At 63.4% G+C, this 56071-nt stretch carries 54 protein-coding genes and 3 pseudogenes (1 of these 57 cut by a window edge); 41 read left to right on the forward strand and 16 right to left on the reverse strand.

Features of this window, described 5'->3' with window-relative positions:
* From AC0L2F_RS17945 to AC0L2F_RS17965, 5 genes and pseudogenes are all read left to right on the forward strand, one after another.
* A partial coding sequence (locus AC0L2F_RS17945) for a hypothetical protein (protein WP_473249423.1) occupies nt 1-90 on the forward strand: 90 nt, incomplete at its 5' end.
* Nucleotides 91-230: 140 nt separating this feature from the next.
* Nucleotides 231-1301, forward strand: coding sequence for a GDP-mannose 4,6-dehydratase (gene gmd, locus AC0L2F_RS17950; RefSeq protein WP_473249282.1), 1071 nt, complete (start codon nt 231-233; stop codon nt 1299-1301).
* On the forward strand, nt 1273-2223 hold the full coding sequence (gene fcl / locus AC0L2F_RS17955) for a GDP-L-fucose synthase (protein ID WP_156526803.1): 951 nt from the start codon (nt 1273-1275) through the stop codon (nt 2221-2223). The genes gmd and fcl overlap by 29 nt, the downstream gene beginning before the upstream one ends.
* A 244-nt stretch (nt 2224-2467) precedes the next feature.
* Nucleotides 2468-2524 (forward strand): annotated as a pseudogene (locus AC0L2F_RS17960) (hypothetical protein); the annotation flags it as partial.
* A 121-nt stretch (nt 2525-2645) separates the two neighbouring features.
* Entirely contained in the window at nt 2646-2870 is a 225-nt protein-coding gene (locus tag AC0L2F_RS17965; RefSeq protein WP_256375649.1) for a hypothetical protein, read from the forward strand.
* Nucleotides 2871-3625: 755 nt separating this feature from the next.
* On the opposite strand, the gene AC0L2F_RS17970 is transcribed toward AC0L2F_RS17965, so the two are convergent.
* Nucleotides 3626-3784: a hypothetical protein gene (locus AC0L2F_RS17970; protein WP_156526802.1), complete on the reverse strand. Its 159-nt coding sequence runs from the start codon at nt 3782-3784 to the stop codon at nt 3626-3628.
* Between the two features lie 651 nt (nt 3785-4435).
* Between AC0L2F_RS17970 and AC0L2F_RS17975 the strand changes: the two genes are divergently transcribed.
* Nucleotides 4436-4630 carry a hypothetical protein gene (locus AC0L2F_RS17975; RefSeq protein ID WP_063996647.1) on the forward strand — a complete coding sequence of 65 codons (195 nt, stop codon included), beginning with the start codon at nt 4436-4438 and terminating at the stop codon, nt 4628-4630.
* A gap of 495 nt (nt 4631-5125) precedes the next feature.
* On the opposite strand, the pseudogene AC0L2F_RS17980 reads toward AC0L2F_RS17975, so the two are convergent.
* A pseudogene (locus AC0L2F_RS17980) lies at nt 5126-5332 on the reverse strand (IS66 family transposase); the annotation flags it as partial.
* A 569-nt stretch (nt 5333-5901) separates the two neighbouring features.
* Between AC0L2F_RS17980 and AC0L2F_RS17985 the strand changes: the two are divergent.
* Together AC0L2F_RS17985 and AC0L2F_RS17990 are read left to right on the forward strand one after the other, a co-directional pair.
* Entirely contained in the window at nt 5902-6204 is a 303-nt protein-coding gene (locus AC0L2F_RS17985) for a hypothetical protein (RefSeq protein WP_084777351.1), read from the forward strand.
* A gap of 354 nt (nt 6205-6558) precedes the next feature.
* Nucleotides 6559-7167: a LabA-like NYN domain-containing protein gene (locus AC0L2F_RS17990; protein ID WP_063993555.1), complete on the forward strand. Its 609-nt coding sequence runs from the start codon at nt 6559-6561 to the stop codon at nt 7165-7167.
* Between the two features lie 456 nt (nt 7168-7623).
* Here the strand turns inward: AC0L2F_RS17990 and AC0L2F_RS17995 are convergent.
* Nucleotides 7624-8292: pseudogene (locus tag AC0L2F_RS17995) on the reverse strand (transposase); the annotation flags it as partial.
* A 156-nt stretch (nt 8293-8448) separates the two neighbouring features.
* On the opposite strand from AC0L2F_RS17995, the gene AC0L2F_RS18000 reads away from it, so the two are divergent.
* From AC0L2F_RS18000 to AC0L2F_RS18015, 4 genes are all read left to right on the forward strand, one after another.
* Nucleotides 8449-8694: a hypothetical protein gene (locus AC0L2F_RS18000; RefSeq protein WP_063993553.1), complete on the forward strand. Its 246-nt coding sequence runs from the start codon at nt 8449-8451 to the stop codon at nt 8692-8694.
* A 5-nt stretch (nt 8695-8699) separates the two neighbouring features.
* Entirely contained in the window at nt 8700-8945 is a 246-nt protein-coding gene (locus AC0L2F_RS18005) for a PilZ domain-containing protein (protein WP_027516316.1), read from the forward strand.
* A 316-nt stretch (nt 8946-9261) separates the two neighbouring features.
* A complete protein-coding gene (locus AC0L2F_RS18010; protein ID WP_473249283.1) occupies nt 9262-10032 on the forward strand; it encodes a hypothetical protein in 771 nt (256 codons plus the stop codon).
* On the forward strand, nt 9965-10855 hold the full coding sequence (locus tag AC0L2F_RS18015; RefSeq protein ID WP_063996646.1) for an aldose 1-epimerase family protein: 891 nt from the start codon (nt 9965-9967) through the stop codon (nt 10853-10855). The genes AC0L2F_RS18010 and AC0L2F_RS18015 overlap by 68 nt, the downstream gene beginning before the upstream one ends.
* A 30-nt stretch (nt 10856-10885) precedes the next feature.
* Here AC0L2F_RS18015 and AC0L2F_RS18020 read toward each other — a convergent pair whose 3' ends face one another.
* Complete coding sequence (locus AC0L2F_RS18020) at nt 10886-11734, reverse strand: MBL fold metallo-hydrolase (RefSeq protein ID WP_473249285.1); 849 nt, start codon at nt 11732-11734, stop codon at nt 10886-10888.
* Between the two features lie 243 nt (nt 11735-11977).
* Between AC0L2F_RS18020 and AC0L2F_RS18025 the strand changes: the two genes are divergently transcribed.
* Nucleotides 11978-12790, forward strand: a complete 813-nt coding sequence (locus AC0L2F_RS18025; RefSeq protein ID WP_063993550.1) for a response regulator — start codon at nt 11978-11980, stop codon at nt 12788-12790.
* Nucleotides 12791-13016: 226 nt separating this feature from the next.
* On the opposite strand, the gene AC0L2F_RS18030 is transcribed toward AC0L2F_RS18025, so the two are convergent.
* Both AC0L2F_RS18030 and AC0L2F_RS18035 read right to left on the reverse strand, forming a co-directional pair.
* A complete protein-coding gene (locus AC0L2F_RS18030) occupies nt 13017-13835 on the reverse strand; it encodes a transglycosylase SLT domain-containing protein (RefSeq protein ID WP_473249286.1) in 819 nt (272 codons plus the stop codon).
* Between the two features lie 98 nt (nt 13836-13933).
* A complete protein-coding gene (locus AC0L2F_RS18035) occupies nt 13934-15076 on the reverse strand; it encodes an alpha/beta hydrolase family protein (RefSeq protein WP_473249287.1) in 1143 nt (380 codons plus the stop codon).
* Nucleotides 15077-15217: 141 nt separating this feature from the next.
* Between AC0L2F_RS18035 and pgm the strand changes: the two genes are divergently transcribed.
* From pgm to AC0L2F_RS18055, 4 genes are all read left to right on the forward strand, one after another.
* A complete protein-coding gene (gene pgm, locus AC0L2F_RS18040) occupies nt 15218-16864 on the forward strand; it encodes a phosphoglucomutase (alpha-D-glucose-1,6-bisphosphate-dependent) (RefSeq protein ID WP_473249288.1) in 1647 nt (548 codons plus the stop codon).
* A 291-nt stretch (nt 16865-17155) separates the two neighbouring features.
* Nucleotides 17156-18205 (forward strand): aromatic ring-hydroxylating dioxygenase subunit alpha, encoded by a 1050-nt coding sequence (locus AC0L2F_RS18045; RefSeq protein WP_473249289.1) that lies wholly within the window; start codon nt 17156-17158, stop codon nt 18203-18205.
* A gap of 6 nt (nt 18206-18211) precedes the next feature.
* Nucleotides 18212-18964 (forward strand): GntR family transcriptional regulator, encoded by a 753-nt coding sequence (locus AC0L2F_RS18050; protein WP_473249290.1) that lies wholly within the window; start codon nt 18212-18214, stop codon nt 18962-18964.
* Nucleotides 18965-18975: 11 nt separating this feature from the next.
* Nucleotides 18976-19956: a PDR/VanB family oxidoreductase gene (locus tag AC0L2F_RS18055; protein ID WP_473249291.1), complete on the forward strand. Its 981-nt coding sequence runs from the start codon at nt 18976-18978 to the stop codon at nt 19954-19956.
* Between the two features lie 144 nt (nt 19957-20100).
* Here AC0L2F_RS18055 and AC0L2F_RS18060 read toward each other — a convergent pair whose 3' ends face one another.
* Complete coding sequence (locus tag AC0L2F_RS18060) at nt 20101-22062, reverse strand: putative bifunctional diguanylate cyclase/phosphodiesterase (protein WP_473249292.1); 1962 nt, start codon at nt 22060-22062, stop codon at nt 20101-20103.
* A gap of 237 nt (nt 22063-22299) precedes the next feature.
* Nucleotides 22300-22671, reverse strand: coding sequence for a hypothetical protein (locus tag AC0L2F_RS18065; protein WP_473249293.1), 372 nt, complete (start codon nt 22669-22671; stop codon nt 22300-22302).
* Between the two features lie 395 nt (nt 22672-23066).
* Here AC0L2F_RS18065 and AC0L2F_RS18070 point away from each other — a divergent pair, with 395 nt between their 5' ends.
* Together AC0L2F_RS18070 and AC0L2F_RS18075 are read left to right on the forward strand one after the other, a co-directional pair.
* The gene (locus AC0L2F_RS18070; protein ID WP_473249294.1) at nt 23067-24497 is read left to right on the forward strand and encodes a DUF1254 domain-containing protein; all 1431 of its coding nucleotides are present in this window, start codon (nt 23067-23069) and stop codon (nt 24495-24497) included.
* Between the two features lie 51 nt (nt 24498-24548).
* Nucleotides 24549-25622 carry a SphA family protein gene (locus AC0L2F_RS18075; protein WP_473249295.1) on the forward strand — a complete coding sequence of 358 codons (1074 nt, stop codon included), beginning with the start codon at nt 24549-24551 and terminating at the stop codon, nt 25620-25622.
* Between the two features lie 53 nt (nt 25623-25675).
* On the opposite strand, the gene AC0L2F_RS18080 is transcribed toward AC0L2F_RS18075, so the two are convergent.
* Nucleotides 25676-26041, reverse strand: coding sequence for a nuclear transport factor 2 family protein (locus AC0L2F_RS18080; RefSeq protein WP_473249296.1), 366 nt, complete (start codon nt 26039-26041; stop codon nt 25676-25678).
* A gap of 100 nt (nt 26042-26141) precedes the next feature.
* On the opposite strand from AC0L2F_RS18080, the gene AC0L2F_RS18085 reads away from it, so the two are divergent.
* Genes AC0L2F_RS18085 through hemC form a run of 3 tightly spaced genes read left to right on the forward strand, consistent with a single transcriptional unit; the run spans nt 26142 to nt 29418 of the window.
* Complete coding sequence (locus AC0L2F_RS18085) at nt 26142-26732, forward strand: TetR/AcrR family transcriptional regulator (RefSeq protein ID WP_063993541.1); 591 nt, start codon at nt 26142-26144, stop codon at nt 26730-26732.
* A 53-nt stretch (nt 26733-26785) separates the two neighbouring features.
* Complete coding sequence (locus tag AC0L2F_RS18090) at nt 26786-28411, forward strand: GMC family oxidoreductase (protein ID WP_473249297.1); 1626 nt, start codon at nt 26786-26788, stop codon at nt 28409-28411.
* 26 nt (nt 28412-28437) lie between these two features.
* A complete protein-coding gene (hemC, locus tag AC0L2F_RS18095) occupies nt 28438-29418 on the forward strand; it encodes a hydroxymethylbilane synthase (RefSeq protein WP_473249298.1) in 981 nt (326 codons plus the stop codon).
* A gap of 204 nt (nt 29419-29622) precedes the next feature.
* Here hemC and hemE read toward each other — a convergent pair whose 3' ends face one another.
* The gene (hemE, locus tag AC0L2F_RS18100) at nt 29623-30657 is read right to left on the reverse strand and encodes a uroporphyrinogen decarboxylase (RefSeq protein WP_473249299.1); all 1035 of its coding nucleotides are present in this window, start codon (nt 30655-30657) and stop codon (nt 29623-29625) included.
* 109 nt (nt 30658-30766) lie between these two features.
* On the opposite strand from hemE, the gene AC0L2F_RS18105 reads away from it, so the two are divergent.
* Complete coding sequence (locus AC0L2F_RS18105) at nt 30767-30982, forward strand: hypothetical protein (protein ID WP_063993538.1); 216 nt, start codon at nt 30767-30769, stop codon at nt 30980-30982.
* Between the two features lie 171 nt (nt 30983-31153).
* Nucleotides 31154-33058, forward strand: coding sequence for a sensor domain-containing diguanylate cyclase (locus tag AC0L2F_RS18110; protein ID WP_473249300.1), 1905 nt, complete (start codon nt 31154-31156; stop codon nt 33056-33058).
* A 6-nt stretch (nt 33059-33064) separates the two neighbouring features.
* On the opposite strand, the gene AC0L2F_RS18115 is transcribed toward AC0L2F_RS18110, so the two are convergent.
* Both AC0L2F_RS18115 and trhO read right to left on the reverse strand, forming a co-directional pair.
* Nucleotides 33065-33283: a SlyX family protein gene (locus tag AC0L2F_RS18115; RefSeq protein ID WP_007606917.1), complete on the reverse strand. Its 219-nt coding sequence runs from the start codon at nt 33281-33283 to the stop codon at nt 33065-33067.
* Nucleotides 33273-34055, reverse strand: coding sequence for an oxygen-dependent tRNA uridine(34) hydroxylase TrhO (gene trhO / locus AC0L2F_RS18120; protein ID WP_473249301.1), 783 nt, complete (start codon nt 34053-34055; stop codon nt 33273-33275). Before trhO ends, AC0L2F_RS18115 begins: the two co-directional genes overlap by 11 nt.
* A gap of 185 nt (nt 34056-34240) precedes the next feature.
* Between trhO and ggt the strand changes: the two genes are divergently transcribed.
* From ggt to AC0L2F_RS18145, 5 genes are all read left to right on the forward strand, one after another.
* The gene (gene ggt / locus AC0L2F_RS18125) at nt 34241-35827 is read left to right on the forward strand and encodes a gamma-glutamyltransferase (RefSeq protein ID WP_473249302.1); all 1587 of its coding nucleotides are present in this window, start codon (nt 34241-34243) and stop codon (nt 35825-35827) included.
* Between the two features lie 167 nt (nt 35828-35994).
* A complete protein-coding gene (locus tag AC0L2F_RS18130; RefSeq protein WP_473249303.1) occupies nt 35995-36609 on the forward strand; it encodes a (2Fe-2S)-binding protein in 615 nt (204 codons plus the stop codon).
* A 4-nt stretch (nt 36610-36613) separates the two neighbouring features.
* Nucleotides 36614-37630, forward strand: coding sequence for an FAD binding domain-containing protein (locus tag AC0L2F_RS18135; protein WP_473249304.1), 1017 nt, complete (start codon nt 36614-36616; stop codon nt 37628-37630).
* A 2-nt stretch (nt 37631-37632) separates the two neighbouring features.
* Nucleotides 37633-39924: a xanthine dehydrogenase family protein molybdopterin-binding subunit gene (locus AC0L2F_RS18140; RefSeq protein WP_473249305.1), complete on the forward strand. Its 2292-nt coding sequence runs from the start codon at nt 37633-37635 to the stop codon at nt 39922-39924.
* 60 nt (nt 39925-39984) lie between these two features.
* Entirely contained in the window at nt 39985-40449 is a 465-nt protein-coding gene (locus AC0L2F_RS18145) for an FKBP-type peptidyl-prolyl cis-trans isomerase (protein ID WP_007606926.1), read from the forward strand.
* 68 nt (nt 40450-40517) lie between these two features.
* On the opposite strand, the gene AC0L2F_RS18150 is transcribed toward AC0L2F_RS18145, so the two are convergent.
* The gene (locus AC0L2F_RS18150) at nt 40518-40736 is read right to left on the reverse strand and encodes a CsbD family protein (RefSeq protein ID WP_007606928.1); all 219 of its coding nucleotides are present in this window, start codon (nt 40734-40736) and stop codon (nt 40518-40520) included.
* A gap of 127 nt (nt 40737-40863) precedes the next feature.
* Between AC0L2F_RS18150 and AC0L2F_RS18155 the strand changes: the two genes are divergently transcribed.
* The 3 genes from AC0L2F_RS18155 (at nt 40864) to AC0L2F_RS18165 (ending at nt 42467) form a co-directional block, all read left to right on the forward strand.
* Nucleotides 40864-41376, forward strand: a complete 513-nt coding sequence (locus tag AC0L2F_RS18155; RefSeq protein ID WP_473249306.1) for a cupin domain-containing protein — start codon at nt 40864-40866, stop codon at nt 41374-41376.
* A gap of 131 nt (nt 41377-41507) precedes the next feature.
* Entirely contained in the window at nt 41508-41936 is a 429-nt protein-coding gene (locus AC0L2F_RS18160) for a VOC family protein (protein ID WP_473249307.1), read from the forward strand.
* 42 nt (nt 41937-41978) lie between these two features.
* Nucleotides 41979-42467: a VOC family protein gene (locus AC0L2F_RS18165; RefSeq protein ID WP_204513806.1), complete on the forward strand. Its 489-nt coding sequence runs from the start codon at nt 41979-41981 to the stop codon at nt 42465-42467.
* A 156-nt stretch (nt 42468-42623) separates the two neighbouring features.
* On the opposite strand, the gene AC0L2F_RS18170 is transcribed toward AC0L2F_RS18165, so the two are convergent.
* Together AC0L2F_RS18170 and AC0L2F_RS18175 are read right to left on the reverse strand one after the other, a co-directional pair.
* Nucleotides 42624-43778: a hypothetical protein gene (locus AC0L2F_RS18170; RefSeq protein ID WP_063996643.1), complete on the reverse strand. Its 1155-nt coding sequence runs from the start codon at nt 43776-43778 to the stop codon at nt 42624-42626.
* Between the two features lie 2 nt (nt 43779-43780).
* Nucleotides 43781-44482: a FecR family protein gene (locus AC0L2F_RS18175; RefSeq protein WP_473249309.1), complete on the reverse strand. Its 702-nt coding sequence runs from the start codon at nt 44480-44482 to the stop codon at nt 43781-43783.
* 51 nt (nt 44483-44533) lie between these two features.
* On the opposite strand from AC0L2F_RS18175, the gene AC0L2F_RS18180 reads away from it, so the two are divergent.
* Nucleotides 44534-45964, forward strand: a complete 1431-nt coding sequence (locus AC0L2F_RS18180) for a phospholipid carrier-dependent glycosyltransferase (RefSeq protein ID WP_473249311.1) — start codon at nt 44534-44536, stop codon at nt 45962-45964.
* Nucleotides 45965-46020: 56 nt separating this feature from the next.
* Here the strand turns inward: AC0L2F_RS18180 and AC0L2F_RS18185 are convergent, their stop codons facing one another.
* Entirely contained in the window at nt 46021-46662 is a 642-nt protein-coding gene (locus tag AC0L2F_RS18185) for an OmpA family protein (protein WP_473249312.1), read from the reverse strand.
* A gap of 511 nt (nt 46663-47173) precedes the next feature.
* On the opposite strand from AC0L2F_RS18185, the gene AC0L2F_RS18190 reads away from it, so the two are divergent.
* The 8 genes from AC0L2F_RS18190 to AC0L2F_RS18225 all read left to right on the forward strand — a co-directional run.
* A complete protein-coding gene (locus AC0L2F_RS18190; RefSeq protein WP_007606950.1) occupies nt 47174-47419 on the forward strand; it encodes a hypothetical protein in 246 nt (81 codons plus the stop codon).
* Nucleotides 47420-47537: 118 nt separating this feature from the next.
* The gene (locus AC0L2F_RS18195) at nt 47538-47792 is read left to right on the forward strand and encodes a hypothetical protein (RefSeq protein ID WP_007606954.1); all 255 of its coding nucleotides are present in this window, start codon (nt 47538-47540) and stop codon (nt 47790-47792) included.
* Between the two features lie 115 nt (nt 47793-47907).
* Complete coding sequence (locus tag AC0L2F_RS18200) at nt 47908-49071, forward strand: winged helix-turn-helix domain-containing protein (protein WP_473249313.1); 1164 nt, start codon at nt 47908-47910, stop codon at nt 49069-49071.
* Between the two features lie 146 nt (nt 49072-49217).
* The gene (locus AC0L2F_RS18205) at nt 49218-50549 is read left to right on the forward strand and encodes an MFS transporter (protein WP_473249314.1); all 1332 of its coding nucleotides are present in this window, start codon (nt 49218-49220) and stop codon (nt 50547-50549) included.
* A 208-nt stretch (nt 50550-50757) separates the two neighbouring features.
* Nucleotides 50758-51627 carry a caspase family protein gene (locus tag AC0L2F_RS18210; protein WP_473249315.1) on the forward strand — a complete coding sequence of 290 codons (870 nt, stop codon included), beginning with the start codon at nt 50758-50760 and terminating at the stop codon, nt 51625-51627.
* Nucleotides 51561-53228, forward strand: a complete 1668-nt coding sequence (locus tag AC0L2F_RS18215) for a hypothetical protein (protein WP_473249316.1) — start codon at nt 51561-51563, stop codon at nt 53226-53228. Before AC0L2F_RS18210 ends, AC0L2F_RS18215 begins: the two co-directional genes overlap by 67 nt.
* 170 nt (nt 53229-53398) lie before the next feature.
* Nucleotides 53399-54505, forward strand: a complete 1107-nt coding sequence (locus AC0L2F_RS18220) for an efflux RND transporter periplasmic adaptor subunit (protein WP_473249317.1) — start codon at nt 53399-53401, stop codon at nt 54503-54505.
* Between the two features lie 180 nt (nt 54506-54685).
* A protein-coding gene (locus AC0L2F_RS18225) for an efflux RND transporter permease subunit (protein WP_473249318.1) crosses the window boundary here: on the forward strand, nt 54686-56071 show its start. The gene runs 1752 nt beyond the window's last position; only the first 1386 of its 3138 coding nucleotides appear in the window; the start codon lies at nt 54686-54688; its stop codon lies off the right edge, out of view.

Raw genomic sequence — 56071 nt, forward strand, 5'->3', positions numbered from 1 at the left:
ATCATGCTGGAGCTGATCGAGGTCCAGACTGGAAGCTATCTCGGGGAAGACGACATCATCCGGATTGAAGACGACTATCAGCGTTCCTGAACTCGAGCGTGCCTGCCCGGGTTGACCAGGAGGGCCGATTTGTCCAAGAAGGACCGGCTGTGCGTCGGCTGCGCAGGAGTGGCTGCGCCGCCGGTGACATGTGCGACGGAACATCTTGACCGGACTTGAGGCTTCAGGCCATGCGCGAGCGGATCGCTCTCATCACCGGTGTGACCGGTCAGGACGGCGCCTATCTGGCCGAGTACCTGCTGTCGCTCGGCTATGTCGTGCACGGCATCAAGCGGCGTTCGTCCTCGTTCAACACCGCCCGGGTCGATCATCTCTACCAGGACCCGCATGTCGGCAACGTGCCGTTCCTGATGCATTATGGCGACATGACGGACTCGACCAACCTGATCCGTCTGGTGCAGCAGATCCGGCCGACCGAGATCTACAATCTTGCCGCCCAGAGCCACGTCGCCGTCAGCTTCGAGAGCCCGGAATACACCGCCAATGCCGATGGCGTCGGCGTGCTGCGCCTGCTGGAAGCGATCCGCATCCTCGGCATGGAAAAGGAGGCGCGGTTCTACCAGGCCTCGACCTCCGAGCTCTACGGTCTGGTGCAGGAGATTCCGCAGAAGGAGACCACGCCGTTCTATCCGCGATCGCCTTACGGCGTGGCAAAGCTCTACGGCTACTGGATCACGGTAAACTACCGCGAAGCCTATGGCATGTTCGCGAGCAACGGCATCCTGTTCAATCACGAGAGCCCGCTGCGCGGCGAGACTTTCGTCACCCGGAAGATCACGCGCGCTGTCGCCCGCATCGAGGTCGGACTGGAGCAGACGCTCTATCTCGGCAATCTTTCGGCCAAGCGCGACTGGGGCCATGCGCGCGACTATGTCGAGGGCATGCACAAAATCCTGCAGGCCGACAAACCCGACGATTTCGTGCTCGCCACCGGCGAGATGCACTCGGTGCGTGAGATGGTCGAGCTGTCGTTCTTGCAGGTCGGCCGCCGCATAGAATGGCGCGGCGAGGGCGTCGACGAGACCGGCGTCGACACCAAGACCGGCAAGACGGTCGTGAAGATCGATCCGAGCTATTTCCGCCCTACCGAGGTCGATCTCCTCGTCGGCGATGCCAGCAAGGCACGCGAGGTGCTCGGCTGGAAGCCGAAGCGGAGCTTTACAGAACTCGTCGCGGAGATGATGGCGAGCGATCTGGCGGACGCAAAGCGGGATGCGGCGAGTGGCAAACGTACCGTTTGAGCTGACAGGCAAGAGCGTCTACGTCGCCGGCCATCGCGGCATGGTCGGCAGCGCGCTTGCGCGCCGGCTCGAGCGGGAGAACGTCAAACTCATCACCGTGGACCGGCGCGAGGTCGATTTGCGCAACCAGGCCGCGGTGTTCGACTGGTTCGCGAAGACGCGGCCGCAAGTGATCTTCCTCGCCGCGGCAAAGGTAGGCGGCATCGCCGCCAACAACACGCTGCGCGCCGAATTCATTTACGACAACATCGCGATCGCGGCCAACGTGATCCAGGCCGCGCATCAGAACGGCGCCGACAAGCTGATGTTTTTGGGCTCGTCCTGCATCTACCCGAAATTGGCGGCGCAGCCTCTGCGCGAGGACTCAGTGCTGACCGGTCCGCTGGAGCCGACCAACGAGCCTTATGCAATTGCAAAAATCGCCGGGATCAAGATGGCTGAGGCCTATCGCAGCCAGTACGGGTGCGACTTCATCAGCGTGATGCCGACCAATCTTTACGGCCCCGGCGACAATTATCACCCCGAAATGAGCCACGTCGTCGCCGCCCTGATCCGCCGCTTCCACGAGGCCAAGATTTCGGGCGCGAAGAACGTCATAGTGTGGGGCACCGGCACGCCGCGGCGCGAGTTCCTTTATGTCGACGACATGGCGGATGCCTGCGTGCACCTGATGAAGATCCATTCGAGCGCCGAGCTGGTCAACATCGGCACAGGCGAGGACATCACCATCGCCGAGTTTGCGCGGGTCGTCGCCGAAATTGTCGGTTACAGCGGCGAGATCAGTTTCGACAGCTCGCGGCCAGACGGCACGCCGCGCAAGCTGCTGGACGTCAGCCGCCTCGCAAAACTGGGCTGGCGTGCCACGACATCGCTTCACGATGGCATGAAGCGCGCATACGCGGCGTACCTGTCGCATTCGTAGAATGTAACAAATGCATGTTGAGTGATTCGTGGTGTTGTCCGCTGGTGTTGTCCGCGACGCCTGTCACGCCGGGCGTCCAAGGTTTATTCGGTTCGCGAAGCAACCTGGCCCAATCTTGGGCGTGCGGACGGATGGAGGGAAAGTCTAGGGAGTTCAGTGAAACATCCGTCTTCAGCGGTAGAGTTTTTCGTAGATTGCTATAACCGGCACGGGCTATGTGGGACTGGTGTCGGAGGCCTGTTTTGTGGATTTCGGTCGCGACGTCATCTGCGTCGACAAGGACGAGAATAAAATCGCGGCTCTTCATCCGGGCAAGATTGCTATCTACGAGCCTGGGGTCGACGAGCTCGTGGCGACCACGCCAAGGCCAAGCGCTGAAGTTCATCACCGATCTTTCCAAGCCGGTCGGCGATGCCGATGCCGTGTTGATCGTAGTCGGCACGCACTCGCGCCGATGGCCACGCCGATTTGTGCTATGTCTATGCGGCCGCGGAAGACATCGCGCAGTCGCTGTCCGGCTCAACGTCGTGGTGACTAATTCGACCGTACCGGTCGGCATCGGCGACGACGTCGAACGCATCATCCGCGAGACCAACAAGGCCGATATCGTCGTCGCATCCAACCCTCAATGCCAGCACTTGAGTTAAGCGGAGAGGTTCGGGTGGAACTGCGTTCCCTCTCTCACGTTTGATGGCAAAGAAGCAGGTCGGAATAGAAGTCATTGAAGAGGGGAGAGAGCGTTTTCTCGTGAAGACGTTCGACCATGGTTCCAAGGAGCGTCAGCCGATCATGGCGAGGCCGCGCAAGAAGCGACCGCGACGCATCGACTTGAGTCGGAAGCTGAAGTCGGGCCTGAAGAAAGGATTCTAGAAAGAGATAGCACCGAGCTCGTGCTTCAAGAGAGCGTACTCAAGCAGAACCTACATGATACTGCTGTGGCCGCATTTTATTCCAGGCACTCCAGTTTGCAATTGCCTCACCGATCGAAGCGATAATGGACATTTACCAATCACCCTCGTGACAGCAGATGTGGGCTTGCCGACCTGTTGCACGAGGCGCCGTCAAGCGGCGGATGAGCGCCGCGTTTTAGGCCACTTAGATGGCGACTCCGACAACGATGCGACAATGGAGCAACAGTCCACATCGCCCCTTGCGCGAACACGCTAGTGTTTATCTGCACGAGGGGGCCCGATCAGGCCAGCTGTCCGAAACAAACTAGAAGCTGCCGCGGGTAACAATGAAGGTCACACGTGGAATCGGCGCTGCAGCCATTTCCTAATCATAATTAGCTCGGAAGCGCCGCGGGCCATCACAGACCGGGCGAGCGAATTTCCTGCTCGGAAGTCAGGTACTACATTGCTCAGCCCGAGTTGGCGGATCGGGATCGGCTGGCATTCACCGACTAATGGCGGTGCGGCGGCTGGTCCGGTGCTCGGCTCGGCACTTTGACCGCGGCGCGGCCGGAGAGGTCGACGCGGATTGTCGCCGGCACTTGCGATAGCTGGCTGTAGACCGACACCGGCGCGACGATCTGCAGCGAGCCGAGAACGCCCGTTGTCACCAGCTCTGCGGCCCAACCGGATTGCGTCGTGATTGCCTGCCCGCTTGCCGCCTTGAAAATTGAGCCCGGGCGCGCCAGGCCTTTTGTAACGTCGGCGTCGTACGGAAAATGCTCGCAGCAATAGCGCAGCGGATGTGCCGTCGCCTTGGCTGAGGACCATGGCGGTCGCCACCCGCGCGAACGTAGCACCCCGCGCCGGCGCGCCGCGCTCTCGGCGCAGGTGATTGCTGTTGATCAGACGGCGGCAGTCGGCGCGAGTCTGGGCCGCGACGCAGCGGTACGCAAGTTAGATTGTGCTATGTTGCCACCATGCCGCTCACGCAGCACCAGCGCCGCGATCCGGTCCGGGTCGATCAGAGCTATGATGTCGTAGCAATTGCTACTACGATCGGGACCGTAATCCGCGAGAACTCGGACCCACGCTGCTCGAGGTCACGTTGCGCGTGACGCGGTCGCCTTAACCTTGAGAAGTGAGGTTAATCCGAACGTCGGCTTGCGACCGGACGCGCTTGCCGCTAACGCTTATTGCGCCGGACAGGGCTGATCTTACCCCAAGCCGATCCCAAAGACCACGATTTCAATTGCCCGGCGCGGGCCGCCAGCGACGCCCCACCGCTGGCGGCCCACCCTTTTGCGAGGATGTTGGCGCAGATGACGTTCGCGAATCTTTCAGACGAATACATCATGCACATGTACGAAAGCATCCGCGATCAAGTGCGCGCCGATGCGAGGTCTGGCATTCGTTTGATGGGTGAGCCGGCGAAAGTACGTGCAGAGGAACTGCGCCGCGAGATTGACCGCCGCGGATTGCAGTGCCCCCCGATTGAATGGCCCGAAGGCACCTGAACGATGTAGCAGTGATTACCTGCCGGGTGACGCTCCGCCGACCGTCGCGGATCGCCTTGCATCGCGGCGCGGTGTGCGCCTCAATTTCGCCGCCCGACTCAGGCTGAGGTTGTATTGGTTGCCGGCGTCTCGTTTACGACGGTTCTCGATCCCGAACCGGCGCACAACGAAGCGGAGCCGAAGGCCCGGCGAGAACCCCATCGAACCGGGCCTTTGCGCTCATTCATTTGCGCGAAGCGCACGCGATAACGTCATCGCATAATCGTGCCGATTCGCTTTGCGCAGCCAACGTTGCTTTGCGGGGTCCAGGTGAAAGAGCCGACTTCGCTGGCTGCTTCGATCGAGTCGGCTTTGGTCCGATTTTGTTGCAAAAGTCGGCTGCAACGGATTTGGCCGCTGGGCCTTTCGTTGAGCCGCGCTTTGAAGCGCTGGCCCTGACGCATTTTACGCAACTTTGACGCTACGCTACGCGATGCGCAGAACCTGAGCTGGCGGCGGTCGTGCGACCAGCGATGCAACCGCCTCCTGGCGGCTAGAACTGCGGCCGCGGATCTGGGCTTCGATGAAGTAGAGCCCGGCGATACGTTCGAGCGCCTCGCTGGCGATCGGTGCGGGACCGGCCGCGGCGAGTTCGTGGAAGCGCCGGCGCACATGTGACCAGCAGAACGCCAGTTCTACGTCACCGCGCTCGGCCAGGACCCGAGTTCACCTTCGCAGCCACCGCTCAGAACCTCCGCAAAATGGCCAAGCTGATCCCAATGCCAACCCCAAGGCTCGCATAAGAACTGGTGAGCCCTTCGTCCGCATCGCAACTCGTACCATTACAGCGGACTACTTCGGGCCTTTTTCAACAGAATCGGTCACAAGCGGAATTGGCAATGCCGTGCGAGGAACCACCAAACTAGCGGCCCTCAGGGGCCCTTCCCTTTGCAAGACCAAATTGCCGAGTTGAGCACGTAGCCTGATGGATCATTTGGTACTTCGCTTGCCGAACGGCTTGCGGCGTATGTCAATCAAACTGACATATATTTGGGATTGCCAGATTATCCCGGCAGTCGCCAGATTCTTGTTGGCAGAAGCGAGTCATCTTTGGCATGCTCCTGTCACCGGAGCTGCACGTTCATCTCGCATCTATTTACACCCGGGGCCTTAAGCTACGGCAACGCTGCGGCAGGCGTTTCAGTACGTGTTGTTTACATCAACTAATGAACTTCTGAGGCCGCCTTTAGGTGGCCTCTTCGTTGAGAATTCAATTCTGCGGGGACATTGCAATGGCAAAACCAGCCGTTTCCCGTGATGCTTTTCGTGGACTATTCGCTTTCTACGCGACGAAGGCTCATCACGATCACAAAGCCGAAGCCGAGGAATGCCTTTTGAGGTTGTTCGGATCTGCAGAATACATTCCTGATCGCCTCCTGCAGCAATGGTCCGAAAAAGCTGATCTACTCGGTCCAGAAACCGTCGGTAGTGTAGTGGAGCCGCGGGCCCGTGAAATCGCGAGCGGCGGCGCGCGGTACGACCATGCGAGTGATTTTCTCCACTCGCTCCTGAGAGACCTCGGGCGAAAAGTGTAGTGATCAGATGCGCCGTTTCCGCTGCTCTTGCCGAACCGGTCAATGACAGACCATCGCCAGGCACGACCGCGCTTATGTATCGACAGATCAAAAAGAGCAAAATCGCCAGCGTTCATCGCGGGAAACTTTCAAATACGCACTTGGAAATGGACAGGATACATTACAAATCTGACGGGAAAACTTTGGGGCAACGGTAGGGTTCCACGCCCGCATAATGCTGATATTAGTTGAAGCTTAAAACGTTTGACGCTATCCGACGATCTCCGGTAACTATCCATATAGAATGCGACCGAAATTTGCGTCGTGAATTTCCGAGATGCTTTTAACCCGGACTGCTTTACCGAAAGCCTCCAGATGTCCTACTCATCTACCGATAAGGTCGCGCTCTTCATCGATGGAGCTAACTTCTATGCGACGGCGAAAACTCTGGGCTTCGACATCGATTACAAGCGCCTGCTGAAGGAGTTTCAGAGTCGCGGGACGCTGCTGAGGGCGTTCTACTACACCGCCATCATCGAGGATCAGGAATACTCCTCGATCCGCCCGCTAATCGACTGGTTGGACTACAACGGCTACACAGTCGTCACCAAAGCGACGAAGGAATTGATCGACGCCTCCGGCCGCCGCAAGGTCAAGGGCAACATGGACATCGAGCTCGCCGTGGACGCAATGGAGCTCGCTGAGCACATCGATCAGATGGTGCTGTTCTCGGGTGACGGCGATTTCCGCTCCCTGGTCGAGGCCGTGCAACGCCGCGGTGTGCGGGTCACAGTGGTCTCCACAATCGCCAGCCAGCCGCCGATGATCGCCGACGAGCTGCGCCGCCAGGCCGATGTCTTCACCGATCTCATCGAGCTTCAATCCAAGGTCGGCCGCGACCCATCCGAACGCCCCGCCCCGCGCGACCGCGGACACATGCCTAGATTCTTGCAAGAGCCCAAGGGAAACGACTCCCTCGCCTAAACGACCGGCGAATGCGACTGGACAGGTCGGTAAGGAGCGCTTTTGAGCTACCCGTGGCACCTACCTGTTCCTTCCGGGCGTGCCACACATCGGCAGTAACCTCAGACAAGATCGCGACGCGTTCCTGTGACAGTGTCGCCACCCGGCCAAGATGGCTCTTTCGAAGAGCTTGGGGAGATCGTGGTCCGTGGGGGCGCGGCCGATCCAGCAACCGTTGCTGAGTGCGAGCTCGCTAAGCCACCGATCAGATGTCAAAGCTAAAGAATAAGGGCCTTTTCGCCGTCACCTGGTGCGATGTCTTCTTTGGGTCTTGGGTGTGTGCAAACGAATAGGTCGGCACGCGGCCGTGGTCGCCAATCGTTGCGGGCGGCCGATGCCTCGCATCGGAGCGTCCAATGACCGATCAAAGTGGTTGTCGCCACGCGATATTGCGCTTTTGGAGGCACTTTCCGGCGTTCAAGCGGCGCGAATGGCTGCAATCAGGCGCGGTTTGCCGACGATGTTCATCACCCGTGTGAGGTTGTAGGCGAGAACATGCAGCGCCATCTCAGCGGCAACATTCCGTACGCGCTTCATCAGGAAGTGGGTCGCACCCATACCCGCTTTGATCGTGCCGAAGGATGCTCGACCGTCTCGCGCCGCGTCCGCATGGCGTCGGGATTGGAATCGAGCCGTCTCTGGAATGTTGGTGTAGTGATAGGGCAGCAGCTGGCCGGACGGGCAGCGGTAGACGTCCTCATCAGGCAGGTAGGCGAAGTCCTGTTTGCCGAACCGACCTTGCGCCTTGGCGTTCGACGTGATGGGCTTGGGCAGCGTGACTGCAAAGCCAGCCTCTTCGCAGGCCAATATCTCCTCTCCGTCGAAGTAGCCACGGTCGGCGACCGCCTCGAGTTTGTCCACTTCGAGCACTTCTTTGGCTTTCTTCGACATCCGAGCAAGCTGCCCACGGTCGTTGCCAACGTTTATAACCTCATGCGTAACAATCAGATGGTGTTCGGTGTCCACCGCGACCTGGACATTGTAGCCGACGACACCCGATCCGCGTCCGCTGGTGGCCATCGAACGGGCATCCGGATCGATCAGCGATATCTGTTGATCCGGCGTGTTGCGCATCTGCGCATCAAGCGCCGAAGCTGCGTTCGCAAAGTCAGCTTGCGTGGCCAGAGCCGAACTAGGTAACGCACCTAGGGCGATCCATGGCGTACGCTTAACCATCTGTAAGGTATCATGCATTTAAGATGGAGGCTTCCTAGCCTAACCATTTGTATATATGAGATTGCCGTGGCCTCAGATAATGATGACGAGCTGGCTGTTTTGACGCGAGAGATCGCAGACATGGCGATCTATGTTCAGGATCAAACAGTTCTGATCGCGGTTCTTGAAGAGGATGGACATGACGTGTCCGAGTGCCAAAGAGAGCTAGCCAGGGAGCGATCGCATTTGGCGACACGGATCGCGAGGCAATTCAGGCTGCTCGAAATAACGTCGGCTCATGAAGAAAACGAGCCGGTCTCGCCGACCCAATGATAACCATGTCGGATCGCCGGAAGATCGACCGTGCGGAGGTCGACTTAGCCGCCTACATTTTTGGAGATGGCGGCAGCCAACGTTGCCGCGTGTTCAACATCTCGGAGGACGGGGCGGGGATCGAGTTGCAGACGAAGTTGCATATGCGTGCCACATTCAAGATGATGTTGGAAAGAGACCGTATCATCAGAGATTGTCGTCTTGTTTGGTGCAGCGAAACTCGCATCGGCGTTGTGTTCAAAACGGATTAAGTCGGCTAGGCCCATCCGCCGAGGGGCGCGTGTCCGAAGGGCCCAATCACAACCTCTGTCCGCGCTCCACTAGCGTTGCGGTATACCAACCAGCGCCATCTGCGGCGCAACTGCAAGCCGCAATCGTTTCGACCCTAGGCTCCGTCTCCACTGCAAGTGCTGGACCATATGACTGGATGAGCAATAAACCATGTTGCTTGCGCACAGCAGGCTTACAGCCACGGCCAGGTAGTTACCCAGTTCTACGGTCATACGGCCGGTGTGATCGCCTACAACCGCGATCGTCGCGCTTGCAACAGGCAGAATGGCTACCCGGATGCCTAACATTGTTCACGCGGTGATCCGCGACTTCAAGTTCCCCGACCGCATCGTCCTCGGCACCGCCGACGAGTGCGGCCGCAAGGTGATGAGCGACAACTATGGGCCGCTCTCGCTGAACCAGGCGTCGCTGATGTTTACGGAACGCCGCACCGCCGAGATGATCAAATACGCCGCCAACGCATTCGTCGCGACTATCACCTTCATCAACGAACTCCGCAGACGTCTCCGAAAAGTCCGCGCCAACGTGCAGGAGGTCGCGCGCGGCATCGGCTTGGACAACCGCGTCGGCGCCAAATTCGCATGCAGGTCCCGGCTTCGGCGGTCGTGCTCTCCGAAGGACACGAAGGCGCTGATCAAGATCGCGAAAAATCACGACGTGTCCTTGCATTGTCCTCGCGGTCAACGAGAACCGCAAGCGCGCGATGGCGCGAAAAGTGAGCCAGGCCCTCCGCGGCTCACTGGCGCGGCAAGACTATCGCCGTGCTCGGCTCACCTTCAAGCCGGATACCGACGACATGCGACGGCTTCGTCTATGAGAGCGTCTGACGGTCGTCCCAAGCTAAACTTAAGCTCGGCCGGACAATGCGGAGTTGAGCGTCGCTTCCCCAATGAGGAGCGGACGGAATGGTCTTCAGTGTGGTATGCTGCTCGCCGGCAAGCATTTCGTTCATCAGCCTTGGCTTCCGATGAGGACGGTCATGACCGAAGACACGCACACGATCCGCAGCGGTGGGCTCACCGCGACCATCAAGGCGCAAGGCGCTGAGATGTGTTCGCTGGCGAGCGATGCCGGCATCGAGTTCGTCTGGCAGGCGGAGCCGGCCTGGCCGCGCCATGCGCCGCTGCTGTTTCCGATCGTCGGGCGTCTCGCCAAAGACGAATTGCGGCACCGGGGCAGGAGCTACCGGATGACCCAGCACGGCTTCGCGCGTGACAGCCGCTTCGCGTGGGCGGAACGTGGCGAAAGTCGCTGTGTCCTGGTGCTCGAAGACAGCGATACGACGCGCGCGCTCTACCCCTTCGCGTTTCGCCTGACGGCAACCTATGCGCTCGACGAATCCGGTCTCGATCTTTCACTCGTGGTCGCGAACACCGGCAAGGAGATGTTGCCGGCCTCGCTCGGCGGCCATCCCGCTTTCAATTGGCCGCTCCAACCGGGACTGGCGAAGGAGAGTTACGCGCTGAGCTTCGCGAACGCAGAGCCATCTCCCGTCCACCGTCTCGACGGCGGCTTGCTGCGTCAGGCAACGGAGCCGAGCCCGATCAACGGCTCCGTGTTGCCCTTGTCCGAATCCCTGTTCGTCGACGACGCAATCATCTTCGATCGGATCGCGAGCAATTCGGTCCGCTATGCCGCGGAGCAGGGCGCGTCCACCGGGCCGTGGTTGGAAATGTCATGGCGCGGCTTTCGCGAGCTTGGCGTCTGGTCGAAACCGTCGGGCGCTCCGTTCCTCTGCATCGAGCCCTGGCGCGGCTATGCCAGTCCCGCCGGCTTCGACGGCGAATTCACTGACAAGCCGGGCCTGATGCACATCGCGCCCGGAACGGAAGAGCAGTTGTCATTCCGGGTTGAGGTTGGATCGTCCTGAGGCCGGACGGCCTTCGCGCATCTCGAGTTCTCAGACCTCGATCCGCGTGAGGTCCTCGCCGAGCACGACGGGACCCGCGTAGTCCCGCCTGACGTCCGCAAGCAGCGCATTCAGCATGGAATCGTCGGTGCGAGGCCGGTGATGTGTCAGCGCGAGCTTCTTGACGCCGGCCTTGGCCGCGACCTTGCCGACTGTATCGCCGCAGGCGATCGTGAACTTCGCAAGCCGGCGCAGGTGCTCGTTGTCGATCTCCGGCGTGGCGAGGAAGCAGCACTGGACCAGCAGGTCGGCCCCCTCAGCCAGTCGCTCGAGACCGGGGCAGGGCACGGTGTCGCCGGAAATTGCGATGACCTTGCCCTCGGCCTCGAAGCGATAGCCGAGACACATCCAGCGTGCGAGGAAGGCCGGCGACATGTCGAGGCCGTCGCCATGCGAGACGAGTTCGGCGCTGATCTTCCAGCGCCCGGTGTCGAGAACGGGGCCGGGTATAATGTCCGTCGCGACGACCGGTTTCCAGCCGCCGAAGCTCGGCTCGCCCTGATCGCGCCAGGCGATGTCCTTGTCGTAGATCTGCGTGACCAGCGTATTGACGAGCCGTTCGGTATCCGGTGGTCCATAGATGCGCAGATCGCCCTTGCGCCCGTGCAACCATGAATTGAACATCACATCGTAAAGGTCGCCGATGTGGTCGAAATGGTGATGGGTGAGAAAGACCGTGTTGATGGAGCCGAGCGGCACGCCGGCCTTGCTGAGCTGCACCATGACGCCGCGGCCTGCGTCGATCAGGATATTTTCCTCGCCGAGCCTGATCAGCGTGGTCGTCGCCATGCGGCGCGGGTCCGGGCGCGGGCCGCCGGTGCCGAGCAGGATGACTTCCATGGCGCCACCTCCTGGGGCAGACTTTTCGGGACGCCACAGTAGATTTGAAGCGTTTGGCGAGGCAAGCGGCGGCGGAAGGGGCTTCAGCCCTGCACGACTGCCGCTTGTGCGGGGCTCCCGAACATGATGCGCGGGACAAGAAGTGTGGGCCATACTTAATACGGCTAGATCGTGACCAATGTTGTTTGGGCGCGATAACGCGCCTAGTATTGCAGCAGGCAATTCGAGGGGGCTCGAACAGTCGTGAATGTACGTTCACAGGACGGCGCGCTCGGCGACCTGAGCTTCCAGGTCGGCCCGCAAGCGCACAGGACATCCAACATCGTGGCTGATTCCGCAGTTCAGGAATTGCGTGTCGCCGGCCGCGAGCGGCTGATCGTCGTCGAGGACGATCCGGTGACGCGGACGATGCTGGTCGGTTATTTCAGCGAGAACAATTTCGACGTGGTCGGCGCCGGCTCCTGCGCGGAATGCCGCCAGGCGCTGCGGACGCGGACCGATCTCGTCTTCCTCGACGTGCAGCTGCCCGACGGCGACGGCTTCGATCTTGCCAAGGAAATCCAGGCGACCAGCAATGCGGGCATCATCTTCGTGACGCGCCGCGACACCGATGTGGATCGCATCCTCGGCCTCGAGGTCGCGGGCGACCACTACGTCACCAAGCCGATCGACTTGCGCGACCTGCTCGCGCGCGCGCGAAGCGTGCTGCGGCGGCGCTCGATCGACCGCAAGGCGGCGCGCAACCACAATTCGATCGCCTTCGGCGACTGGATCATCGACCTGACGCGGCGCGAGCTGCTCGGCAGCGACGGCAAGCCGGTGGCGCTGACGCGCGCCGAATTCGACCTGCTCGCGGCGCTCGTCGGTGCCGACGGCAGGCCGCTTAGCCGCGACTATCTGATCGAGGTCGTCAGCAATCGCCAGGCCGAGGTCGACATCCGCACTGTCGATGCCCTGGTGGCGAGGCTGCGCCGCAAGCTCGTCGGCAGCGGCACGCCCGTCGTCACCACGGTCACCGGCGTCGGCTACAAGCTCGCGCTGAGCGAGCGGCTCTAGACGGAGGCGCAGCACGACATGGTGCTAGCTGCGCCATCGGGTTCAGCCACTGAAACCGACCAGGAACCGAATCGCGAGAAAGGCCGACAAGGCCACGGCGCCGGTCGCGCCGATTGCAAACAAAACTCTCAAGCTATTATGCATGATCTCTATTCAGGTTCGGTTTCAAAGTTCAGTTTCAAAAATGTCGTTCGTCCAACCGCTGCTCGACTCCAGGCAGGCAATTCTATTGGCGTGATGCGACCCGTTTCCACTTGGCTTCGACGCGAGCCTTGATGATGCGGACCCGGGCTTCCTGTGCTGCCCAATATGCCCTGCTCGCGACCGCCGTGCCTTGACGGTAACGCGCGTAAACGTCCTTCGGCTGTGCCGGTCTCTTTTGATTGTGCGCTGACTTCTGATTGTGTGCTGACTTCGAGACGGCGGGCGCCGGAGTTGGCGCCGGTGCTACGTCTTGGACGGCGGCGGCCTGGTTTCCCACATTCGTCGAGTTCATGGAGACAAGACGATTGCGGGCGCGATGACAATAGACCTGGGAGCGCGGAGTCATGGACTCCTCGTCATGACCGGCTCGATATTTCATCAGGGCTCGGCAAAGGTCCCCGCCTGCCAGGCGCCATGCGCGGCTCAGATAGAGAACGCCGTAGTGGATGTTGATGTCGGGCTCTGCGAGCTCTGCGTTATGTCCCCGGAATCCGAGCATCGCTGCCGTTTCGGGCCGAACCTGCATGAGGCCGATCTCGCCGACGGCGCCGATGGTGGCCGGATTGTATCCGCTTTCAACGAAGACGACGGCCTCCGCGATGTCCGCGGGCAGATCGGTCTTGGCCGTTTCTCTTTCGATGATTTTTCGAATCGCCGCCCGCGAGGCCGGCGTCTCTCCAGCGCCGAGATCTGCATCGTGACCGCCCGCCGCCAACGCCGGTTCCACGTCGTTCTGAGCGCTGCCCTGAGCGTGTACGGAGTTGGATGCCAACCAAAGCACGGCAATCGCAACGTGTGTCCACGTCGCGCGGGCATTGATGTGTGTTCGATCCCGCAGCATGGACCACGTATTATATCTTTCGAGTTAACAACCGATTTTCTAGCGGTCCGTCGTGCGGCCCGGTTCGGACGGCGCGAGCGGCCAGCGGCGCAGCGAGGCTATCGCGACCGCGAGCTCTGGTCGGTTGATGTGCCTTGCGCAGCCCCGGCCAATTTGTCGTCGATCGCATAGAGCGTGCAGGTGGGCGACCATTTTGTGCAGGCGCCAAGTGAATCGCGCTGGGCGTCGTCGACCGTTGCCCGCCCCGAACGCCAGCCGTAACCGCCGTTCGGCGACACCGCGAAAGCCTTGTGCGGCATCGTGCTGGCGAGATAGCGCGCAAACTCGGCGCGCGCCGCCTCGCTGAGCTGGCCCGGCGGCGGCAGCGGATCAGGCGGGCTCAGAGCATCGTGGCCGAGACCTCGCTCGCGCAGGAAAGCGTCGAGATACGGCGTCCATTGCGGACGGCTCACCACCGAATAGAGATAGTGGCCATCGTCGCCGTAAGGCGGCGCTGCGATGAATTTCGCGTTGCCGCCACTGGCGCGAAATCCATCATGGAGGCGGCGCGCGAGGTCGGGACCGAAGTAGGAATCATTGCTGGCATAGACCCACAGCATCGGCGCGCGCGAGGTTTTGCCGAACGTGGCGAAGGCCTGCACCAGCCCGTTGGGATTGCAGACGTCGTCGTCGTCGCGCGAGCCGCGCCCGCCGGCAAAGTTGATCGCGGCGGCGAGACCCGCTGGCGCCTGCGCGGTCAAGGCGACGGTGGCGAACCCACCGGCGGAATGGCCGACCGCGATCATGCCTGATGTGGTGACGTCGGCCCTGCGCGCCATCCCCTCGATCGCGGCGCGCAAATCCGCCACGGCGACCGCCGCGGCCGGCAGATAAGCGGCATTGGCGCAGCCGCCGACGCTATCGACGCGCCCACCGGGCGAGGTGCCGTAGCCGCGCCGCATCACGATCAGCGCGGCAAAGCCGCGCCGGGCATATTCGAGAGCGATGCCGTAATATTTGTGCGCGGACATTGTAGCGCGATCGTCGAAGCTGCGCGGCGAGCCGTGGCTGAGCAGCGCCAGCGGATAGCGCCTGGTCCCGGCCGGCCGGACCAGGAACGCCTCCAACCCCTGCGGTCCGGCCTCGGCCATCGGGATACGCAAATCCTCGGTGTAGAACTCCGCGGCCGTCGCATCGGGCACGATGCCAGCCGTCGCAAGCCAGGCCATCAGAACAACCAGAAGCCTCTGAAACAGCGTCATGCCCCGACTCGAAAAGCCCCGATCGGAAGACCATAGCATGATCTCAGGAACGGCCGCCCCATCGCGGGTGTTGTGCTCTTGGCGCGGGCTTGGCCGATGCTATGGTATCGCGCAATTCTACGACAGGACGAGGTATATCCAGTGGCTGATGTTCATCCCGCGGCGGGCAAGCAGGCCTCGCCGGACGCGCTGACCAACGTTCCGCGGCTGGTGACGGCCTATTTCGCCGGCAAGCCCGATGTCGCGGATCCCGCGCAGCGGGTGGCGTTCGGCACCTCCGGCCATCGCGGCACCTCGTTCAAGACCAGCTTCAACGAGGGCCATATCCTGGCGACGACACAGGCAATCTGTGATTATCGACGTGAAAAGGGGCTGACCGGCCCGCTCTTTATCGGCATCGACACCCATGCGCTGGCCGAGCCTGCGCTGGTCAGCGCCATCGAGGTGTTCGCGGCCAACGGCGTCGACATCATGATCGACAAGGACGGCGGCTACACGCCGACGCCGGTGATCTCCCACGCGATCCTGACCTACAACAAAGGCCGCACCTCGGCCCTTGCCGACGGCGTCGTCGTCACGCCCTCGCACAATCCGCCCGAGGACGGCGGCTACAAATACAATCCGCCGCATGGCGGACCGGCCGACACCGACGCGACCTCCGTGATCGAGAAGCGGGCCAATGCCTATCTCGCCGATGGCCTCAAGGGCGTGAACCGCATCGACTACGCCAGGGCGCGCAAATCCGCGAACGTCCACGCCTATGACTTCATCACACCCTACGTCGCCGATCTCGGCAACGTGGTCGATCTCGACCTGGTCAAATCCGCCGGCGTCAATATCGGCATCGATCCGCTCGGCGGCGCCGCCGTGCATTACTGGCATCCGATCATCGAGCGCTACGGCCTGAAGGCGACCGTGGTGAACGAGGCGATCGACCCGACCTTCCGCTTCATGACGGTGGACTGGGACGGCAAGATCCGCATGGACTGCTCCTCTCCTTATGCGATGGCGAGCCTGATCGCGATGCGCGACCGCTTCGACGTCGCCTTCGCCAATGACACCGACGCGGACCGCCACGGCATCGTGACGCGCACCGGCGGCCTGATGAATCCGAACCATTATCTCGCGACCGCGATCTCCTACCTGTTCGCGCACCGCCCGAACTGGGGCAAGGACGCCGCGATCGGCAAGACCGTGGTGTCGAGCTCGATCATCGACCGCGTCGCGAAAAAGCTCGGCCGCAAGCTGGTCGAGACCCCTGTGGGCTTCAAATGGTTCGTCGATGGCCTCCTCACGGGCGGCTTCGGCTTCGGGGGCGAGGAGAGTGCAGGCGCCTCGTTCCTGCGCCGCGACGGCACGGTGTGGACCACCGACAAGGACGGCATCATCCTCGGCCTGCTGGCGGCCGAGATCATGGCCAAGACCGGCCGCGATCCGAGCCAGCTCTTCAACGATCTCACCGCTGAGTTCGGCATGCCCCATTACGCGCGCATCGACGTCGCCGCGACCACGCCGCAGAAGAACATCCTGAAATCCGTCACACCGGAGCAGCTCGGCCTGAAGGATCTCGCCGGCGATCCCGTCCGCGCCACCCTGAGCAAGGCGCCCGGCAACGGCCAGCCGTTCGGCGGCATCAAGGTCGAAACCGATTTCGGCTGGTTCGCCGCCAGGCCGTCAGGAACGGAGGATGTCTACAAGATCTACGCGGAGAGTTTTCGCAGTCCCGAGCACCTGAAGGCGATTCAGCGGGAGGCTCAGGCAGGGTTGGCGAAGGTGTTCGGGGCGTAGTCGTCGAGCCAAAGCGCCGCTGCCACTGCTCCTCCAGGGGGAGACTCGCCGCATCAACAGGTGTCATCACCCGCGAAAGCGGGTGATCCAGTACGCCGTGGCGCCAGTTGAGTGAACCAACGACCGCCGCGGAGTACTGGATTCCCCGCTTTCGCGGGGAATGACAGCGGAACGGGTTGTATACATGATTCGAGATAAAGGTACTAAAGTACGAACTTTTAGCGCTTGAATGATTCTCTTCCTCCGCTATTGTATACATAACGTATTCATAAGTCCTTGGGAGCGAGACCGGTGACAAAACCCTTCCCGATGAACGCCTGGTATGCCGCCGCTTGGGACGCCGACGTGAAGCCCGCGCTGCTGCCGCGGACGATCTGCGGCAAGCACGTCGTGATGTACCGCAAGGCCGACGGCTCGGTGGCCGCACTGGAGGATGCCTGCTGGCACCGCCTGGTGCCGCTGTCCAAGGGCCGGCTCGAAGGCGACACCGTCGTCTGCGGCTATCACGGCCTGAAATACAACGCGCAAGGGCGCTGCACCTTTATGCCCTCGCAGGAGACCATCAACCCGTCGGCCTGCGTGCGCGCCTATCCGGTGGTCGAGCGTCATCGCTACATCTGGCTCTGGATGGGCGATCCCGCGCTGGCCGATCCCGCGCTGGTGCCCGACCTGCACTGGAATCACGATCCCGCCTGGGCCGGCGACGGCAAGACCATCCACGTCAATTGCGACTACCGCCTGGTGCTCGACAATCTCATGGATCTCACCCACGAGACTTTCGTGCACGGCTCGTCCATCGGCAACGAGGCGGTCGCGGAGGCGCCGTTCGACGTCACCCATGGCGAGAAGACGGTGACGGTGACGCGCTGGATGCGCGGCATCGAGGCGCCGCCGTTCTGGGCGAAACAACTCGGCAAATCTGGCCTCGTCGACCGCTGGCAGATCATCCGCTTCGAGGCGCCGTGCACCATTGCCATCGACGTCGGCGTGGCGCCATCAGGCACCGGCGCGCCCGAAGGTGACCGCTCGCAGGGGGTCAACGGCTTCGTGCTCAACACCATCACGCCGGAGACCGAGAAGACCTGCCACTATTTCTGGGCCTTCGTGCGCAACTATCAGCTCGGCGAGCAGCGCATCACCACCGAGATCCGCGAGGGCGTCTCCGGCATCTTCCACGAGGACGAGTTGATCCTCGAGGCGCAGCAGCGTGCGATGGACGAGAACCCCGATCGCATCTTCTACAATCTCAACATCGACGCCGGCGCGATGTGGACGCGCAAGCTGATCGACAAGATGGTGGCAAAGGAAAACCCGCCCCAGCATCTCCAGGCCGCGGAGTAAGCCGACATGGCCGAGCGTGAGGTCGACCGCTCCGTCTCGCAGACGGTGAAGGCGCAGCTCGCGCTGCGCGACCAGCTCCTCTCGGGCTCGTTGCGCCCCGGCGAGCGCATCTCCGAGCTCCAGGCGGTGGAGACGACCGGCGCCTCGCGCACCCCGGTGCGCATGGCGCTGGTGCGGCTGGAGGAGGAGGGCCTCTTGGAGGCGATCCCCTCCGGCGGCTTCATGGTGAAGGCGTTCTCCGAGCGCGACATCTCCGACTCGATCGAGCTGCGCGGCACGCTGGAAGGGCTCGCCGCGCGCTTTGCCGCCGAGCGCGGCGTTCCCGCGCGCGAGCTCGAGCCGCTCAGGGAGTGCCTCGCCGCGATCGACGAGTTGTTGCGCCAGGTCCCGATCTCGGTCGACGCCTTCTCGTCCTATGTCACGCTGAACGCGCGCTTCCACGCGCTGCTCACGGAATTGTCGCGTAGCCCGCCGCTGATCCGGCAGATCGACCGCGCCTCGTCGCTGCCGTTTGCGTCCCCGAGCGGTTTCGTGATGGCGCAGTCGGCGCTGCCCGAGGCACAGCAAATCCTGATCATCGGGCAGGAGCACCACCGCGTCGTGATCGACGCCATCGAGAACCGCGAAGGCGCCCGCGCCGAGGCGGTCATGCGCGAGCACGCGCGGCTTGCGGTGCGCAATCTGCGGCTCGCGCTACGCAACCGGACCCATCTCGACCTGCTGCCGGCGCTCGCGCTGATCAAGTCCGCAACCGATTGAGGGCAGTCACCATGCGCTTCATCGAAACCTGGAGTCCGGCCACGCTCGTCTCGACGCGCGATCTCGCGCCCGGCATCCGCGAATTCCTGATCCGGCCGGATCAGTTCGACGGCGCCGCCTATCCGGTCGGCAGCCACATCAATATCAGCGTTACCATCGACGGGCAGCCCGAGACGCGGTCCTATTCGCTGGTCGGGGAAGCCTCGTCGCGGGGTTTAAGGATCGCGGTGCGCCGCGCCGAGGATTCACGTGGCGGTTCGCGCTATATGTGGTCCTTGCAGCCGGGCGCGCGGCTCGACATCACGACGCCCGCCTCGCTGCTCGCGGTTGATTGGGCGCGCCAAAACTACTGCCTGATCGCCGGCGGCATCGGCATCACGCCGATTCTCGGTGCGGCGCAGGCGCTGGCGAAGCGCGGCGCCGATGTCACGCTGCATTACGCTGTCCGCTCGCGCACTGAGGCCGCCTATCTCGACGATCTCGCCGCAATGCTCGGTAGTCGCCTGGTCGTCCACGCCAGCGATGAGGGCGCGCGGCTCGATCTCGACGCCCTGTTCGCCTCGGTGCCCAAGGACGCGCTGGCGCTGTTCTGCGGCCCGATGCGCATGCTGGATGCCGCGCGCCACGCCTGGATCGGCGCCGGCCATCCGCTTCCCGATCTCCGCTACGAGACATTCGGCTCCAGCGGCACGCTGCCGACCGAGACGTTTCGCGTGCGGCTCAAGGGCTCAGATGTCGAGCTGGAGATCCCGCGCGAGCGCTCGATGCTGGACGTGCTGAATGCCAGTGGCCACGAGGTGATGTACGATTGCAAGCGCGGCGAATGCGGCCTGTGCGCCATCGACGTGGTCGCCATCGACGGCGAGATCGACCATCGCGACGTCTTCTTCAGCGACCATCAGAAGCAAAGCAACCAGAAGATCTGCGCCTGCGTCTCGCGCGCACGGGGCACCATCACGGTGGACACGCTGCTGCGGGCGGATCCGGTCTGAGGCAGCTGCCCGGCCTTCATGGTTCGAGACGCGCCGTAAGGCGGCGCTCCTCACCATGAGGGTCTAAAGTCTCGCCGCGAAGAAGGACCTCATCCTGAGGAGCTCGCCAAAGGCGAGCGTCTCGAAGGATGCGCCGCAGAGGGTCTACGCCGCGTATGTCGCCCGCAACTTCTTCGTTTCGAGCAGGGCCAGGACGCCATCCGCCGACACCGGCCGGCTGATGAGATAACCCTGAACTTCGTCGCAACCGATCTGGCGCAGATATTCGAGCTGGTCGGCGGTCTCGACGCCTTCCGCAACCACGCCGATGCGCAGGTCGCGCGCGAGCCCAATCACCGATTTCACGATCGCGGCGCAGTCCGGCTGCACCAGCATGTCGCGGATGAAGGATTGGTCGATCTTGATGCGGCTGAACGGCAGCTTGCGCAGGTAAGTCAGCGAGGAGAAGCCGGTGCCGAAATCGTCGAGTGCCACGGTGACGCCGAGCTCCAGCAGCGCATTCAGGACGGACGCGGCCGAGCCGTATTTCGACAGCAGCATCGATTCCGTGATCTCGATCTCGAGCCGGTGCGGCGCGACCTTTGCGTCCGCAAGCGCCTGCACGATGATCTGGAGGAGGCTGTTGTTGTGAAACTGCGCGGCCGAGAAATTCACGGCGACCCTGATCTCTTTGGGCCACTCGGCAACCATCGCGCAGGCGCGGCGGACGACCCATTCGCCGATCTCGTGGATCAAGCCGGTTTCCTCGGTGATGGGAATGAACTCGCTCGGCGGCACCAGCCCGCGCTGGGGATGCTGCCAACGCAGCAGCGCCTCGAACCCGGCGATGCGGTTGCCGCCGAGGTCGAGGAATGGCTGGAACACCAGGAACAGCTCGTCCCTGGCGATGGCGCCTTCCAGATCCGATTGCAGCGCCTTGCGGTCGCGTGATGAGCGGTCATCGGCTTCCTCGAAGAAACACACCGTGCCCGGCCCGGCCTTCTTGGCGCGGTAGAGCGCGGCGTCGGCGTTCTTCATGATGTCGAGTTGCGTGCTGCCGTCACGCGGCGCCAGCACGATGCCGACGCTGGTCGCGCCGACGATCTGGCGGCCCTCGATCCGGAACGGTTCGTCGAAGGCCGCGACGAAGCGCTCGGCGATCTCGAGCGCGTCCTCCGGCCGCACCAGATTGGCCATCACCAGCGCGAACTCGTCGCCGCCGATGCGTGCGACATGCTCGGCCGCGCGGGTGCAGCGTTGCAGGCGACTCGCGATCTGGACTAGAAACTCGTCGCCGGCGGGATGGCCGAACTTGTCGTTGACCTCCTTGAAACGATCGAGATCGAGCAGAAGCACCGCGAATTCCTCGCCGGAGAGGCTGAGCCGTTTCAAGGCGCCATCGAGCGTTTCGCTAAAGGCGACGCGATTGGGCAGATGGGTCAGCGGGTCCTGCCGCACCGAACGCTCGGCCTCGATCTGCCGCATCACGCGCCGTGCGAACGCGAATGAATTGACGAACACGCCGCGCAACAACACGCTTCCGTAGACCACGACGAGAAAGGCGATCAGCAGGAAGGCGAGGTCGCCATTCCTGCCGAGGCAGATCGCGATCCCCAGGAAAATGGGCGCCGTGAATGCGATGGCCGCGATCGGGATCGTGGCGAATGCAAGCGCGCCGCCGGCCAGCATTCCCGAGCAGAGACAGGTGATGACGAGCTGCCCGCCGGTCGAGGCGCCTGCAAAGAACGCGACCGGGACGATGCCCCAGGCGGCGCCGAGAAGAGCGGCATTGCGCACCAGCCGGTGCATGGCGCGGCGCGAGACGAATTGCGGCTTGGTGATGCGGCGCGCGGCGTGGGATTGCAGACCGAACGCGATCGCGGCGCCGGCCACTGTGAGGGCCCAGATCAGCGCGAACATCCGGTCGGGCGACTGCCACAGCGCGATCGCCAGCACGATGGCGTTGCAGGCATTGGCGAGCATGATGCCGACCGAATAGCCGAGCACCAGCGACATCTGTTCGGCGCGGATATGGCCGGTGACGGCTTCGTCGGTTGCGGGACCGCCAAAGGCCGACAGATCGCCGGCAAACAGCCGCGCGAAATAGCTGGTCGTTTGAGTCCGCATTCCAGAGCCTAGCAGCACGAGCCGCTTGTCCGGCCCGGTCCGGAGAATTCGCTGCAAACCTTTGACGAACTATGAATTATCCGAGCTTGTGACGATTGCTGTGACCACTTCTGCGTGTTCGTGACGTCGTATCGATAACAAATCGATACAAATGCCTGGCGCTGGCGTTACCGCGGTCGCGGACTTGGGGTGAAGCTCCTGGACCGGAATGAACGGATGATAATCGCCTGTTTGGCGTCACAGCTTGTTTCTGTTCTTGCTCGCTCCCCTCAATTTCGGAGTGTCCGGCGTCGATTTCGCCCAATCGGCCATTTGAAGGCAGGTAAGCAGGTCAACATAGCTGTCAGTGCCGCCAGCCGTTGCTTCGCCTTCGCATCGGTCTCGAAGGCTGCCGGAATTCGTGAGCCATACGGAATGAAGCTGTTGCAGGGCAGAATTTTCGTCGCGCATACAGTCGTCGTAGGACTGCGGCAAATCCAGCGCCATCGCCTTGTCAGTGGCTACGGTTGCCTTGCAGGTCGCTTCGACATTGAGTTGGGGCACGCGTTCGCTGACTGGAATCGCTGTTTGGCCGCCCATCATCGCGAAGGCTAGAAATAGAATCTTCATGCAGAACTCCCCCTGGCGAGATCTTACTGAAGTCGATTTATCAGACGACGGGCGAGCTTGTGTCCTATTGATCTGAATCAAGAGGACGAAGGAGCTTGTCTCTCCGACGAGAGCGCCACGGACACGGGCGCAATATGGAAGCTGGTATCCTTCAACCGCGCGGCGGACCGGAAGAGATTCTTGCGCTCCGGTTCTTCCTCACACCACCCGGCACTCCGAACAGCCAGGCCGCAGCTTCAATTCCAAGAATGTGAGCCAAGTCGCAGTGCGGCAAATGTTGCACGTTCTCTGGCGCGCCTACGCCGGCCCACGCACGCTTGACACAGATCAAGAGAACTGACCGACTTTGCGAGATCAAAGGGATTTTGGGGTTTACGCCAACGGAGTTTATTTCCATGGACATCACCCGTCGCAATGTAACGATTGGAGGTATGAGCCTGCTCGCCAGCGCCTCCACGGCCACGTCAACTCGTGCCGAGCATGGTGAATTCTTCGGCATCGGCGACGGACTTGAGGAGTTCGCACTCGCCACAGACGCTTATATCTTCGGCTACCCTTTGGTGACGATGGAGATGACGCGGAGAATCATCACCAACGTCGCGACGCCGGTCGGGACGCGGGCGCCGATGGGCCAGATCATCAAGCTGCGCAAATATCCCGACGCGTCCTTCCGCGACGTGACGGCGCCGAATGCGGACACGCTTTACACGACTGCGTTTTTCGATGTGGGCAAGGAGCCGTGGGTGCTCAGCATCCCCGACATGAAAGACCGTTACGCGCTGTTTCCGATGCTGGACGGCTGGACCACGGTGTTCCAGGTTCCGGGCAAGCGGACCACAGGCACCGGCGCGCAAACCTGCGCGATCACAGGCCCTGGTTGGAAAGGCGAATTGCCGGCGGGCGCCACGGAGTACAAATCGCCTACAAGCATCGTTTGGCTGCTTGGCCGTATCTATTGCACCGGAACGCCGGAGGATTACGCGGAGGTCCACAAACTCCAGGACGAATTCAAGCTGGCGCCGCTGAGCGCCTACGGCAAACCGTACACGCCGCCGGCGGGCACGGTTGATCAATCGCTCGACATGAAGACGGCGGTGCGCGAGCAGGTCAACCGCATGGGCGCGGTGGCCTATTTCACACTGCTCTGCGAACTGATGAAGAGCAATCCGCCTACGACCGCGGATGCACCGCAAATCGCCAAATTCGCTCGGATTGGCATCGTACCGGGCCAGGACTTCGACGCGAGCAAGCTCAAGGCGGATTTCGTCAAGCGCGTGCCCGAGGTCGGCTTTGATCGGATCATGCTCCAGTTCAAGGTCAACAAGGACGTCAAGGACGAGAATGGCTGGGCCTTCACGACCAAAACCGGCATCTACGGTACCGACTACCTGATGCGGGCGCTCGTCACCGCCATTGGACTCGGCGCCAACCGGCCGCAGGATGCCGTCTATCCGACTTCGCAGAAAGACGCGGACGACCGGAAATACAGCGGCGCGCATAAATACGTCATGCACTTTGCCAAGGGCCAGCTTCCGCCGGCGCTCGGCTTCTGGTCGGTGACGATGTACAACGGCGAGTATTTCTTCGTGGCCAATCCGATCGACCGCTATTCGATCAGCGCGCGACAAAATCTGAAATCCAATCCGGACGGCTCGACCGATCTCTACATTCAGAATGAATCCCCGGGCAAGGACAAGGAGTCCAACTGGCTCCCGGCGCCCTCCGGCGACTTCGTTCTGATGATGCGGCTGTACTGGCCGAGCGAAAAGGCTCCCTCCATCATCGATGACTCCTGGAAACTTCCGCCGGCGAGGAAGGTGAGCTGAGGCACTAGCGCAAATAGGTCGAATTGTTCGCCAGCAATTTGGGGCAGACAAATGATGCGCGCCACGTCCAGGCAGACATGTCAGCTCTGGCTCATCCTCTTGAGTTTCGGCGCTGCTATGGCGCCACTCGGTTGCGTGTCCGATGCGGCATACGCGGATGAAAGTGGTGTTTCGTACTGGCTCCCCGGCCGCTTCAGTAGCCTCGCGGCAGCCCCCGCGGTGCCGGGCTGGTCCATGGCGGAGGTATACTATCACACGTCCATATCGGCGTTCGGGGCCACAGCTGCGGCCAGAGAAATTCGGTTGGGCGGAATTCCAAGGACAGTGAACGTCAGTCTGGATCTACATCTCAATGCGCAGGCCGATCTCCTGCTGCTGAATCCGACTTACACGTTCGCGACGCCGCTGCTGGGCGGACAATTCGCCATCGGCGTGACGGGCCTGTTCGGGCGATCGAGCGCCGACCTCAATGGGACGCTGATGGCGGGCATCGGACCGTTCGGGGCAACCCGCTCGGGGAGCATCGGTGACTCCATCACTTCCATCGGTGACCTCTATCCCCAGGCGACACTGAAGTGGAATACAGGCGTTCACAACTTCATGACTTATGTGACGGGCGACATTCCAGTCGGCGCCTACGATCCAAACCGCCTTGCCAATCTCGGCATTGGCCGCGGCGCTATCGATGGCGGCGGCGGTTACACCTACTTCAATCCGCAAGCAGGGCACGAATTTTCCGCCGTCGTGGGACTTACCTACAATTTCAAGAACAACGACACCCAATATCAGAACGGCATTGATTTTCACTTCGATTGGGGCGCTTCCCAGTTTCTCTCGAAGCAGGTCTTTGTCGGGCTGGTGGGATATGCCTATCAGCAGATCACCGACGATGCCGGACAACACCCGATCCTCGGTGGCTTCCGGTCACGCGTCCTCGGCGTAGGCCCTCAGGTCGGCTTTCTGTTTCCTGTTCGAGACATGCAGGGGTACCTCAATCTGAAGGGATACGGTGAATTCGCTGCCGCGAACCGGCCGGCGGGCTGGAATACCTGGCTGACGTTTTCGATTTCACCAACGGCACCCACCAGCACGATAACGCCGACGCGGCCAATCGCAACGAAATAGGCGTCGATCGGTGACGGCGACGCTGGTGCGGCCGCAAGACCTCGGTAGATGGCTCAGCGTCCCATCTGCTTCGGATCGTAATAGAACCGTTCTTCGATCAGCTTGTCGTCCCGCCAGGTCTGCCATGCGATCTCATCCAACGTTCGGATGATGCCTTCGGCGTTGGTGAAGCTGAAGGTCCAGCGCGTGGCGACATGGTCGCCTTCGATCAGGCTCGGCCCGATGCGCACTGCCTTGACCTCCTTGAAGGCTGCCAGCACGCCGCGCTCCTTGGCCGCGAGCTTGTCGCGTCCGACGAGGGGTTCGGCCTGGTTTTCACAGGTGGCAGCGTCCGGCGTGTAGTAGTCGAGGATGGCCCCGACGAAATCCCCGTCCTCCAATCGTTTGGCAAAAGCTTCGACGACATCGCGGCTCGGCATGGCGCACCTCACGAGTAAAACCGACTAATAGTCGGTAAATACCGACCGACGGTCGAAAAGTCAACTGGCTGTCCTCGTCCGTTTCGACTACAGCAGACCCATGGCCAAACAGGCGGAGCGGCGCGCAGCGACATCGGAGGCGATCCTGACGGCGGCGCGCCGCCTGTTCGGGACGCAAGGCTTTGCCGCGACGACGATGGACGAGATCGCCGAAGCCGCCCACGTCGCCAAGGGCGCGGTCTATCATCACTTCAAGACCAAGGAGGCGGTGTTCGAAGCGGTGTTCGACCAGGTCTCGCGCGATCTCGTCGCCGAGATCGACAGCACGGCCCGTGCCGAGAAGGACGTGCTCGCCGCGATGGTCGCAGGCACCCAGCATTATTTCGCCGCGACCGCCAAGGGCCCGACCAGCCAGATCATCCTGCGCGACGGCCCGGCCGTGCTCGGCTGGGAGCGCTGGCGCGGGATCGACGCCAAACATTTCGGCGGCAAGCTGCCGCGCGCGATTGCGGCGGCGATGGAGGCCGGCCTGATCGCGCGGCAGCCGGTCGAGCCGCTGGCCCGGCTGCTGCTGGGCGCGGTGACGGAGGCCGCGGTCGCCTGCGCCGGACGCGCCGATATCGCAAGGGCGGGCGCGGAATACGCCCGTGCATTCAGGTCGCTGGTCGAGGCGCTGCGCGTCGCTGCATGATCGTGCTAAGTGATGATTGGAAACGCCCACACCAACAAAAAGAACAGTAGCGCATGAACGCAACTTCCTCCCTGATGCTCTCCGACCCTGAATTCGACTACGTCATTGTCGGCGCCGGCTCTGCCGGCTGCGTACTCGCCAACCGGCTATCGGCTAACGGCAAGCACAGCGTGCTGCTGCTCGAGGCAGGCCCGAAGGATTCCAACATCTGGATCCACGTGCCGCTCGGCTACGGCAAGCTGTTCAAGGAAAAGACCGTCAACTGGATGTACCAGACCGAGCCCGAGCCCGAACTGAAGGGCCGGCAGGTGTTCCAGCCGCGCGGCAAGACGCTGGGCGGATCGAGCTCGATCAACGGTCTCCTCTATGTCCGCGGCCAGCACGAGGATTACGACAGATGGCGTCAGCGCGGCAACGCCGGCTGGGGCTATGACGACGTGCTGCCCTATTTCAAGAAGGCCGAGAACCAGTCGCGCGGCGCCGATCAATATCACGGCAGCGGCGGCCCGCTGCCGGTCTCCAACATGGTCGTGACCGATCCGCTGTCGAAGGCGTTCATCGATGCCGCGGTCGAGACCGGTCTGCCCTACAATCCTGATTTCAATGGCGCCACCCAGGAAGGCGTCGGCCTGTTCCAGACCACGACCCGTAACGGCCGCCGCGCCTCGACGGCGGTGGCCTATCTCGGCCCCGCCAAGGGCCGCGGCAATCTCAAGATCGAAACTGGTGCGCTCGGCCAGCGCGTGCTGTTCGAGGGCCGCCGTGCGGTCGGTGTTGAATACCGTCAGGGCGCCAATTTGCGCCGCGCCCGCGCGCGCAAGGAGGTCGTGCTGTCGAGCGGCGCCTACAACTCGCCGCAGCTGCTCCAGCTCTCCGGGGTCGGACCCGGCGACCTCCTGCGCAAGCACGGCATCGATGTCGTGCTGGACGCGCCGGGCGTCGGGCACGATCTCCAGGACCACATGCAGGTCCGCATCGTCATGCGCTGCTCGCAGAAGATCACGCTGAACGACACCGTCAATCATCCGCTCCGCCGCACGATGGCCGGCGCGCGCTATGCGCTGTTCCGCAAGGGCTGGCTGACGATCGCGGCCGGCACGGCGGGCGCCTTCTTCAAGACCAGTCCGCGGCTGGCCTCGCCTGACATCCAGGTCCACTTCCTGCCGTTCTCGACCGACAAGATGGGCGAAAAGCTTCATGGTTTCTCCGGCTTCACGGCGTCGGTGTGCCAGCTGCGTCCCGAAAGCCGCGGGTCCTTGCGTATCAAAAGCGCCGACCCGACAGTGCCGCCCGAGATCCGCATCAACTACATGTCGACCGAGACCGACCGCACCACCAACGTGGAAGGTCTGAAGATCCTGCGCAAGATATTGCATGCACCGGCGCTGAAGCCGTTCGTGGTTGACGAGTACGATCCCGGAGCGAAGGTGTCCACGGATGCCGAGCTGCTGGATTATTGCCGTGAGCGCGGCAGCACGATCTACCATCCGACCTCGACTTGTCGTATGGGCAATGATGCGCTCGCGGTGGTCGATCAGCGGCTGAAGGTGAGGGGCCTGGAAGGCCTTCGAATCGTCGACGGCTCGATCATGCCCGATCTGGTATCGGGGAACACCAACGCGCCGATCATCATGATCGCCGAAAAGGCCTCCGACATGATATTGGAGGATGCGCGGTAAATCCGCGCACGGAAAGGGACCAGGGTTTGGCTACGCGATTCAAGATCGGCACACGCAAGAGCGCGATGGCGCTGGCACAGACGGAAGAGATCGCGCGCCGCCTGACCGCTGCCATGCCCGACCTCGACGTCGAGATCGTCAAGTTCGACACCACGGGCGATCTCGACCAGACCAGCAAGCTGCTGCCCCACGGCGGCAAGGGCGGTGCCTTCGTGGCGCAGATCCGCGCCGCCGTGCTGTCGGGCGAACTCCAGGCGGCGATGCATTCGCTCAAGGACATGCCCGGCAACGAAGACACGCCCGGCCTCGTGATCGGCGCCACGCTGTCGCGCGATCCTCCCAACGACGCGCTGGTGCTGCGCGATGGCGTGACGCTGGAGGCGCTGCGTCAATCACGTGGCAAGGGTTTCAAGATCGGCACCAACGCCGTCCGCCGCGCCGCCTATGCGCGGCGATTGTTTCCCGACGTCGAGATCATCCACTTCCGCGGCGCCGCCGACACGCGCGTGCGAAAACTCGACAATGCCGAGAAGCAGCGCCTGCCGGATGGCGGCGCGGTGGGGCCTGCGGACGCGCTGATCATGGCGCGGTCCGGCCTCGACCGCGTCGGCCTTTCCCATCGCATCGGCTACGAATTCTCCGCCGCGGAAATGCTGCCGGCAGCGGGGCAGGGCATCGTCGCGGTCGAATGCGCGGCACAGGACTGGCAGACGCGTCGCATCCTCGCATCGATCGACGATCCCGCTGCTCACGCCTGCGCCGATGCCGAGCGCGAGGTGCTGTGGGTGCTGAACGGCCATTGCAATTCGCCGATGGCGGGCTTTTCGACCATTGCGGGCGATCAAATGTCGCTCACCGCGTCCGTGCTCGATCTCTCCGGCAACACCATCATCGAAGCCTCGCGTTCGGGCCCCGCCGATCGCCCACGCGAACTCGGCCGTGCGGTGGGACTGGATCTGCTGGCCAAGGGCGCCGCGGAGATCATCGAGCGGAGCCGGCCGCGGTAAGTCGGCCGCGTGGCTTGGCATGGATGCGATGATGACATCATGCGCCTGTTTTGCCCGACGCGTCAAATGCTGGCGCGATCTGATGCGATGACGGCGCACCTGATTTCCGTCCGCCCTAAGTCATTGATCGGGCGTAATCTCTCTACTGTGCATGGGGTTGTTTTCGCGTTTTTTTGTTTTTCCGCTCCCCAGGCGCAAAATAAATCAGCCCCGAACCCGCTTCAGCATCTGCTCGACATGGGCGATCGGCGTCTCCGGCTGGATGCCGTGGCCGAGATTGAAGATGAACCGCCCTTGCGCAAAATTCGCCAGCGTGTTGTCGACCGCGCGGTCGAGCGCGGCGCCGCCCGTGATCAGCACCAGCGGATCGAGATTGCCCTGTACCGCAACCTTGCTCTGCACGCGCTCGCGGATGAAGGCCGGCTCCGCGGTCCAGTCGATGCTGACCGCGTCGACACCGGTCGCCTCGACGAAACCGGGCAATTGCGCACCGGCGCCGCGCGGAAAGCCGATGATCTTCGCGTCCGGCACCTTGGCGCGCACGCCTTCGACGATGCGCCGGGTCGGTTCGACCGACCAGCGGGCGAACTCGGCGGCTGGCAGCACGCCGGCCCAGGTGTCGAAGATCTGCAAGGCGTTGGCGCCGGCGGCAAGCTGGGCCAGCAGATATTCAATCGAGTTCTCGACCAGCACGTCGATGATCTCTGCGAACGCCTCCGGATGCCGGTAGGCCATCATCCGCGCCGGCGCCTGGTCGGGCGTACCCTGGCCGGCAACCATGTAGGTCGCCACCGTCCACGGAGCGCCGCAGAAGCCGATCAGCGCGATCTTGGGATCGAGCGCACCGCGCACGATCTTGAGGGCCTCGAACACCGGCGCGAGCTTGCCGAAATCGGCGTGCTTCGCCAGGGTTGCGACCTTGGCTGGATCATCCAGCGGCTCGAGCCGCGGACCCTCGCCGACCTCGAAGCGCACGGAACGTCCGAGCGCATAGGGGATCACCAGGATGTCGGAAAAGATGATCGCCGCATCGAAGCCGAACCTCCGGATCGGTTGCAGCGTCACCTCGGCGGCAAGCTCGGGGTTGAAGCAGAGATCGAGGAAGCCGCCGGCCTTGGCGCGCACCTCGCGATATTCCGGCAGGTAACGGCCGGCCTGCCGCATCATCCAGACCGGCGGAATGATCTGCCGCTGGCCGGAGAGGACGTCGATGAAGGGTTTTGTCGCAGATTGGGGCACGAACGGTCCTGAGATGGTTACGGCTCCTGATACACCGCCGCAGCCCTGAGCGGAACAGGGGAACCAAGCGCAATTGGGCCGCGTTGACCAGCCAACGGAGGACGAGACCATGGCTGAGACATTCAACCCCGCGCCGCATGACAAGCACGCCGACGATCTGCACGAAGCGCTCGCCGCCGACCGCCACGCCAAGCTCGACGCCGGCCTGAAGGATACCTTCCCCGCTTCCGATCCCGTGAGTGCCGCCCAGCCAACGCCCTCGAAGGCCGATGCGGCGGCCGACAATCCCTCGCTCTGGGACAAGGTTAAGGCCATCTTCAGCTAACCGCGGGTGCGCCGGATTCCGATAGGTTTGCTAAAGCCTTGTTAGCGATGCGCTGATTCCGGCGTCCGTACGACTACGGGAAACCGGGGACATCGTTGCATATTTCTCCCGGCCTTTTAGGTTTCACTAACAGAAGCAGCAGAGTTTCCGATCTTCGGAGAATTCTGCCGCATGAGTGCTGTGACGCAAAGAGCCGGATGGAGCCGCCTGCCGCTGCGGGCGGCTGCGTTCGTCGCGCTGACCTGCGTGGCCATCCTCGGCGTCAGCGGCTGGCGGGAATGGGCGGCCCGCGACGCGGTGCTCAAGAGCGCCGAGGCAGAGATGGCGAATGTTGCGCGCTCGTTGACGCAGCATGCCGAGGACAGCCTCGATCTGCTGGATTCAGGCGTCGTCGGCGTCGTCAGCCGGCTGGAGATGGACGGCACCGAGCCGGCCACGATCGCCAAGCTTCGAACCCTGCTGGAGGCGCGCAAGAAGGCGATAGAGCGCATCCACAGCCTCGCCATCATCGACGACCACGGCAACTGGTTGACCTCGCCCGGCACGATCGGCTCGACGCTCAACGACGACGCGTTCTTCCGTTATCACCAGCTCTCGCCGAAACGGGAGCCCCATGTCGGCCGGCCCGTGAAGAGCCTGCTCGACGGCGAGTGGGTCGTCACCCTGTCGCGCCGTTTCAACAAGCCGGACGGCAGCTTCGGCGGCGTGGTGCTCGCGACCATCAGCTCGGGATATCTCTCGCATTTCTACGAACAGTTCGAGATCGGCCGCAACAGCTCGGTGGCGTTGACACACGGCGACGGCCTGATCATCGCGCGCTACCCGAGCAACGAGAAATTCATCGGCCGCAGCGTTGCCAATACGCCGCTGTTCCGCGACGCCGCCCTGCAGCGGCCGGGTGGCGTCTATCATTTCAAGTCGCCGCTCGACGGCGCCGAACGCGTCAGCTTCTTCAAGCGCTCTGGCCGTTATCCGCTGGTCCTGCTTGCAACCGTCGACAAGGACGAACTGCTGGCGCCCTGGCGTGCTGCGGCGATCTCTCGCATGCTCTACGTGCTCGCGCTGGTCATGCTGCTCGCGATCATCGGTGCTGTGCTGGTGCGGCAGTTGCAGCGGGGCCAGAGTATGGCGGCCGCGCTGGTCGAGAAGGAAGCGCATTTCCGACTGCTTGCCGAAGGCTCCAGCGACATGGTCACGCGTATCGGGCTCGACGAGCGGCTGCGCTATGTCTCGCCGTCGTCGATTGGCGTCGTCGGCTGGCGCGCCAATCAGCTGATCGGTACCCTCGCGCTGGCCGGCGTTCACGCGGACGACCGGCCGCAGGTCCAGGCTCTCGTCGATGCCATGAAGCGCGGCGAGAAGGAGGAGGTGCGCGTCACCTATCGCAACGCGCACCGGCAGAATGCCGAAGTCTGGCTCGAATCGACCATGCGGGTGACCCGCAAGGAGAATGGCAGCGTCGACGGCGTGGTCGCGATCTCGCGCGACATTACCGAGCAGAAGAAGCTCGAGACCCGGCTCGAAACGCTCGCGATCGAGGACAGCCTCACCGGGCTTGCCAACCGCCGCCGCTTCGATGAACGGCTGAAGGAGGAGTGGGCGCGTGCCTATCGCGAGCGCTCCAGCCTCTCTTTGCTGATGATCGACGTCGACCACTTCAAGTCTTACAACGACGAATACGGCCATCCCGCGGGCGATGCCTGCCTCCGGCAGGTGGCGCAGATCATCGCCGCCGAGATGCATCGTTCCGGCGATCTGGCGGCGCGTTACGGCGGTGAGGAGTTCGCCATGCTGCTGCCGAACACCGACGCTGCCGGCTGCGCCCTGATCGGTGACCGGATCCGACGGGCGATCCGCGATGCGGGCCTCGTCCACACCAGCAACCATGCGGCCGGCTGCGTGACCGCTTCGCTCGGCGGTGCTGCGTGCCGGCCGGCGCTGGAGCGCACGGCCGGCGTGGTCTCGCTGATCGAGGCCGCCGACCAGGCGCTCTATGCCGCCAAGGAGGCCGGGCGCAACCGGCTGATGATGTCGGGCGAGGTGAGCAACCTCCTGCTCAAGGCGTCCGGTCAGTAACACCACTCAATAATGCGGTGGGCGCTCATTGGCCGCTCCCGGCGCATTCGCCTCGGCCTCCTGCAGCCGCTCGCCGAGCTCTGCGATTCTCCGCGTCAGCGCGTCGATTTGCTTCCACTGCGCGGTGATGGTCTGGTTCAGCGTCTCGATCGCGTCGTCCTGATAGGCGAGGCGCGTCTCCAGCGTGTCGATGCGCTCGCCGAGCGTCTTGATCTCATTCGTCACGTGCCGCGTCCTTATTTCGTTCGGACAAGCCAAGTTGTTGCAAGCTAGGTTCTCGCAAACCATGGCCGAGCGCGACACGTTCGTCGAACACGAAACATTCGCCGCGCCAGCGGCTCTCAGCTTCCGGCACCTCTTCCAGATATTTGAGAATGCCGCCTTTGAGGTGATAGACCTCGGCAAAGCCGCGCGCGAGCAGGTGCGCGCTCGCCTTCTCGCAGCGGATGCCGCCGGTGCAGAACATCGCGATTTTGCGGTGTCTGGCGGGATCGAGCTGCTCGGCCGCAAATTCCCTGAACTGGCCAAAGCTCCTGATGCCTGGATCGAGCGCGCCCTCGAACGTCCCCATCGCCACCTCGAAGGCGTTCCTGGTGTCGAGCACCAGCGTGTCGGGCGCCGCGATGAGCGCGTTCCATTCGGCCGCATCGACATAGATACCGACCTGCCGCGTCGGATCGGCGGCTTCGTCGCCGAGCGTGACGATCTCCTTCTTCAGCCGCACCTTGAGCCGGCCGAACGGCATCGCCTCGGCGGTCGAGAACTTCATTTCGAGATTGTTCAACCTGCCGCCGAACATATCGCCGTGCGCGAGCTCATGGGCGAGCGCGTCGATCGCCTCGCCTGGGCCCGCGACCGTGCCGTTGATGCCCTCCTGCGCGAGCAGCACGCTGCCCTTCAGCGCCAGGCCGGCGCAGAACGCGCGCAGCGGCTCGCGCAGCTCGCGGTAATCGGGCAGGGCGGCGAATTGGTAGAAGGCGGCGACCTTGTAAATCATGGCGCCCGTTTAGCAGGCGCAGCCCGCCCGGAAAACCCGCTACGAGCAGCTCTATTCCCAACGGATGGCAGCCATTTCCCTGGCATGCCAGCATTGCCCCGGCGGGCCGGAATGTGTCATGTAGGCCCGGCTTTTTCCGAAACGACACGCCATCCGCGCCAGACGCCAATGAGAGCAAGAATTCGATGAGAAACTTCCATTTCCCCGGCAGGTCCACGGTCCACGCCACCAACGCGATGGTGGCGACCTCGCATCCGCAGGCGTCGCTCGCCGCGATCGAGGTGCTGCGCGAGGGCGGCACGGCGGTGGACGCGGCCGTCGCGGGGTCGGCCATTCTCGGGGTGATCGAGCCGCAATCGACCGGCATCGGCGGCGACTGCTTTGCGCTGATCCAGCCGCGCGGCGAGGGCAAGATCATCGCCTATAACGGCTCCGGCCGCGCCCCGAAGGCGGCGAACGCCGACTGGTATATCGAACGCAAGATCAACTCCGTGCCGCTGACCTCCGCGCATGCGGTCTCGATCCCCGGCGTGATCGACGCCTTTGCGACCGTTTTGCGCGATCACGGCAAGTTCGGCTTCGACCGGCTGCTCCAGCCCGCGATCAAGGCCGCTGAGGAAGGCTACGTCGTTGCCCCCCGCATCGCCTTCGACTGGAAGAACCAGTTCGAGAAGCTGAAGGCCGGCACCAACACGGAGCGCTATCTGCTGCCGCACGGCAAGCCGCCGGTGGCCGGCGACGTCATTCGCCAGGCCGAGCTCGGCAAGACGCTGCGGGCGATCGCCAAGGACGGCCGCGACGCCTTCTACAAGGGCCCGATCGCGGAAGACATGGTGGAGACCCTGCGCGGAATCGGCGGCCTGCACACGCTCGACGATTTCGCCGCGCATACCACCGAGACGACGACGCCGATCGGCACCATGTACAAGGGCTATGACGTCTGGCAGTGCCCGCCGAACGGACCCGGCCTCACCATGCTGCTGATGTTGAACATCCTGTCGCGGTTCGACCTGACGAAATACGCGCCGCTCAGCGTCGAGCGTTTCCACCTCGAAGCCGAGGCCGCGCGCATCGCCTACATGCATCGCGAGTTGCATGTCGCCGATCCCGAGCATATGCAGGTCGAGGTCGCCAGGATACTCGCCAAGGAATACTGCAACGAGCACATCGACAAGATCCGCATGGACGGCATGCTCGACCTGCCGAACGTCGCGCCACCGATGAACCCCTCGACCATCTACATCACCGTCGTGGACAAGGACCGCAACGTCTGCTCGTTCATCAACTCGGTCGCGCATTCCTTCGGCTCGGCGATCGTCTCGAACAAGACCGGCGTTTTGCTTCAGAACCGCGCCGGTGGCTTCCGCATCCAGCCCGGCCACCCCAATTGCATCGCCGGCGGCAAGCGTCCGCTGCACACGATCATGCCGAGCCTGCTCACCAAGGGCGGCCGCTCCGTGATGCCGTTTGCGGTGATGGGCGGACAGTATCAGCCGGTTGGCCAGACCCATGTGGTGACCAACATTCTCGATTACGGCTGCGACGTGCAGGAGGCGATCGATATGCCGCGCGGCCTGCATTACGAAGGCCAGTACCAGCTCGAGGACAGCGTGCCGGCCGATATCGTCGAAGGCCTGAAGAAACTCGGCCACAAGACCACCAGCGTCGTCGGTCCGCTCGGCGGCGCGCAGGCGATCTGGATCGACTGGGACAAGGGCACGCTCACCGGCGGTTCCGATCCGCGCAAGGACGGTTGCGCGCTGGGATACTGATCGCCGCGTGCGGGGTTCCCCGCGCAAGATCAGGAAAAGTTGACGAAGGGCGGCGCGGCATTTGCTGCGTCGCCCTTTGTCGTTCGGAACGGAGTTCATTGCTTCAGGTTAAGGGCCGATGAGCGGTGCCGGCGTGCGCTGCTTGCTCGAAGCGGCGGAGGCCCTCCATGTCCGAAAAGCCAGGTTCCGGACCATCCGGATTCGATCGGCGCGCCTTCATGGCGGGCGCCGCCGGCAGTGCGCTGGTCCCTCTGACGGCGCGTGCGGCCGCGCAGGATGCGAGCGTGTCGACCGCCCAGGATCCGGCACTTCCTGTCGATGTCACGCTGCGGGTCAACGGCAAGGACAAGCGCCTGCGCATCGACGCGCGCACGACGGTGCTCGACGCGCTGCGGGAGCATCTCAAGCTCACCGGCAGCAAAAAGGGCTGCGACCACGGCCAATGTGGTGCCTGCACGGTCCTGATCGACGACCGGCGCGTGGTGTCGTGTCTGACGCTCGCGCTCGCGGCCGAGGGGCAGGAGATCACGACGATCGAAGGCCTTGCCACCGACGATCATTTGCATCCGATGCAGCAGGCCTTCGTCGACAACGACGCGTTTCAATGCGGCTATTGTACGCCGGGCCAGATCATGTCCGCCGTGGCCTGCGTCAAGGAGGGACACGCGGGCAGCGAGGCCGATATCCGCGAATACATGAGCGGCAACATCTGCCGCTGCGCCGCCTATCCCAACATCGTCGCCGCCGTGAAGCAGGCCGCGCCCGAGATCATGAAAGGCTAGGGGCATGCGATCGTTTTCGTATCAAAGGGCAACAGACCCTGACATGGCCGTGCAGGCGCTCAGCGCTGCCGCGGCTGCGAACAATCCGCTGACCAAGGCTACGGCGCAGCCGCTCGCGGGCGGCACCACGCTGATCGACCTGATGAAGCTGGACGTGATGCGGCCCGCCGCGATCGTCGATATCAATCCGCTGGCGCGGGGCTGGTCGGCGATCGAGCCCGGCAGTGACGGCTTGCGGCTCGGCGCGCTCGCCAAGATGTCCGACGTGGCCGCCCATGCCGAGATCCAGCGCAATTATCCGGTGATCGCGAATTCCCTGAAGCTCGCCGCCAGCGCCCAGCTGCGCAACATGGCGACGCTCGGCGGCAACGTGATGCAGCGAACGCGTTGCGGCTATTTCCGCGACGTCTCTTATGAGAATTGCAACAAACGCAATCCCGGCTCGGGCTGTGCCGCCATGGACGGCGTCAATCGTATGCATGCGGTGCTCGGTACGTCCGATCAGTGCATCGCCACCTATCCCAGCGATTTTGCCCAGGCATTGATCGCGCTCGATGCGATGATCGAGATCAACGGCAGGTCCGGCACGCGCAACCTGCCGTTCGCAGAGTTGCACAAGGCGCCCGGCAGGACGCCTGACATCGAGACGACGCTTCGGCCTGGTGAGCTGATCTCTGCGTTCTCCGTTCACGGCCGCTGGCCGCGCTCGGTGTATCTCAAGGCGCGCGACCGTCAGTCCTACGAGTTCGCGCTGTCGTCGGCTGCGGTCGCGCTCGACGTGCAGGATGGCACGATCAGGGACGCGCGTATCGCGCTCGGCGGCGTCGCCACCGTGCCGTGGCGGGCGCGCGAGGCTGAGGCGCTGCTGAAGGGGCAGACATTCGACGACGGTCTGGCGCAGCGTGCGGCCGATGCCGCGTTTGCCGACGCCAAGGGCCGCCAGCACAACAGCTTCAAGATCGCGCTCGGCAAGCGCGTGGTGGCGCGCGCGCTCCAGCGGGCCGTAACCATGGAGATCTGATCATGACCGCTGCAGCTCCCGAGCCGAAAGCAAACATGGGCCGGCCGGTGCCGCGCTATGACGCGGCCGCAAAGGTCACGGGCCGGGCGACATATGCGTCGGACATGCCGCTCGACAATCCGGCTTACGCATTCCTGGTCACCAGCGCCATCGCCAAGGGCCGCATCGACAATTTCGATCTCGACGATGCCAGACGGGTCCGTGGCGTGATCGACATCGTCACGCACGATAACGCTCCCAAGCTGAAGGAATCGAAACTGTTCAGCAATGGCGGCTATGCCGGCACCACGATCCAGCCGCTGAAATCGGCCGACATCGCCCATGACGGCCAGATCATCGCCGTCGTCATCGCCGAGAGTTACGAGGCGGCGCGCGAGGCCGCCAATCGCGTCAAGGTCAGCTACACGGCCGTGGCACCGAGTGCGAGCTTCGACTCGCCGGGGATCACCACGGCAGCGGCAAAGGGACAGAACGCACAGTTCAAGGAAGACCCGGAGGTCGGCGATTTCGCCAAGGCGTTCGACGCGGCCGAAGTCAAGCTCTCCGCCTCCTACGACACGCCGACCCAGCACCACAACCCGATGGAGCTGTTTACGACCAGCTGCGCCTGGATGGGCGACGAGCTCGTCATCTACGAGGGCAGCCAGTATGTCTATGGCCTGAAGAACGGCGTCGCCGAGCAGCTCGGCATCGACGCCGACAAGGTCCGTGTCGTCAATCCCTATGTCGGCGGCGGCTTTGGTTCGCGCGGCTCGATGACACCCCGCACCGCCATCATCGCCGGCATTGCCAAACGCCTGAACCGGCCGATCAAGCTGGTGCCGACCCGCGACCAGGGTTTCACCATCGCGACCTACCGCGCCGAGACGCGCCATGAGATCAGGCTTGGTGCGGGTCGGGACGGCAAGCTGGTGGCTTTGAGGCATGACGGCGCGGAGGTTTCGTCGCGGCCGGATGCTTACTGCGTCGGCGGCACCAAGACGACGACACGGCTCTATGCCTGCCCGAACGTCGCCAGTCTGGTGTCGATCGTGCGCGCCGACCGCAACACGCCGGGCTTCATGCGCTCGCCGCCGGAGGTGCCGTATCTCTTCGCGCTGGAGAGCGCGATGGACGAGCTTGCGGTGAAGCTGAACATGGACCCGGTCGAGCTCCGCCGCATCAACGACACCACCGTGGAGCCGATCGGCGGCAAGCCCTATACGTCGCGGTCCTTGATGGCGTGCTTCGACGAGGCCGCCGGGGCGTTCGGCTGGTCGCAGCGTTCGCCACAGCCGAAATCGATGTCGGACGGCGACTGGCTGATCGGCTACGGCTGTGCCGCCACCTGCTATCCGACGCAGATGGCGCCGTCTGCCGCGCGCGTCCGCCTCCAGCGCGACGGCCGTACCCGAGTCGAGATCGCCGGTCACGAGATCGGCACTGGTGCGTACACCGTCATCGCCCAGACCGCGGCCGAGCGGCTCGGCGTGCCCCTGGAGAAGGTCGCGGTCTTCCTGGGTGACAGCGATCTGCCGCCGGCGCCTGTTGCCGGCGGTTCGAACTCGACTGCCAGCACCTGCTCGGCGGTGATGATGGTGTGCGACCGGATTCGTCAAAGGCTGTTCAAGGCCGTGATGCCGAGCGACAGCCTTGCCGACAAGGCCAAGGAGACTGTCGGCATCAGCCAGGCGCCGAGCACGCAGGCGGCGCAGAGCGATCGTCCACTCGATCTCGATAAGGCCTTCGACGCGCTCGGCGTCGGCATCGTCGAGGAATATGGCGAGTGGAAGCCCGAAGGCGCGCCGCTGGATTCCTTCACGGCGATGCACAGCGGGCACGCGCGGCTCGTCGGTGGCCATCAGATGAAGGACAAGATCGCCTATGCCTTCGGTGCCGAGTTCGTCGAGGTCCGCGTCAACCGCTTTACCCATGAAATTCGTGCGCCGCGGCTGGTGGGAGCGTTCGCGGCGGGCCGCATCATGAATCCGCGCATGGCGCGCAGCCAGCTCATGGGCGGCCTGATCTGGGGCATGTCCTCGGCGCTGCTGGAGGCCACCGAGATCGACGAGCGCAATGCGCGCTACGTCAACGACAATCTTGCCGACTATCTGGTGCCCGTGAATGCCGACGTGCCCGGTGTCGAGGTGATGCTGCTTTCCGAGCAGGACGATCACATCAACCCGGCAGGCGTGAAGGGCCTCGGCGAACTCGCCAATGTCGGCACCAATGCGGCCATCTGCAATGCGATCTATCACGCCACGAGCCAGCGCATCCGCAAGCTGCCCGTGCGGCTCGAAAATATCGAGGTGTGAGGGGTGGCAACGGCGTCGGGGTTGCGCTAGACACCTTGCGCCTCAAACGGAAGGTCTCTTATGCAGCGTTTACAGCGCGTGCTCCTCGCCATCATGTCGGCACTCGCGATCACCGTGATCGCCGGCGTGTCCGATTTCGTTTCCACCACGGCCTCGGCCCAGACCGCAGGGAAGACCATGACCACAGCTTCAGGTTTGCAGATCACCGACAGCGTCGCCGGCACCGGCGCTTCGCCCAAGCCCGGCCAGATCTGCGTGATGCACTACACCGGCTGGCTCTACGAGAACGGCCAGAAGGGCAAGAAATTCGATTCGTCGGTCGACCGTAACGAGCCGTTCGAATTCCCGATCGGCAAGGGCCGCGTCATCGCCGGCTGGGATGAGGGTGTTGCCTCCATGAAGGTCGGCGGCAAGCGCACGTTGATCATTCCGCCGCAGCTCGGCTATGGCGCCCGCGGCGCAGGCGGCGTGATCCCGCCGAACGCGACGCTGATGTTCGACGTGGAATTGCTCGGGGTGAAGTGAGCCCGTAAACAAAAAGACCGGCCTCTCGGCCGGTCTTTTCGCTTTCAGTGCGACGGTGTTATCTCGTCTTATTCCGTCGCGCGCTTGGCTGCGGCCGCGGCGCGATCGACCGCGTCCTTCGCGGCATCCTTGGCGTCGCCCATGGCCTGCTGGCCCTTGCCCTTGACTTCCTGGACCGCACCTTCACCCTTCAGGCGTTCGGATCCGGTGGCTTCACCGACGCCCTGCTTGGCCTTGCCCATTGCCTCGTTTGCGGTGCCCTTGATCTTGTCGGTCGTGCTACCCATGAAACTCTCCTGCGGTTTGCTCGCTGGGACAACGTCCGACGGTTACAAGGGTTCCGTTTTTGTTATGGCTCGATGTCGCGGCTTTGGGTTAGTTTGCCGCACACGGAACCAATAGAAAGCAAGTCCCATGACCGGCCATGACCATTCGTATTCGCACCATGACCACGATCACGACGATCGCTGGAAGCATGACGGCGTGCGCGTCATTCCCGGCAACCAGCTCGATACCAACGTGCCGTCGACGACGGGCATGGACCGCGCGGCCGCGATCAATTTCGCGCGCGTCGGTGCGCAGAAATTGTGGGCGGGCACGGTCAGCATCAAGCCCGACGCCAAGACCGGCGCGCATCACCATGGCCATCTCGAAAGCGTGATCTATGTGGTGAAGGGCAAGGCGCGGATGCGCTGGGGCGAGAGCCTCCAATTCACCGCAGAGGCCGGCCCTGGCGATTTCATTTTTGTTCCGCCCTACGTGCCCCATCAGGAGATCAACGCCAGCCCGGACGAGGTGCTGGAATGCGTGCTGGTGCGCAGCGACGGCGAGGCGGTCGCGATCAACCTCGACATCGAGCCGGTCGAGAAGCCCGAGACCGTGCTGTGGGTCGATCCCATTCACCGCGATCCGAACGAGAAGAAGTAGGGCTGGCCCAAGACCGCGTCGGGCGATGCGACAGAACCCCGCAGGTTAGAGAGCGAAAAAATATCCGGAAGCGCTGTCGGGTGGCAGCCCAGCCGTCCGTCCTTGGGCAGAACCCCGCCCAAGGAGCTCCGATGCCCAGGATGATTTTCCTCAATCTGCCCGTGACCGACCTCAAGCGCGCCACTGCCTTCTACGAGGCGGTCGGTGCGGCCAGGAACCCGCAATTCAGCGACGAAACAGCGAGCTGCATGGTCTTTTCCGAGACCATCTACGCGATGCTGACGACCCACGAGAAATTTCGGCAGTTCACGCCGAAGCCGATCTCGGATGCAAAGACCTCAAACCAGGCACTGTTCTGCCTGTCCGCGGACAGCCGGACCGAGGTCGACGATATCGTCGGCAGGGCCGCTGCTGCAGGCGGGGTCGCCGATCCCAGCCCGAAAGACGAATACAGCTTCATGTACGGCCGCAGCTTCGAGGATCCGGACGGCCACATGTGGGGTGTGAACTGGATGGACATGGCAGCCTTCGCCGCGCAGTCCGAGATGGCGAACGCCTGATCTAAGCCCACGACAGCAAGAAGCCGAAGAGGAGCATTCACGATGTCCAAGGTCGTTCCCTGCATGTGGTTCAACGGCGATGCCGAGGAAGCCGCGAAATTCTACGTCTCGCTCGTGCCGAATTCGGCGATCACGCATGTTCAGCGCAATGTTTCAGATGGCCCGTCCGGCAAGGAAGGCTCCGTGCTCGTCGTCGAATTCTCGGTGGCGGGACAGCCTTTGGTCGCGCTCAACGGCGGCATGAAAATGGAATACACCCACGCGATCTCGCTGATGATCCATTGCGACGATCAGGCCCAGGTCGACAGCGTCTGGAATGCGTTCCTGGCCCATGGCGGCAAGGAAGAGCAGTGCGGCTGGCTCAGGGATCGCTGGGGCGTGGCCTGGCAGGTGGTGCCGAAGGTGATGTTCGAATTCCTCTCGAGCCCCGACAAGGCGGCTGCCGCACGCGCGATGCAGGCCATGATGAAGATGGTCAAGCTGGATGTGGAAACCTTGCGCCGCGCGTTCGAGGGCAAGTCGGCGGCGTGAAGGGCGTCCCCTTGCCACATACTCACTGTCATCGCCCGGCTCGACCGGGCGATCCAGTACGCCGAGACGGTCGTGGGTCAATCCATAGGCCGCGGCGTACTGGATTGCCCCGGTCGAGCCGGGGCATGACAGCGGAATTTGAGGCGAGGTCCGCCGCTAATAATTGATCCGCAGCCCCACGCCGCCATGGATGGTGTTACCCACCGGCTGCGGGCCGAGCGTGCCGTTGGCGAACAGGTCGACGATCCAGCCCTTCTGCACGCGGAAGCCGAGCCGGCCGCCATATTCGAACCAGCCCTGGTTGCCCATGGTCGGCACCACCACGCCGTCGCCGGTCACGGTGGCGACGATGCCGCTATGGCCAGCGAATGACTGCACCCAGCCGCCATTGATGTTGGCCTCAATATTGCTGCCGTAGAGATGCGTCCACTGGCCGCCGATCTTGACCAGGCTGGTGCGGTCGGTGCCGGTCGCGATGCTGGCGTCGAACGGATTGAACGCCACTGCGCTGTCCGTATAGCCCGAGACGCGCTGCCAGAGCTGCCAGACCTCGATCGAGGCGGCGACCTCGTCGCGGGGCGACACGCGGCTCATCCAGCCGGCACGGCCATAGACGGCGTAGTTCGCGGCGTTGGTCGAACTCGTGACGCTCACCGGTCCGAGGCTCGTGTTGTAGCTGCGGGTGTAGCGCGCCTTCTCCCACGGCGTCAGGATCGTGCCGACGTCGAAGAACGGACGCGACGAGCCCCAGTCGGTGAAGTCATAACGCAGCGCGAAGGCGCCGATCGGCGCGCTGGTGATGTTGTAGCCGCCCTCGCTATATTGCGTGTAGGCGATGCCGGCGAGCAGCGACAGATTGTTGGTCAGCTCCTTGCGGCCGTGGATGCCCGCCGAGAACGAGCCGGCGGAGCCGAACGCGCTGACGCAGTTGCTGCAATTGACCTGCTCATTGACGCCGAGCAGCACCGTGCCGAGCACCCGGTTGGTGATCATCTGGTTGAAGCGCTGGTTGGCAAGGCCGCCGATCGAGCCGCCGCTGGAATCCGCGCCAGTCGGCGTCGGGCTCGGCGAGGATGACGGATAAGGGCTCGGCGACGATGACGGGTTGGGGCTGGGCGAGGGCGAGGGGCTGTGGGTCGGCGACGGCGAGGGTGAATAGCTCGGCGCCGGGGTGGGCGTCGGCCCTCCGCACTCGGACTCGCAAATCGTGGCGGCTGCCGCCGGACGGGCATCGACCGCGATCAAAGCAAACGCAGCCACGGCGGTCAGCACGCTTGCGAGCATGAAGCGCCTGACGTTGAATACTTCCATCGTCAGCGCCCGCACAGCATGCCGTCGTCATGGGCGGCGGGCGTGATGGTCGGCGACGCGTCCGCATATTGGTTGACCGCGCACAGTCCCGCGCTCGCGGCGCAGGTCGCGGCAAAGGTCCAGGGCGGCGTATTGGTCTTACTGATAGAGACCTTGCCGCCGGTCGAGGTGATGATTGCGGTGTCGCCGGGCTGGGTGAGCTGGACGCACTGTTGGCTCGTCGTGCAGACACTGGCGGCGCCGTCCTGCAGCACGACGACCGCGCGGCCGCGCTGGGACAGGATATCGAGAGTGGTACCGCGCACGCCGATGGTCGCGAGCGGTGTGGTGATCTTGTAGGCGGTCTTCTCGGAATGTCCGGTGACGAAACGGAATGCGCCGGTCGTCATGCGGATCGCGACGTCACGATAGCTGTGCTCGTCGTTGAAGACGGTGCGGTCGAGCTTGAGCGTCGCGCTCGGACCGAGCGACAGATTGGTGCTGTCGGCCATCACGAAGCGCGCCGCGCTGCCGGCGCCGGTGCGCACGGTTTCGTCCCGCAGCATGCTGTCGCCGACGCTGATCGGCGTCGTGGTTGTGGCCACGCGAACGACTTCATTCTGAATCACGACGGCTTCACCGACGCGCGTCTGCGCTTGGGCGCAAGACGCCGCGCACAAGACCGTCGACAACAACGTGGAGAAAAGCCAGAAACGCAAATTCATTTCGCAACCGATCGATGTGTCCCTGATCGTACCGGATCACGCGCGCTTGCGATGTGGCGGAATTATCACAAGCAGCGCGAGACCTGCGTTATGCTTAGTGACAGTTGCGGCAGAATGCGTTCAATGAAAACCGCGATCTCAATTATTCTCGGCGGTGACGCAAATTTGCCACGCAAAACTTCCCCACAAGTGCCGCGCGACTTGCCCGCGGTTCCGAAGGTGTCGCGGAGTGCAGTGATTGCTGTCGCGATTTTCCTGGTCGCGCATCTCGCCCTGCTGATCGGTCTGACGACGCCGGAGAAGTTCGTCTTCGACGAAGTGCATTACGTGCCGGCAGCGCGGCAGATGCTGGCACCATCGATGTCGCAACCGATGCTCAATCCGATGCATCCGCCATTGGCGAAAGAGCTGATCGCGCTATCGATCGCGACCTTCGGCGACACCGCGCTGGGCTGGCGCTATCCCGCGACATTGTTCGGCGCGCTCGCGATCGTCGCGATCTATCTGTGCGGCCTCGCGCTGTTCGCCGCGCAAGGGCCTGCGATCGCCGCCGCGCTGATCGCCGGCTGCAACCAGATGCTGTACGTGCAGGCGCGCGTCGCGATGCTCGACATTTTTGCACTCGGCTTCGGCCTGCTCGCGATTGCCGCCTTCATGCACGGTTTTCGAAAGGATCGTCCCCATGCATTGTTCGCGGCTGCCGGCAGTCTGTTCGGCTGTGCTGTCGCCTGCAAATGGAGCGGCCTGTTTCCGCTCGGAATCTGCATCGCCATCGTCGCGGTGATCCGCCTGATGCAGGGCTGGCACACCCTGTTTGCCGACGCGAAGCCGGAGGATTGGTACCGGCCCGATCTCTGGCCCGGCTTCGGATTACATCACGTCGTGCTCTGCTTCATTGTCCTGCCCGCGATGACATATCTTGCGGCCTTCGTCCCGCTCTACGGCATGTCGCTGCCGGATCTGGTCGAGGCGCAGCGCCGGATCTTCGCCGACAACACCACCACTGCCATCGCCGGCCATACTTATATGAGCGCCTGGCCCTCATGGCCGCTGCTCGCGCGCCCGGTGTGGTTCCTGTTCGACAAGACCGCGGGCGACAATGTCTCCGCGATCGTCTTCCTCGGGAATCCCCTGGTGCTGTGGCCGGCGCTGCCCGCGCTCGCCGTCGTGCTGCGCGACCTCGTCGTCGCGCGTCGCCGGGATGCGTTCCTGATCGCGGTGTTCTATTTCGGGTCCTGGCTCGCCTGGGCGTTGCTGCCGCGTACGCTCGCCTTCATCTATTACTATCTGCCGGCCGCGACCGTGGCGTCGCTCGCGCTGGTCTACGTGCTGCGCCGGGACGGTCTACCGCGGTGGCTGTTGTGGGCCTATGTCGCGGTCGCGGCAGCAGGCTTTGCGGTCATGCTGCCGATCTCGGCGGCCTTCGTCGGCACGTCGATGCAGAGCTTCAACCGGCTGATGCTCTTCCAAAGCTGGATATGATATCGCCGCCTGCCGGGGAACGGCAGGCGGTGCCTTTATGGGCGATGACTTGTGAATTACTTCGACGCGGTCTTGGTGTCCATGTTCACGACCTGGACGCGGCGGTTGATCGGGTCGGCGCCGTTGGCGGCATCCTTCAGCTTGGTCTTGCCGTAGCCGACGGTGACGAGATCGGTGCCGGTGAGGCCGTAGTTCTGCACCAAATATTTCTTGATGGTGTCAGCCCGCCGCTCGGAGAGTCCCTGATTGTAGGCCTCGGTGCCGACCGCATCGGTATGGCCGGCGACCACGAAGGTCGAGCCCTTCAGCGAGGGATCGGACAGCGCCTTTCCGAGCGCCTGCACCGCCGGCACCGACGTCTTGGCAATGTCGGCCGAGTTGTAGTCGAACTGGATCTCCAGATCGATCTTCGGCTTGGTCGCGGCGAGCTCGGCAATCTGCTCGCGCTCGCCCGTCGACAGCGACCGGGTCGAGCGGTTGCGCACGGTGTTCAGGAAGGTCGATTCCTTGGCCTGCACCGCCGGATCGACCTGCGGACCTGCGGACAGACCGCGGGTCGCCGCCTTCGGCTTCAATGCATCCAGGATCTGGCTGGTCGAGACATTGCCGTCGCCGGCCATGGCCAGGCTGGCCGTCATCGAGAGAACTGCCGAGAGGGTCATCGCCTTCAGTGCAAAAGACTTATTAAAACCAGTCATTGTCGTATCCTCGTTGTGACGCCTGATGGCTATTTGATGCTGCAAGCATAGGGCAGGTTCAAAACCCCTGGTGTGATCTTGGTCACGGTGGAAACGGGGCCGTCCGGGGTCATGTCAGGAAATTTCAAGCGGTTTCGGGTTCATGGATGGCCGACCCGCGGTCCATTTGGAGGACGGACGCTGACGCGTGAAGAGAGTGGTCGCACGCTGCCCGGCGAGCGTTCGAGCCGTCGCAGTCCCGTCGTGATCCGCATCACTGAGGACCGCCGCGCCCAGGTGCCGCTCGGGGGCCGGGGCCGGTTCACTCAGGGAAACCCATGGTCACCGATTGTCGCAAAGCCGTCGCGTGTTGGCCTGTCTGCGAACAATTTTTCGGCCAGATGGACGCCTAGCAGGGCACAGCCTCCGACAGGCGCAAACGAAGGGAGCCGAGTTCCACCCAGTGGCGAGGCCAAGTGATTACCAGTTCTATCGCAGTGGCCCGCCGGATCGGACCGTGTCCCTGAGTTCCATGCCCATCTACATCGGGGCAGCGATGATCGCGGTGGCGATCCTGCTGTCGACGCTGATCACGGGGCTGACCTCCCGCTATGTCGGGCTTCAAGCGCCGACCGACGAGAACATGTGGCTGGTCGATCGTCTCACCGGCAGTGTCTATCGCTGCCAGGCGGAGGAGCGCGGCAAGGCCTCGTGCGAACCAGATGTCGCAACAGGCAGCGTGGGCGACCGGTCCAAGGCCCCGAAAGCCGGCCGCTGAGCCCCCGCCTTCGCACCGCAGCAAGAAAATTGTCTTCTCTACGAAACGTCTTCGCCGGAGAATACGTATTGCGAAGGCCGGCATGACGCCGGTTTCGTTTTACGGAGGAGACATTTCGATGAAGATCTTGCTCACAGCCGCCGCTTTTGTCGCGCTCACCCTTTCCCTTTCACCGGCATCCGCCGCCATGATGGCATGCACCAGCGATAATATGATGAAGTCCGCCGCCATGATGAGCGGCACGGCGGATACGCCGGCCAAGACGGCCATGAACAAGGAAATGGCCATGGCCAACACCGACATGAGCAACGGCAAGATGAAAAGCGCCTGCATGCATTACATGAAGGCGCAGAAGGCGATGTCGATGAAGTAGGCGCGGGTAGCGTACCTTCCGACCGCGCTGTCAGTAGATGGCAGCGCGGTTTCTCCTTGTCGCTCCTGGATCGGCTTCTTGCCTGGATGCGAATCCCGCTACACTGCATTCCGCAATGTCCCGCGCGCCCAAACCGATTCCACTCACCACGAAACAGGCCCGGCAAATCTGGCTTCATGCCCAGCGGCTGGACGATCGCGCGCCGTTCGGTGACGGCGCGCAAGCCGTCTCCGACGCGGTCGCCCATCTCGGCTATGTGCAGATCGACACCATCAACGTGATCGAGCGCTGCCATCACCACATCCTGTTCAGCCGGATCCCGTCCTACCGCCGCGCCGACCTGCGCCACGCCCAGAGCGTCGACAAGAGCGTCTTTGAATATTGGACGCATGCGCTCTCCTACGTGCCGGCCGGCGACTTCCGCTTCTTCCTGCCGGCGATGCGCGAGCACCGCCGGCAGGGGCACAAATGGTTCGCCTCGGTGAAGCCTGCCGACACGCGCAAGGTGATGCGGCTGGTGCGCGCCGGCCCGCTGACGATCCGCGACATCGAGGACGACGTGCTCACCGAGAAGGAGCATCTCTGGCAAAGCCGAAAACCCTCGAAGCGGGCGTTGCAGCTCGCCTTCTATACGGGTGCCGTGACCATCAGCGAGCGCCAGGGCATGCTCAAGACCTATGAGCTGATGACGCGCCATTTCGGCTGGGACAAGCTGCCGAAGCCGGCGTCGGCAAAGGACATCACGGCCTATCTGCTCGATCGCGCGCTGCGATCGCAAGGTGTCGTGAGCCTCGATTCGGTCTGTCATCTCGACGCGCCGCGCAAGCCGGCGGTGGCTGCCCTGATCGGCTCGCGCGTCCGCCGTGGCGAGCTCGTGCCTGTCGCCATCGAGGGTGCCGGCAAGCAGGAGCACTGGGCACTGCCGGTGGCGCTCGAGCCGGGCGAGGGCGCGCCACCTGATCTCGTTCACATCCTGTCGCCGTTCGACCCACTGATTATCCAGCGCAAGCGCACCAATCTCATCTTCGGCTACAACCACTTGTTCGAGGCCTATGTGCCGAAGGCCAAGCGCAAGCTCGGCTATTTCGCGCTGCCCGTGCTGGTCGGCGACGAGATCGTCGCCGCGCTCGATCTGAAGACCGACCGGCAGGCGAAGAAGCTGCTGATGCAGAAATGGACCTGGGCCGGTGAGGGAAAGAAAACCGCAGGGCGCAAGGAGCTCAAACGGAAGATCGAGGAGGAGCTCGATCGTTTTGAGAAGTTTCAATTGGCGGAGTAGTTGTGCGCGGCGTGGATCACCGGTCTCTGTCGTAGCGCAACGTGGTGGCCCGCTGCGCCCACTGCATTGCTTGCTCCATTGACTCTTCGCCCGCGATATTCAAAACCGGCTTTCAGCCCATAAAAGCAACAACCATGGGGGAAGCCATGAGCCAGACCACGACCTATGCCGGTTCCGCCGGCGCAGCCAAGTCGGAAATCGAGATCTCGACGATCCGCGCCATCTCCTGGCGCCTGATCCCGTTCCTGGTGCTGGCCTACTTCTTCTCCTATCTCGACCGCGTCAATCTCGGCTTCGCCGCGCTGACCATGAATGCCGAGCTGAAATTCACGCCGCTGATCTTCTCCTGGGGCGCCGGCATCTTCTTCATCGGTTATTTCATCTTCGAGGTGCCGAGCAATCTGGCGCTGGAAAAGTTCGGCGCCAGCCGCTGGATCGCCCGCATCATGGTGACCTGGGGCATCATCTCGGCGCTGATGGCGCTCACGAGCGGCGTCAGGAGCTTCTACGTGCTGCGCTTCCTGCTCGGCGTCGCCGAGGCCGGCTTCTTCCCCGGCATCATCCTCTATCTCACCTATTGGTATCCGGCCGAATATCGCGCCCGCTTCCTCGCGGCTTTCGCCATTGCCGTGCCGGTCTCCACCGTAATCGGCGCCCCGGTCTCGGGGCTGCTGCTCGGGCTGGACGGTGCGATGGGCCTGAAGGGTTGGCAGTGGCTGTTCATCATCGAGGGCATTCCCTCGGTGCTGCTCGGCATCGTCACCTGGTTCTATCTCACCGACAGGCCGGAGAAGGCGGATTGGCTCACGGCCGAGCAGAAAGCCTGGCTCAAGACCAAGCTCGATGCCGAGATCGCGGCCAAGCAGGCGGTGAAGCATTTGTCGCTCGGTGAGGCGCTATCCTCACCAAAGGTGATCATGCTGAGCCTGGTCTATTTCGGCTTCGTCGGCGCGCTGTATGGCATGCAGTTCTGGCTGCCGCAGATCGTCAAGGCGTTCGGCCTCACCAACGCCCAGACCGGTTTCGTCACCGCCATCCCGTATCTGTTCGGCACCATCGCGATGATCCTGTGGGCGAGGCATTCCGATGCGACGCGCGAGCGCGTGATGCATGTCGGCGCCCCGTTGCTGCTCACCGCCGTCGCGCTCGGCGTCTCCAGCTATCTCACCGACCCCACCCTGACGATGATCGTGCTGACGGTCGCCGCGATCGGCGTGTTCTGCTGCTTCGGCGTGTTCTGGACCCTGCCGACCGCGTGGCTCTCCGGCACGGCGGCGGCCGGCGCCATCGCCCTGATCAACTCGATCGGCAATCTCGCCGGCTTCGGCGGACCGTATCTGATCGGCTGGGTCAAGGAAGCCACCGGCCAGACCTCGAGCGGACTGCTCGTGCTCGCGGTGCTGCCGCTGATCGCCGGCATCCTGGTCTTCATCGGCGGCCACGACAGCAAGCACGAGTTCGCCGAACAGGGGCGGTGACGGCGCGTTGGCGCCCTCGGCGTCAATTGTACCGTTTTCGTCGGATTGGGGGTGAGCGCCGCACTGTGAAGTGTGACGGCGCTCACATTTCTTCGGAGGGTCGTGTCGCCTTCTCAACCGTTCGATGTTACGGTTCCAAATTGCCTGTCTGAGGGATTCTTTTTTGATGTGGGCCGTGAGCACATTCGCGTCGGCGCTTTGCGCTCTGATGCTTTTGGCCCAACCGGCGCTGGCGGCGAAACGCGTTGCGCTCGTGATCGGTAATTCCACCTACCAGAACGTCGTCAAGCTCACGAACCCGTCCAACGATGCCGAGGCGATGGCGGCAACGTTGAAAGGCGCCGGCTTCGACGTGGTCGATCTCAGGCGCGACCTCAAGGCTGTCGAGATGCGGCGGGCGCTACGTGACTTCTCCGACCGCAGTCGCGACGCCGATATCGCGGTGCTCTATTTTGCCGGGCACGGCATCGAGATCGACGGGACCAACTACATCATCCCGACGGATGCACTGCTGGAGCGCGATATCGACGCCTATGATGAGGCGATACCGCTCGACCGGCTGCTCACGGTGATTGAGCCCGCCAAGCGGCTGCGGCTGGTCATTCTCGACGCCTGCCGGGACAATCCTTTCAAGAAGAACATGAAGCGCACCGTGGTGTCGCGCGCGATCGAGCGCGGGCTCGCGCGGGTCGAGCCGGCCGGATCCAACACCCTGGTTGCCTTTGCCGCCAAGGCCGGCTCGACCGCGGCCGATGGCGACAGCAAGAACAGTCCGTTCACGACCGCGCTGATCAAGTATCTGCCGCGGCCCGGGCTCGATCTGCGCAAGGCGTTCGGCTTCGTGCGCGACGACGTGCTGAAGGCGACCAACAACAGGCAGGAGCCGTTCCTGTATGGCTCCCTCGGCGGTGAAGATCTTGCGCTCGTTGAGGCCGCAGCCCCGGCCAAGGATGCCGAACCCGAGATCCGCCGCGCCTATGAGTTGGCGCTTCAGATCAGCACGCCGGATGTATGGGCCTCCTTCCCTATCCTCACAGCTTCTACTCCGAACTGGCCAAGGCGCAGCACCGCAAGCTGATGGAAGACGCCGCGCGGTCCGCGACCGCGCAGGAGCAGCTAAGGATCGCGGCCGACAAGGCTGCAGCGGCCAGGACTGCGGAAGCGGCCAGGGCCGCCGAACAGACGCGCCTTGCGGCCGAAAGGAAGAGGCGTGAGGATGCCGCCAGGGACGCGGAGGCGAAAGCAGCCGAGCAGAAGGCGGCGGAGGTCGAGCGCGCCCGGCAGATTGCCGAGGCAAAGGCGCAAGAGCAGGCCCGGCTCGCCGCCGATCTGGCTGCGAAGGCCAAGGCTGCGGAGGAAGCGAGGGTCGCCGAGCAAGCGCGTCTCATAGCCAGCAAGAAAGCGCGCGAGGAGGAGGCCGCAAAGGCGGCCGAGGCCAGGGCGGCCGAGCAGAAGGCCGCCGAGGGCGAGCGCGCGCGGCAGCTCGTCGAGGCCAAGGCGCAGGAACAGGCACGGCGCGTGGCTGAGCAGGCAGCAAAGGCCAAGGCGGCCGAAGAAGCCAAGGCAGCCGAACAGGCGCGTCTTGCGGCAGAGAAGAGGGTGCGCGAGGACGCCGCCAAGGCTGCGGAGGTCAAGGCTGCGGAAGCCAAGGCTGCGGAAGCCAGGGCTGCAGAAGTGAGGGCTGCGGAAGCCAAGGCTGCGGAAGCCAAGGCTGCAGAAGCCAGGGCTGCAGAAGCCAGGGCTGCAGAAGCCAGGGCTGCAGAAGCCAGGGCTGCAGAAGCCAGGGCTGCAGAAGCCAAGGCTGCAGAAGCCAAGGCTGCAGAAGCCAAGGCCGCAGAGCAGAAGGCTGCCGAGGCTGAGCGCGCACGGCAGGTGGCTGCGGCAAAGGCGCAGGAGCAGGTGAGGCTCGCGGCCGAGCAGGCTGCGAAGGCGAAGGCATCCGAAGAAGCCAAGATTGCTGAAAGGGCGGCCGAACAGGCGCGCCTTGCGGCCGAGCAGCGGGCACGCGAAGAGGCTGCGGAGGCTCAGCGCAAGCTTGCGGAGCAGGCGAAGCCTGGCACGGACGACGGCAAGGCGCGCGATCCGAAGGCCGCGACCCAGCTCGCTGCTTTGTCTCCCGATGTCGGGAGTGCAGCCAAGCCGGCACAGCAGGCTGCGTCCGATATTCCTCGTCTGCTGCAAGGCGAACTGCGCCGGGTCGGCTGCCTGAAAGGCGAGATCAGCGGCTCCTGGAATGAGGCAGCGCAAAAGTCACTCCAGCTTTTCAACAAGAACGCCGGCACCAAATTCGATGTGAAGCTTGCGAGCGTCGATGCGCTGGAGTCCATTCGCGTGCGTCCTGCACGGGTTTGCCCGCTGATCTGCGAGCATGGCTTCCGGCCGAGCGGCGAGGACTGCGTCAGGATCAGTTGCGAGGCCAATTACGAGCTCGGCGACGACAACACCTGCGAGCGCGTCCGGCCGAAGCGCCCGGCGCGGCGCGAGGCCCCGCCTGTCGCCGCAAAACCACCCGCCGAACGCCCCGCTGCGACCGAGCCGGCGCCGTCAGGCACGCCCGGGCAGAAGCGCAGTGTGAAGGAAGTCGAAGCGCTCTGGGCGAAATGCTCCAACAATGGCCACACCGGGCGGAATAACCGGACTTTCAGCCGGGTGAATGCCTGCGTCATGCGGGGCATGTGATCCCGGCCACGCTGGCCAGCCTGGTTTTGCGAATTTTGGGTGTCAGCTGCTGCGCAAATTGCGGCTTCATCAGCTCTTAACGATCACGCTTTCCTGATGACTGACGAATATTGACTTTCATCAGTGATTAGTCGACATTCCTCTCATTGCAGCCGAGGGAGTGTCCTCCGATGTTCGTCCGATCCGTTTTGTCCAGCTATTCGAGGCTCTTGGCGGGTATTTCGCTGGCGCTGATGGCTGCCGCCCTCGCGGGGTGCAATGACACCGTCGCTGAAAAGGCCGAGCCGCCGCGGCCGGTTCTCGTCGCCACCGCCCACTACGATGCCGAAAAACCCGAGCGCAGCTTTGTCGGCACCATCAGGCCGCGGATCGAGAGCGATCTGGGCTTTCGGGTCGCCGGCAAGGTCGCCAAGCGTCTGGTCGAGGTCGGCCAGACCGTCGAGATCGGCCAGCCGCTCGCGACCCTTGATGAGGTCGATCTGAAGCTCCAGGCCGAGCAAGCCGTTGCCGAGCAGACCGCTGCGACCGGTGTGCTGGCCCAGGCCGCCGCCGCCGAGCAGCGCGCCAAGGATTTGAGGGCCAAGGGCTGGACCACCGACGCGCAGCTGGATTCGAGCCGAGCCGCCGCCGACGAGGCCCGCGCCCGCCTCAACCGGGCCGAGCGCTCGGTCGAGCTGACCAACAATTCCCTTTCCTACGCTACGCTCAACGCCGACGCCCGTGGCGTCGTCACCGCAACGCTGATCGAGCCCGGCCAGGTGGTTGCCGCAGGCCAGACCTCGATCCGTGTCGCCCGCTTTGCCGAAAAGGAAGCGGTCGTCGCGATCCCTGAGACGCTGGTCGGACGTGCCAAATCGGGCGCCGCCAGCGTCACTCTTTGGTCCGAGCCGGGCAAGAAATATACGGCCAGGCTGCGCGAGATTGCGCCCACCGCGGATCCTGCGACGCGCACCTATCTCGCCAAGTTTTCGCTGCCCGAGGCCGACGACAAGGTCTCGCTCGGCATGACCGCGACGCTGACGCTGTCGGACGCTGCGACCGAGCGCGTCGCGCGGCTGCCGCTGTCGGCGCTGTTCAACGAAGGCGGCAAGCCGTCCTTCTACGTCGTCGACGACAACGGCGCGGTCACGCTGAAGCCGGTCGTGGTGAAGTCCTACGAGAGCAACGACGTCGTCATCGCCGGTGGCGTCGAAGAGGGCGCCAAGATCGTCGCCCTCGGTGTGCAGAAGCTCGATCCGGGCCAGAGGGTGCGGATCGTCTCGTCACTGTCCTTTTAAGTCTCGCTTACGAGTTACGTCGTGTGAGGTGAGTTTCGGCCCAAGCGCAAATGCTTTGGCTGAAGCGGCGAAGCGATCCAGAACCTGCCCAGCCCCCTGGATTGCTTCGCTGCCTCGCGACGACGCGTTGAACAGAGTGGCTGTCGTTTTTTTGTAACCGGATCATCTTTGGAGAGTGCGATGAAGCGCTTCAATCTTTCGGCCTGGGCCGTCAGCCATCCGACGCTGATCCTGTTCCTGATGCTCATTCTCGGCGTCGCCGGGTTCTTCTCCTATCAGAAGCTCGGACGTGCCGAGGATCCGTTCTTCACGGTGAAAGTGGTCAACGTCTCCGTGCTATGGCCGGGCGCGACCGCGCAGGAGATGCAGGCGCAGGTCGCCGATCCCATCGAGAAGAAAATCCAGGAGCTGCCTTACTTCGAGAAGGTGCAGACCTATTCCAAGCCCGGCTTCACCGCGCTCCAGGTCACCTTCCGCGATTCCACGCCGCCGAAGGACGTGCCGTATCTCTTTTATCTCCTGCGCAAGAAGCTGGCCGACGTGCAGGGCCAATTGCCTTCGGGGATTTTGGGACCCGTCGTCAACGACGAGTTCTCCGACGTCGATTCCATCCTCTACATGATGACCGGCGACGGCGCCGACTACGCCCAGCTCAAGAAGGTCTCGGAGGGTTTCCGTCAGCGCCTTCTGAAGGTGCCGGGCGTAACCAAGGTCGACGTCTACGGCAACCAGGATGAGCGCATCTTCGTCGAGTTCAGCCATGCCAAGCTCGCCACGCTCGGCATCACGCCGCAGGCGCTGTTCGATTCGCTCGCCAAGCAGAACAACGTGACGCCGGCCGGCACGGTCGAGACCTCGTCGCAGCGGGTGCCGCTGCGCGTCACCGGTGCGCTCGACGGCGCCAAGGCCGTCGCCGAAACCCCGGTCGAGAGCAACGGTCGCGTGTTCCGCCTCGGCGACATCGCCACCGTCACCCATGGCTATGTCGACCCGCCGAGCTTCATCGTGCGCCAGGAAGGCAAGGCCGCGATCGGCATCGGCGTCGTCACCGCCAAGGGCGCGAACATCCTCGATCTCGGCAAGGAGGTCGAGAAGGCGACGGCTGAATTCATGAAGGCGGTGCCGCAGGGCGTCGACATCAAGCTGATCGCCGACCAGCCCAAGGTGGTCGAGCACGCCGTCAGCGAATTCGTGCACTCCTTCATGGAGGCGCTGGTCATCGTGTTGTTCGTGTCGTTCCTCGCGCTCGGCTGGCGCACCGGCATCGTGGTCGCGCTGTCGGTGCCGCTGGTGCTCGGCATCGTCTTCGTCGTCATGAACACGATGTCGCTCGACCTGCACCGCATCACGCTCGGTGCGCTGATCATCGCGCTCGGCCTCTTGGTGGATGACGCTATCATCGCCGTCGAGATGATGGTGGTGAAAATGGAGCAGGGCTGGGACCGCATGCGTGCGGCGTCCTTTGCCTGGGAATCCACTGCGTTTCCGATGCTCACGGGAACGCTGGTCACTGCCGCTGGCTTCCTCCCCATCGGCTTTGCCAATTCCGCGGTCGGCGAATATGCC

This window comes from Bradyrhizobium sp. Ken64 (assembly GCF_055807555.1).

Coding starts and splice junctions, on each gene's coding strand:
- AC0L2F_RS18005 (WP_027516316.1), top strand. CDS start 8,700: ATGTCGGATCGCCGGAAGATCGACCGTGCGGAGGTCGACTTAGCCGCC.
- AC0L2F_RS18035 (WP_473249287.1), bottom strand. CDS start 15,076: ATGACGCTGTTTCAGAGGCTTCTGGTTGTTCTGATGGCCTGGCTTGCG.
- AC0L2F_RS18140 (WP_473249305.1), top strand. CDS start 37,633: ATGACCGCTGCAGCTCCCGAGCCGAAAGCAAACATGGGCCGGCCGGTG.
- AC0L2F_RS18190 (WP_007606950.1), top strand. CDS start 47,174: ATGCCCATCTACATCGGGGCAGCGATGATCGCGGTGGCGATCCTGCTG.
- AC0L2F_RS18150 (WP_007606928.1), bottom strand. CDS start 40,736: ATGGGTAGCACGACCGACAAGATCAAGGGCACCGCAAACGAGGCAATG.
- AC0L2F_RS18195 (WP_007606954.1), top strand. CDS start 47,538: ATGAAGATCTTGCTCACAGCCGCCGCTTTTGTCGCGCTCACCCTTTCC.
- AC0L2F_RS18175 (WP_473249309.1), bottom strand. CDS start 44,482: ATGAATTTGCGTTTCTGGCTTTTCTCCACGTTGTTGTCGACGGTCTTG.
- AC0L2F_RS18110 (WP_473249300.1), top strand. CDS start 31,154: ATGAGTGCTGTGACGCAAAGAGCCGGATGGAGCCGCCTGCCGCTGCGG.
- AC0L2F_RS18185 (WP_473249312.1), bottom strand. CDS start 46,662: ATGACTGGTTTTAATAAGTCTTTTGCACTGAAGGCGATGACCCTCTCG.
- AC0L2F_RS18165 (WP_204513806.1), top strand. CDS start 41,979: ATGTCCAAGGTCGTTCCCTGCATGTGGTTCAACGGCGATGCCGAGGAA.
- AC0L2F_RS18105 (WP_063993538.1), top strand. CDS start 30,767: ATGGCTGAGACATTCAACCCCGCGCCGCATGACAAGCACGCCGACGAT.
- AC0L2F_RS17990 (WP_063993555.1), top strand. CDS start 6,559: ATGTCCTACTCATCTACCGATAAGGTCGCGCTCTTCATCGATGGAGCT.
- AC0L2F_RS18180 (WP_473249311.1), top strand. CDS start 44,534: ATGTGGCGGAATTATCACAAGCAGCGCGAGACCTGCGTTATGCTTAGT.
- ggt (WP_473249302.1), top strand. CDS start 34,241: ATGAGAAACTTCCATTTCCCCGGCAGGTCCACGGTCCACGCCACCAAC.
- AC0L2F_RS18205 (WP_473249314.1), top strand. CDS start 49,218: ATGAGCCAGACCACGACCTATGCCGGTTCCGCCGGCGCAGCCAAGTCG.
- AC0L2F_RS18155 (WP_473249306.1), top strand. CDS start 40,864: ATGACCGGCCATGACCATTCGTATTCGCACCATGACCACGATCACGAC.
- AC0L2F_RS18220 (WP_473249317.1), top strand. CDS start 53,399: ATGTTCGTCCGATCCGTTTTGTCCAGCTATTCGAGGCTCTTGGCGGGT.
- trhO (WP_473249301.1), bottom strand. CDS start 34,055: ATGATTTACAAGGTCGCCGCCTTCTACCAATTCGCCGCCCTGCCCGAT.
- gmd (WP_473249282.1), top strand. CDS start 231: ATGCGCGAGCGGATCGCTCTCATCACCGGTGTGACCGGTCAGGACGGC.
- AC0L2F_RS18065 (WP_473249293.1), bottom strand. CDS start 22,671: ATGAAGATTCTATTTCTAGCCTTCGCGATGATGGGCGGCCAAACAGCG.
- AC0L2F_RS18135 (WP_473249304.1), top strand. CDS start 36,614: ATGCGATCGTTTTCGTATCAAAGGGCAACAGACCCTGACATGGCCGTG.
- AC0L2F_RS18070 (WP_473249294.1), top strand. CDS start 23,067: ATGGACATCACCCGTCGCAATGTAACGATTGGAGGTATGAGCCTGCTC.
- AC0L2F_RS17975 (WP_063996647.1), top strand. CDS start 4,436: ATGACGTTCGCGAATCTTTCAGACGAATACATCATGCACATGTACGAA.
- AC0L2F_RS18130 (WP_473249303.1), top strand. CDS start 35,995: ATGTCCGAAAAGCCAGGTTCCGGACCATCCGGATTCGATCGGCGCGCC.
- AC0L2F_RS18170 (WP_063996643.1), bottom strand. CDS start 43,778: ATGGAAGTATTCAACGTCAGGCGCTTCATGCTCGCAAGCGTGCTGACC.
- AC0L2F_RS18210 (WP_473249315.1), top strand. CDS start 50,758: ATGCTTTTGGCCCAACCGGCGCTGGCGGCGAAACGCGTTGCGCTCGTG.
- AC0L2F_RS18055 (WP_473249291.1), top strand. CDS start 18,976: ATGCGCTTCATCGAAACCTGGAGTCCGGCCACGCTCGTCTCGACGCGC.
- AC0L2F_RS18030 (WP_473249286.1), bottom strand. CDS start 13,835: ATGCTGCGGGATCGAACACACATCAATGCCCGCGCGACGTGGACACAC.
- AC0L2F_RS17985 (WP_084777351.1), top strand. CDS start 5,902: ATGGCAAAACCAGCCGTTTCCCGTGATGCTTTTCGTGGACTATTCGCT.
- AC0L2F_RS18145 (WP_007606926.1), top strand. CDS start 39,985: ATGCAGCGTTTACAGCGCGTGCTCCTCGCCATCATGTCGGCACTCGCG.
- AC0L2F_RS18060 (WP_473249292.1), bottom strand. CDS start 22,062: ATGCGGACTCAAACGACCAGCTATTTCGCGCGGCTGTTTGCCGGCGAT.
- AC0L2F_RS18075 (WP_473249295.1), top strand. CDS start 24,549: ATGATGCGCGCCACGTCCAGGCAGACATGTCAGCTCTGGCTCATCCTC.
- AC0L2F_RS18200 (WP_473249313.1), top strand. CDS start 47,908: ATGTCCCGCGCGCCCAAACCGATTCCACTCACCACGAAACAGGCCCGG.
- AC0L2F_RS18015 (WP_063996646.1), top strand. CDS start 9,965: ATGACCGAAGACACGCACACGATCCGCAGCGGTGGGCTCACCGCGACC.
- AC0L2F_RS18050 (WP_473249290.1), top strand. CDS start 18,212: ATGGCCGAGCGTGAGGTCGACCGCTCCGTCTCGCAGACGGTGAAGGCG.
- AC0L2F_RS18010 (WP_473249283.1), top strand. CDS start 9,262: ATGCCTAACATTGTTCACGCGGTGATCCGCGACTTCAAGTTCCCCGAC.
- AC0L2F_RS18090 (WP_473249297.1), top strand. CDS start 26,786: ATGAACGCAACTTCCTCCCTGATGCTCTCCGACCCTGAATTCGACTAC.
- AC0L2F_RS18020 (WP_473249285.1), bottom strand. CDS start 11,734: ATGGAAGTCATCCTGCTCGGCACCGGCGGCCCGCGCCCGGACCCGCGC.
- AC0L2F_RS18085 (WP_063993541.1), top strand. CDS start 26,142: ATGGCCAAACAGGCGGAGCGGCGCGCAGCGACATCGGAGGCGATCCTG.
- AC0L2F_RS18080 (WP_473249296.1), bottom strand. CDS start 26,041: ATGCCGAGCCGCGATGTCGTCGAAGCTTTTGCCAAACGATTGGAGGAC.
- AC0L2F_RS18160 (WP_473249307.1), top strand. CDS start 41,508: ATGCCCAGGATGATTTTCCTCAATCTGCCCGTGACCGACCTCAAGCGC.
- AC0L2F_RS18215 (WP_473249316.1), top strand. CDS start 51,561: ATGGGCCTCCTTCCCTATCCTCACAGCTTCTACTCCGAACTGGCCAAG.
- fcl (WP_156526803.1), top strand. CDS start 1,273: ATGCGGCGAGTGGCAAACGTACCGTTTGAGCTGACAGGCAAGAGCGTC.